Genomic DNA, 55,635 nt, shown 5'->3' with positions numbered 1-55,635 from the left:
TGTCGCGCTGCGCTTCCAGCGCGCGGATCAGCGCCTCGCCACCTTCGCCGCCGCCGACGATGGCCGTGCGCCGCTCCAGCCGCCCGGTGCGGGTCAGATGCCGCACGCCGAGCGTGACGATCAGGCGCTCGCCGAGCAGCGCGGCAGCGCCCGCGCTATAGAAGCCGAGCAGCCAGACGCGCGACACCTGATCGCCGATTTTCAGGAAGAAGAAGACTGCGAGTGCAATCAGGAAGAGCAGGCTCCAGCCGCTGAGGAGCCTGACCGCCATGGCGATGAAATTTCTGAGTGCGCCGACATGGTAGAGATGCAGCGCCTGGAAGGCGACGAGCGCTCCCACGGCCAAAGCCGGGATCGTGATCTGGTAGGGCAGGGTGCTGTCGACATTGCCGGCGGCGTAGAGCCAGTAGATCAGCCCGCCAGCGCCGACGACGGCCAGCACATCGAGGAGCCGTACGAGCCCCTCGATCATCACTGGCGAGAGCGTCGGCTTGACCGGGATCGCGGCGATCCGCTCCGCCAGCGGATGGAAGATCCGCGTGCCGCCGCTGGACGGACCGAACATCTCCGGCGTCGCCGAGGCGGCGGCATCCGCCTTGATCAGATCGCGGACATCGAAGGCACCCATGACGTCAAATCCCTGGTCGCTGCAACCGTGGTCGCTGTCGGCGCCGCCGGACCCGTTGCCTTCGCCGGCCCGCCGATCTTGCCGCTGACGTAACCGAAAATGCTCACGGAAGGCTTAATCGGACCGATCGCTGTTTCGGCAGGCGCTTCGGCTGTTCCGGCACATGCTGGCCGGGTGATTCCGTCGGGCCTTTGGGCTCCCAAAGAAAACTCGATTTTTCCTTGGCTGATCAATGTATTGATGCAGGTGTCGGGGTCTGGTTTTTATGACTGTTTTCGCTGTGGAGATTGTCCTGAAGTTGTTTCAGGTTGACGAGAAGCAATGTCCAGGCTATATGTTTCTGCGATGAGTGTCTGATAAGCACATTTTTGAGCGATCAAGTTTCTGGTCCTGGCGACCGAGAAATGATTGCCGTGCTGCTTTCGCGGTAGTTTCCGCCGAAGGCCTTTTTATCCGGACCTGATCTCAAAACTCCAACTCTTGCCTAGCTGCCTCCGCGTCACACCCGTGACGCCCAGCGCCGGCTTCGCCCGTGTGCAACATGTCTACCCATTGGTTCTTCCTGCTCGCGGCCATTGCCGTCGAGATCGTCGCGACGGCCGCGCTGAAGTCGTTCGTCTCGGCTCCCTGGCTGGTGGCTTTCCTGCCGCTCGCCCTGATCGGCCTGTCCTTCGCCCTGCTCAGCATCGCGCTGCGCGTCATCCCGCTGGCTGTCGCCTATGCGGTCTGGGAGGGGCTCGGCATCGTCGGCATCGCCGTCATCGGCCATCTGCTCTTCGGCGAGCATCTGACCGCCGGCCGCCTCGTGGCGCTGGCCGCGATCCTCGCCGGCATCCTGCTGCTCGAACGCGGTGTCGGCGACGCCCATGCCGACGAGCCCCGCAATGCCCGCATCGACGGGAGGCTGGTGTGACCATCGCGCTGATGCCTCAGGCGCTGGCCATCGCCTGGCTGGCGCTGGCGGTCGTGCTGGAAGTCGCGGGGTCCTGCCTGCTCAAGCTTTCCGACGGCCTGCGCCGCCGCCTGGTCGGCCTGCTTGGAATCCTCATGGTGATCGGCGCCTTCGCTGCGTTGGCGCAGGCGATCCGCGGCATGGATCTCTCGGTCGCCTATGCGGTCTGGGGCGGGGCGGGGCTCGTCGCAACCGCGATCGTCGGCGCACTCGCCTTCGGCCAGCGCATCAGGCCGACGGGCTGGGCCGGGATTGCCCTGGTGATCGCCGGCATTCTGGCGCTCAAGCAGCTTTGACCGGGCGCTCCGGCCAGGCCTGGCTGCGCTTGGCCTGCGCATCGCGATAGGCTGCAATCACGCCGTCGATCATCGAGTCGAGCCGGAAGTTCGCGCGCACATGCTGCGCGAGATCGGTCGCCCCGGCGGCTCGCTCCGCATCAGGCGTCGCCAGCGCCTTTGCGATCGCATCGGCAAGGATGACCGGATCGTTGGTCGGAATCAGCCGGTGCCTGTGGCGCGGGCCGTAGATCTCGTTGATGCCGCCGACATCGGTGGAGATCAGCGGCTGCGCCGCTGCCGCCGCCTCGAGAATGACATAAGGCAGCGATTCCGCCCGCGATGGCACGACCATCACATGGGCCCGCGAAAGCGCCTTGCGGATCGGCCCGGGTGGCTCGAACACGCATTGCCCGGCGATGCCGCGCGATACGGTGAGCGCGCGCAGCGCCGCTTCGTCCGGGCCTGAGCCGACGATCAGGATGCGCGGCGTCAGGCCGTCGCGGCTCTTGAGCAGGCCGAGGGCGTCGATCAGCGTGTCGATGCCCTTCGCCGAGCGCAGTTCGCCGAGATAGACGAGGTCGAAGGTTGCGCCCGCATGGTCGATCGGTTCGAACTCCGGGTCGGAGATGCCGTTCAGGACGATGCGATGATCGGTGCGTGGCATATGGCCGATATGGGCCTCGAAGCGTCCGGCGATAAAGCGGCTCTCGAACAGGAACATGTCGGTGGCGCGTTCGAGCAACCGCTCGACGGCCATGTAGACCTTATGCTCGGTTCCACCGGGCTTGTAGTTGAAGCTGCCGCCGTGAGGCGTGTAGGCGGTGACATAGCGGTGCCCGGGGCTGAACAGGGCCGGCAGCCGGCCATAAAGCCCGCCTTTGGAGCCATGGCAGTGGACGATGTCCGGGGCGAGCCGCGAGCGCACCGAGATCGCGCTCATCTGCGCCCTGGCGTCGGTGAGGCTGGGGTAACGCGACATCGGCACCCGCGTGATGCCGAGCGTCAGCTTGCCCTCGAGTTCGGCGAAGACGTCGTCGGCGCGCGTGCCGCCGGTCGTGGAATCGCAGAAGATGCCGACATCGTGCCCGCGCTCCGCCTGGCCGCGCGAAAGATCGAGCACATGCCGGAAGAGCCCGCCGAGCGGGGCTCGGAAGACATGCAGAATCCGCAGTGGCGGCAGCGAAGCATCCGTCATTCAGAAATCTCCGGTATGCAGAAATCCCTGGGACGCGCTCAGAACCAGCGTTCCTTGATGACGATCGTGTCGCCCGGCTGCACCGGGTAGGTGATCGGCACGCTGGCCGTGACGAGCTGGTCCTCGACCTGCCGCGTCACCTCGGCATAGGCGCGCTGGCCGCGCGGTGTGAAGCCGCCGGCGATCGCCACCGCCGTCTGCACCGTCATGCCGTGGACGTAAGGGAACTGGCCGGAATTGGTGACTTCGCCGAGCACGAAGAAGGGGCGGTAGGTATCGACCTCGACCGAGACCTTCGGCTCGCGCAGGAAGCCAGCCCGCAGCCGTCCCTCGATCGCCTTTTCGAGCTGCTGGGTCGTGCGTCCCTGCGCCTCGACCGCGTCGATCAGGGGCATGGAGATCTTGCCCGAGCCGTCGACGGCATAGATGTTCGAGAGATTGTCCTGGCCGAAGACGATGACGCGCAGGCGGTCGCCGCTGGCGAGGCGATAGGGCCCGCTCGGCTGTGCGAGCGTATAGTCGGAGGCCGCGTAGCGGGGCGCGCAGGCGCCTGCCGTCATGGCGACGGCCAAGGCGAGAGAGGCGAGACGTCGACTCATCACAAGCATACCCATGCGGAACCCGGGCGAAGCATGGGCGCAATATGGTTAACAAAGGCTTCAGGGTCGCCGGGGCGGCGGGACCGGGGTCCGTCCCTCTTAACCCCGCACTAACCTTACTGCGCTTTCATTGACGCAGCGTCCTGTCCAGGGCGCGAGAGTTTTGCGTGAATGGATGGGTCATGACCGCTCAAACCGAGAGCCTCGGCCGGGAAGAGTTGGCGCGCGACGGTGAAGGCCGCAGCGAGATGCTGGACCTCTCTGCGCTCTGGGCTGCGATCAAGAGGCGCCGGATGTGGATCATCGGTCCTACGGTCGCCGTCTTCGCGCTCTCCTCCGTCGCCGTGAACCTGGTTTCGCCGCGCTATACCGGCGAGGCCCGCATCCTGCTCGAGAATCGCGGCGGCTTCTTCACGTTGCCGGGGCAGTCCTCGCCCGACAGCGCCGGTCAGTTCGACGCCGAGGCGGTGCAGAGCCAGGTCCAGCTCATCATGTCGCGCGACCTCGCCCGCGAGGCGATCAAGCGCATCGGCCTCGTCGGTAATTCCGAGTTCGATTCGGGCGCCGGCGCGTTGAACGCGCTGCGCAAGGTCGGGGTTCTCGTCGGCCTCGGCGGCCATCCAGCCGACCGTTCGCCCGAGGACCGCGTGCTAGAGAAGTATTTCGACCGCCTCCTGGTCTATCCGGTCGGGCGCTCGCGCATCGTCGCGGTCGAATTCACCTCGCAGGATCCGGCGCTCGCCGCCAAGGGCGCCAACATCATCGCCGCGACCTATCTGGAGATGCAGGAGGCCGCCAAGCAGGATTCGGCCCGCAGTGCCTCCTCCTGGCTCTCGACCACGATCGAGCCTCTGCGCAAGCGCCTGGCCGAGGCCGAGGCCAAGGTCGAGGAATTCCGCTCGCGCAACGGCCTCTTCGTCGGCGCCAACAACACGACGATCAACGCCCAGCAGCTCGGCGACCTCTCGACGCAGCTGTCGGCGGCCCGCAGCCAGCAGGCCGAGGCGCAGGCCAAGGCCGGGCTGATCCGCGATGCGATCAAGCAGGGCCGCACCTTCGAGATCCCCGATGTCGCCAACAACGAGCTGGTGCGCAGGCTGATCGAGCAGCGCGTCAATCTGCGCGCCCAGATCGCGCTCGAATCGCGCAACCTCCTCTCCGAGCACCCACGCATCAAGGAATTGAATGCCCAGCTCGTCGATCTCGAGGGGCAGCTCCGCGCCGCCGCCGAACGCGCCGTTCGCACGCTGGAGAACGAGGCCAAGATCGCCGGCCAGCGCGTCGAGAGCTTCACCGCCGCGCTCGACGGACAGAAGAAGAGCGTCTCGACCGGCAATGACAGCGAGGTGCAGTTGCGGGCGCTCGAGCGAGAGGCCCGCACTCTGCGCGAGCAGCTCGAGCAATACATGCTGCGCTATCGCGAGGCCGTCGCCCGTGACACCCAGAATGCGACGCCGGCCGATGCGCGCGTGATCTCGCGTGCGATCGAGCCGACCGAGCCGTCCTTCCCGAAGAAGCTGCCGACGGTGCTGGTGGCGACGCTCGCGACCTTGCTGGCCTCGCTGGCCACGGTGGTATCGCGCGAACTGCTCAACGGCCGCCGCGACGCGCCGATCCCGCAGCCGCGCCGGGCGCCGGGCTGGGTCGGCGGCATGGCAACCGGCGCGCCTCGCGCCGAGGACAGCCCCGTCGATCCGCGCCGCGAGCGCGTCGCGGGCCTCCTGACCCATGGCGGCCGCCTAGGCCATATCACGCTCGATCTCGTCCATCCCGAGCAGACGTTGGCCGATCTCGCCGAGCGCATCGAGGAGCCGGCGCGTGGCATGGCGCCGATGGTGCTCGTGCTCGACGGAGCCGGTGAAGGCGCGACGACGCCACACGACCTGGCCGAACTGCTCTCGCAGCGCTGCCTCTGCATCATCGTCGATCTCACCGCCGACGAAGGCCGCAGCCAGCCCGGCTTCTCCGAGCTTCTGGCCGGCGAGGCGCTGTTCTCCGACATCATCACGCGCGAGCCGGGTTCGCGCCTGCACCGCATCGGCCCCGGCCGCGCCGGGCGCGCCGCGGTCCTGGCAGCCTCCGACCTTGTCGAGGTTGCGCTGGACGCGCTCTGCGAGACCTATGACTGGGTGCTCGTCGCCGCCGCTTCGAACGACGAAGGGGCCGTGCTGTCGCCGCTGGCGCGCCGGGCGCAGGGCGGCCTCGTCATGGCCGGGCAGCTGGGCAACGGCCACGCCGTTGAGGCGGCCTACCGCCTGGCCGATCTCTCAAAGGCGCCGGTGACGCTGATGCTGGACGCACCCGCTACGGCGCCGATGCACGGCCTGCGCGAGCGCGACGCCGCGTCAGTCTGACTTGGGCGGCCTAATCCTCGACAGCGCGGCTACGCCCGCGGTTCAGTATGCCCAATCCCCGATGCGCGATCTTCAGCGCGAGCGGCGAGGCCTTGATCCGCCGCTTGGCCTCGCGCTTGGCGCGGCTGAACCAGGCGAAGGCGTGCCCCTTGGCGGTGAGCGGCAGGAAGCTGTCGACGAGCTCGTCGCGCTGGTCGCAGATCGTCGTCTTGTAGCGGGCCTCGCCGACGCCGAGATCGAACATGGTCGTGCCCTCGCGGCATTTCAGCTTGATCAGGTCGACCAGCAGGATTTCACCCGGGCTTGTCCTGGCGACCTTGCTCTCCATGTCGAAGGAGGTCGCCATCCCCGAGAAGCGAGCGCCTTGGACGGCGCCGACATAGGTCGCGACGGATTGGCCGGCGACGTCGAGCGAATACAGTTCAAGCACCGGGGCCGATGCGCCGTCCGCCCGGGCACCTCGCTCCAGGAAAGCGCGAACCGCCGGCGCAGCGAAGGGATCAGGCACGCCCATCATCCTGAAGCGCGCGGCCTTCTGCCGGAGGAAGGCGTCGATCACCCTGTTGATCTCGGCGGGCTCGCGTGCCCGGACGACCTCGGAGGGGCCGAATTCCGCGAAGCGGTTGCGCTTGTTCTTCAGCTTCTTGTGGGCATGGCTGCTCATCGAGCGCCGCAGCGAGCCGTCGCCGTCACCCGGAACGAGCGCAAGCTTGTAGGCGCCGCTCGGGCTCGGACCAGCCGCCAGCGCCGCCAGCGGATTGGCGATGCCCTGCCACTGCGTCGGCTGGTTGACGAAGATGAAGGCGTCGAGCCCGCCAATCCGGCCGCCGATCTCATCCAGCATCAGCCGCATCGCGCTCGCGTCCAGCTGCGCGGCGAAATCGGGCGCGTAAAGGCCCATATGGTAATTGGCATGCTTGCCGCCGATGAATTCGGCGAAGCGGATGCCGTTGCGGCGGGTGATGACCAGCGGCAGGATCGCGAGAGGCTCGGCCGAGGCATCCCGCACGACGATATGGCGGAAGCTCATGCCTTCCGCAGCGCCGACTGTCTCGACGAAGGGGCGCACCCAGCCATAGGCCTGATAAGGGGTCACCAACGCACGGGTCTCGAGCAAGCGCCAGTCGGCCTCGAGCGAGGCGATATCGTCGGTTACCGTGATGATGTGCCAGGGCCGTGCGCCAGTGGCGTCACGGTTTTCCGTCACGAGCGGGGCCGAAGAGCGTTCGACAATTGCGGACATGGATGGGCCGGCCTGAGAAGCGGACGATGCCCTCTCCTTAACCCGCTATTGTGAACGGACTGGGCAAGATCGCGCTTCCTCGACGCCGGGATCGGCGAACAGCGTTAGCGAGCGGTTGCCGCGGATCGGACAGATGAACCTGCGCCATCAAGCCTTCTCCGCCGCCTTCGCGGCGATCACGGCGATCGGCGCCGACCGCTGGGGCAGGAGGCTGGCCCAGGGCACCGGCGTCATCCTGACCCTGCACCATGTCCGCCCGCAGCGAAGCGAAGGCTTCCGCCCCAATGGCATCCTCGAAATCACGCCCGAATTCCTCGACCGCGCGCTGACGCTGATCCGCGCCGAGGGCTACGATCTCGTCTCGCTCGACGAAGCGCTGCTGCGGCTCGCCGCCCCTCGCAAGAGCCGCTTCTTCGTCTCGCTCACCTTCGACGACGGCTATCGCGACAATGTCGAGCATGCCTGGCCGGTGCTGGCGAAGCATGGCGCGCCCTGGACGCTTTTCGTCACGACGGGCTTCGCCGACCGCACGGCAAGGCTCTGGTGGCTGGAGCTGGAGGAGGCGATCCGGGCGCTGCCGGAGCTTGACCTAGCGCTGCCCGACGGCCGCTTCATCGCCCGCAGCGGCAGCGACGCCGAGAAGCAGCGAGCGTTTGACAGGCTCTACTGGCGTCTTCGAAAACATTCGGAAGCGATTCTGCTGTCAGCGATTTCGGATCTCGCCGCTCGGGCGGGCATCGATCCCGCCGCGCTGGTCGAACGTGAATGCCTGCCCTGGGAGACGCTGCGGGCGCTCGCCGGCGCGCCCGGCGTGACCATCGGTGCTCACACGCTCAGCCATCCGATGCTGGCGAAGCATGATGAGGCTTTCGCGCGGGCCGAGATCAGCGAGGGCAAGGCACGGCTGGAAGCTGAACTTGGCATGCCCATCCGGCACTTCGCCTATCCGGTCGGCGATCCGACCTCGGCCGGGCCGCGCGACTTCGCGCTGGCACGGGAGGCAGGATATGCCAGCGCCGTGACGACGCGGCCGGGTCATCTCTTCCCCGAACACGCTGCGCATCTCCACGCACTGCCGCGCGTCTCGCTCAACGGCCTTCATCAGAGCCAGGCGGCTCTGCGCGCGTTGCTGTCGGGCTTGCCGTTCTGGCTCTGGAACCGCGGGCGGCGGGTCAATGTGGGGAGATGAGCGCGTCATGCTCGGGCTTGACCCGAGCATCTCCTGGCAGAGATTCTCGGGTCTACGCTGCGCTTCGCCCGAGAATGACGGAGCTCTTCAAGCCCCGTCCTTCCGCTCCATCCACCGGATCAGGGGCAGCAGCGGCAGGACCCAGGCGAGGCCCAGCGCAACATAGGCGATCGTCTGCACGAGCTTGGGCGCCTCGGTGATCCGACCCTGCGCGAGGGCCATCGCGACGAGCGCGTAGACGCAGACGAAGACCAGGATCGCGACGGTGCCGATCAGCTTGCGGTGGGTTTGCCTCATCACGCGATCTCCTGAGCGCCTGCCGGCCTGCGGCAATGCGGGCGTTGTCTAAAGCCCGGCGCGCGGACTATCTGTCACCTGCCAACGCGCTTGTGAAGCGCCCCCGACGCGACCGAAGGCCCCGCTTCCGTGACGATTGCCATCGAGAAACCCCCTTCGATCATCCTGCAGGGTGGGAGACATGCCGGCATCCGCCGCTGGCTCTGGATTGTCGCCGCGCTCGTCTTCGTGATGGTGATCGTCGGCGGCGCGACGCGGCTGACGGGCTCCGGCCTCTCCATCACCGAATGGAAGCCGATCACCGGCGCGCTGCCGCCGCTCTCGGCCGAAGCCTGGGCGAGCGAGTTCGCGAAATACCGCGAGAGCCCGCAATACAGGCTCCTCAATTCGGGCATGAGCCTCGGCGAGTTCCAGTTCATCTACTGGTGGGAATGGGGCCACCGCCAGCTCGGCCGCTTCATCGGGCTGGTCTATCTGCTCGGCTTTCTGGTGGTGGCCGCCCGCCGGCTGCTGCCCTGGCGGCCGACGCTGATCCTGTTCGGCATGGGCCTGCTGCTCGGCCTGCAGGGCACGATCGGCTGGACCATGGTGGCGTCCGGCCTGCAGCCCGGCATGGTCGCGGTCGCGCCGGTCAAGCTGACGCTGCATCTCACCTTCGCCGGCTTGTTCTTCGCCTCGGTCATCTCCTTCGCGACCTGGCTGACGCCGCCACGGCATCAGGAGAAGAGTGGCGGGCGCGGCGTCGCCATTGCGCTGCTCGCGCTGCTTTTCGTGCAGATCGCGCTCGGCGGCCTCGTCGCCGGTTCGAAGGCGGGACTGACCTACAACACCTGGCCGCTGATGGATGGCGCGCTGGTGCCGCCCGCCGCCAACCTCTTCGCGCAGAACCTGCCGCTCTGGGAGAACTTCGTCGACAACCCGGTGCTGGTGCAATTCAACCACCGCCTCGGCGCCTATCTGCTGCTGGCTCTGGCGCTCTGGCATGCGCTGGGGATGCGCCGCGCGAAGCCGGGTTCGGGCGCGGCGAAGCGTGCGACGGTGATCGCCGGCCTGACGCTGGCGCAAGGCGTGCTCGGCATCGTCACGCTGCTGCTGGCCGTGCCGCTCTGGGCCGGCCTCGCCCATCAGGCGCTCGCCTTCCTCGTGCTGGCGATGGGCGTGGTGCATGTCACGCGGACGCGCAGGGCCTGAAACGCGCGACCTTTCCCGTCATGCTCGGGCTTGTCCCGAGCATCCATGTCTTGAATACGACCTTCGACCAGCGAAGACGTGGATGGTCGCCACAAGGGCGACCAAGACGAACGACAGATCCGTTCAGCCCAGGGCCTGATCGAGATCGTCGATCAGGTCCTGCACGTCCTCCAGCCCGATCGACAGGCGGATGACCTGCGGACCGGCGCCCGACGCCGTCTTCTGCTCGTCGCTGAGCTGGCGATGGGTGGTCGAGGCAGGGTGGATCACCAGCGAGCGCGTGTCGCCGATATTGGCGAGATGCGAGAACAGCTTGAGGTCGGTGACGAGCTTGACGCCGGCGTCGTAGCCGCCCTTCAGCCCGAAGGTGAAGACCGCGCCGGAGCCCTTGGGCGAATAGCGCTTGGCGAGTTCGTGATACTTGTCGCCGATCAGGCCGGGATAGCTGACCCATTCGACCGCCGGGTGCTTCGACAGATGCGACGCGACCCAGAGCGCGCTGTCGCAATGGCGCTGCATGCGCAGCGGCAGCGTCTCGATTCCCGTCAGGATCATGAAGGCATTGAAGGGCGAGAGCGCCGGGCCCATGTCGCGCAGGCCGAGCACGCGGGTCGCGATGGCGAAGGCGAAATTGCCGAAGGTCTCGCCCAGCACCATGCCGTTATATTCCGGCCGCGGCTTGGACAGCATCGGATAGCGCTCGTCGCCGACCCAGTTGAACGAGCCGCCATCGACGATGATGCCGCCGATCGAATTGCCGTGCCCGCCGAGGAACTTGGTCAGCGAATGCACGACGATGTCGGCGCCATGCTCGAAGGGGCGGATCAGATAGGGCGTCGCCATCGTGTTGTCGACGATGAGCGGGATGTTGTGCTTTTTCGCGATCTTCGAGATGCCGGCGATGTCGACGATCACGCCGCCGGGATTGGCGATCGACTCGATGAAGATCGCCTTGGTCTTCGGCGTCACCGCGGCCGCGAAAGCCTCCAGATCGTCGGAATCGGCCCAGATCACGTTCCAGCCGAAGTTCTTGTAGGAGTGGTTGAACTGGTTGATCGAGCCGCCATAGAGCTTGCGCGCTGCGACGAACTCATCGCCCGGCTGCATCAGCGCGTGGAAGCAGAGGAACTCGGCCGCATGGCCCGAGGCCACGGCGAGCGCGGCCGTGCCGCCTTCCAACGCCGCGACGCGCTCTTCCAGCACCGCATTGGTCGGATTGCCGATGCGGGTGTAGATGTTGCCGAAGGCCTGCAGCCCGAACAGCGAGGCGGCATGGTCGACATCGTCGAAGACGAAGCTCGTGGTCTGGTAGATCGGGGTGGCGCGTGCGCCGGTCGCGGCATCGGGCGCTGCGCCCGCATGGATGGCGAGCGTATGGAAACCCGGTGCGCGGTCGGTCATGGCGTACTCCCTGCGATCTTCTGAATTCGAGACATTGCGTTCGTTTTAACGAACGCTCCGGAGGGCGTCAATTCAGGGGCGGGGTGCGAGGTCGGGTCCGATATGCTCCGGCCGAACGCCCATTCCAACGAGCCTTGCCGGAAGACGACGCAGCAGGGGGACCCAGTCGAACAATCGCACCAGAAGGGGCGGGCCGAGCGGTGCATCCTTGTCGGAGCGGGCCAGCAACGGCGAGATGATGCGGTTCTGCGCGATCACCTGAATACGCTGCGTCGCCTTGGTCGGGAACTCCCGGCGCTCCTGAACGGCCGCGAGATCGCTGTCGCGCAGACGCTTCTCGCGCAGGGGCGTGGCGAGCAGATTGGCCGACGCGACCGCATCCTGGATGGCGAGATTGACCCCGACTCCGCCGATCGGCGACATCGCGTGAGCGGCGTCGCCGATGCAGAGAAGTCCGGGCCGCCACCATTTTTCGAGCCGGTCGACGGCGACGGTCAGGAGCTTGATCTCGTCCCAGTCCCGGATCGCCTCCATGCGATCGGCCAGCCAGGGGGCCATCCTGACGATGCTTTCGCGAAAGGAGGGCAGCCCCGCCGCCTGCAGGGCTTCGAACCGGCCCTTCGGGATGACGAAGGCGCTCTGCCAGTAATCGCCTCGGTCGAGCGTCACCAAGAGCCGTCCGTTCGCGACCTGCCCGCCGGTCTGGCTGGGGTCGCCCGCCTCCTTCGGCAGCCTGAACCAGAGCACGTCCATCGGCGCGCCGATATCGATGCCTTTCAGGCCGGAAGCGGCGCGGATGTCGGAGCGGCGGCCATCGGCGGCGACGACGAGGTCGGCCCGGATCGAGAAGGGGCCTGCCTCGTCATGGCCGGTGAGGCCGGCGACCTTGCCGGCCTGTTCGATCAGTCCTTCGGCCTTGGTGCTCATCATCAGGGTGAAGCGCGGCTGCTCGCGCCCGCGATCGGCCAAGAAGTCGAGGAAATCCCATTGCGGCATCATCGCGACGAAGGGAGCGGCGACGGGCAGATGCGAGAAATCGGCGAACCGGATCGTCTCGTTCCCGAACCGCATGGCGATGTTCGACACGGCCGCGTGCGGCAGCTTCAGGAAGTCCTCGAGCAGCCCGAGCTCATGCATCACCTGCAGGGTCGAGGGGTGGATCGTGTCGCCGCGGAAGTCGCGCAGGAAGTCGGCATGCTTTTCCAGCACGATCACATCGACGCCGGCGCGCGCGAGCAGGAAGCCGAGCATCATGCCGGCGGGGCCGCCGCCGGCGATGCAGCAGGTGGTGGTGAGTTCGCGCATGGCCGCTACCCCCGCTTTGGTCTACCGCATCTCGCCGAACCTCCGCCGTCATCCCGGGCAAGCGTAGCGCAGACCCGGGAGCCATCGTAGGTCGCGACGGAGCCCTATGATGGATCCCGGATCGGCGCGGCTGCGCCGTTTGTCCGGGATGACACAGAGGTTCCGAGCAAGGCCACCAAACTCACGTCCCCGGCCGGTTGATCGAAAGCTTCTGGAAGCCCTTGCCGGCCAAGGCCGGCTTCTTCGACGACAAGATCCGCGAATTGATGCCCTGCCAGCCGATCTCGCCGGAGAGCCGTCCATATTCGATCTTCGGGCAGCGGTTCATGATGACGGTCACGCCCTTCGCCTCGGCCTTCGCCGCCGCCTCGTCATTGCGCACCGAGAGCTGCATCCAGATGACCCTGGGCAGTGGATCGAGCGCCAGCGCCTCGTCGGTGATCGGGCCTGCCGCCTCCGAATTGCGGAAGATCTCGACCATGTCGATCGTACCCGGGACGTCCCTGAGCGAGCCGTAGACCGTCTTGCCGAGCAGGGTCTGGCCGGCGAGGCCCGGATTGACCGGGATCACGTCGTAGTCGCGGTCGAGCAGGTACTTGGTCACGATCCAGCTCGGACGGGCCTCGCTGGCGGAGGCGCCGACGAGCGCGATGCGCTTCGTCTCGCGCAGGATGCGACGGATCAGCGCATCATCGTAAGAGTCGTGGCTCAACGCGATTCATCCAGGAAAATCATAATGATATCAAAGCACTCGTTCTGTGCGTGAAGCGACCCGATCATAGCATCGCCATGCTTTTGTGCTTGCCTGTCGCCACGGGGATGGGCCCCGGCGTGCCACCTGCTTAGAAAGGAGTGCCTGCCATGTGCGACTATAGCCTGCATCATGTGATGTCCACTCCCGCCAAGGTCGGCGACGAGCTGGTTTCGACCGGCTTTGCGCAGTCGAGCACCCGCGGCTTCTGCGCCGCCGGGCAGCCCGATGTTGCCGTCTGCGTCCTGCCGGGCACCGAACTGGCCTTCCACGCCGACATCGAATGCGACCGCGGCCTCGGCCTGCTGCCGAACCGCAGGATCGCGGCGAGGGTCGCGCGGTTCCGCCAGGTCGAACTCGACAAGCCCTGCGTTCATCACGATGCCCTCGAACTTCCGGATGGGAAGATCGTGATGGTGACGAGCCTGGTCGAGGGGCAGCGGGTCACGGTGCTGCAACTGCCTGCCGTTCCGCAGCCGGAAGGCGAGGCGAAGGCCCTGCCGCGTGAAGAGGCGAGGCTGGAGGAGGTTGCACCGGAGATCGTGAGGGTCTGACCGCGTTCGACTGACCCGCGCCGGCGCCCAAGCCGGCGCGGTGCCTTTGCAAGTCAGGGTTGCTCCCAAACGGGCGCGCGCTTTTCGACGAAGGCCCCGATGCCTTCCTCGGCATCGCGCGCCAGCATGTTCTCGACCATGACGGCGCTGGCGTGGTCATAGGCGGCGGCGAGGCCCATTTCGCGCTGCTCGTAGAAGGCGCGCTTGCCGACCCGGATCGTCGCCGGCGATTTCGAGGCGATCACGGCGGCGAGCCGCTGAGCCTCGGCGAGCGCATCGCCTGCCGGCACGACGCGATTGACCAGGCCCATTCGGGCCGCTTCCCCGGCCGGCACCATCTCGCCGAGCAGCAGCATCTCCATCGCATGCTTGGCGGAAAGATTGCGGGTCAGCGCCACCATCGGCGTCGAGCAGAACAGCCCGATATGGACGCCCGGCGTGCAGAAGCGGGCCGCTTCGCCCGCGACTGCGAGATCGCAGCTCGCGACGAGCTGGCAGCCGGCCGCGGTCGCCGTGCCCTCGACAGCGGCGATGACCGGCTGGGGCAGGGCGGTGATCTGCTGCATGACCGCCGAGCAGCGCCCGAGGATCTCCACGAAATAGGCGCGGCCTCGGTCCGGATCGGCGCGGTGCGCGCTCATCTCCTTGAGATCGTGGCCGGCGCAGAAGACCGGCCCTTCGGCCGCCAGCACGACCGCCTTGACGGTCCGGTCCACGGCGATGGCGGTGAAGGCCTCACTGAGCGCCGCCAGCATCGCCTCGCTCAGCGGATTGCGCGATTGCGGCCGGTCGAGCGTCAGCGTGGCGATGCCCGCTGCATCCTCGCGCCGCAGGGCGGGCGCGGCGTCAAGCCTGTGATGGACGTTCATGGCGGAGACCTTTGGCGTTTCCCTTGGAACTTCTCTTTGGCATTTTGACGTATTGTCGGGCGCGCTCCCGCATGCTGCAAGGGGCATCTCCTCAATCCAGCCTGCGCCGGATGCCTCCGACATGACCAGCCGCATGACCGCCTCGCAGCTCGAGGCCTATCTCGACGAGGTCTTTCCGCAGCTCCACATCGGCGGGCGCACCTATTTCGTCGAGGAGGTCGGGCCGATGAGCGCCCGCATGCGCTGCGACTATCACGAGAAGCATCTGCGCCCGGGCGGCACGATCTCCGGCCCGACCATGATGGCGCTCGCCGATCTCGCGCTTTACGCGGCGATCCTCGCCCAGATCGGCCCGGTCGCGCTGGCCGTGACCACGAGCCTGAACTTCAACTTCCTGCGCAAGCCCGGAAAGGCCGCGTTGATAGGCGAGGCGAAGCTGCTCAAGCTCGGCAAGCGGCTCGCGGTGGGCGAGGTCGCGCTCTACTCGCACGGGGAGAGCGAGATGGTCTGCCACGCGACGGGGACCTATTCCATCCCCGCCGAGCGCTAGCCGGAAGCGCCGCATGGCCGCCGACGTGACGCTGTTGCAATATGTGCTGGTCGGCGCGGCCTCGCTGCTCGCCTCGGTCGTCGGCGGCGTCGCCGGCTACGGCACGGGGCTCCTGCTGCCGCCGGTGCTGATCCCGCTCATCGGCGCGGAAGCGGTCGTGCCGGTGATCGGCCTGTCCGCGCTCGTCACCAACGGCAGCCGGCTCGTCGCCTTTCGCGAGCATCTCGACTGGCGCCGGGCCGGCATCGTCTCGCTCTTCGCATTGCCGTTCTCGGCGCTGGGCGCCTATTGCTACACCCTGCTGTCGGGGCCGGGCGCCATGCTGCTGATCGGCACGGTCCTGATCGTGCTGGTGCCGGCTCGGCGGCTGCTGGCGCGCCGGCACGGCCATCTCAGGGACCGGGGACTTGCGCTCGCCAGCGGTGGCTACGGCCTGCTCGTCGGCGGCACCTCCGGCTCGGGCGTCTTCCTGATCTCGATGCTGCTAGCGGCCGGGCTTTCCGGCATGGCGGTGATCGCGACCGATGCGGCGATCTCGCTGCCGGTCGGCATCGTCAAGTCGGCGGTATTCCTCTGGCAGGGCGCGCTGCCCCTGCCAGCCTGGATCATGGCCGGCGTGATCGGCCTCGCGGCTGTTCCCGGTGCCTTCATCGCCCGGCTGCTGACCGGCGGCCTGTCGCTCGCCGCCCATGCCTGGGTTCTCGACGGCGTCGTCGTCCTCGGCGGCGCTCTGATCGTCGTCCAGGCCCTGCGCAGCCTGGCCTGACGCCGGTCATTTCGACGGGATCGGCTCCAGCCCGGTCTTCTTGATTACTGGCGCGGCCTCGGGCGCCCCCAGGCAGGCGATCAGTTTCTTTGCGGCCTCTGGCTCCTTCGTGCCGGCGGCGAGCCCGGCCGAGAACACCGTGACGCGCTGCACCTCCTCGGGCAGGGTGCCGACGAAATCCAGGCCCTCGATCGTGACCAGCTCGCTGACCTGCTGGAAGCCGAGCTCGGCCTCGCCGCGCGCCACCACCGTGCCGACGCGCTCGCTGAAGATCTTCTTCGCCTTGGCCATCACGGCGCCGCTCGGGTCGAGCTTGGGAAACAGCTCCTCGGAGAGATAGGTCCCGCTGGCGCTGGCGGAGTAGGCGATCGACTTCGCCGCCATCAGCGTCTTCTTGAGCGCCTCGACCGTCGAGATGTCGGGCTTCGGCGTGCCAGCCTTGACCGACAGGCCGATGGCCGAGCGCACGAGGTCGACACGGCTGCCCGGCACGCCCTTGCCCTCGGCCACCAGCTTGTCGAAGGCCTCGGCGGCGAGGATGACGATGTCGGCCGGCTCGCCGCGGGCGAGGCGGTTGGGAATCGCGTCGGGGGCGGCGCCCATCGAGGCGCCATAGGCGCTGACGACCTTCTGGCCGATCTTGATCTCGCAGCCGGCGACGAGCTCCTTGTAGGCTGCGGTGAAGCCGCCCGAACTCATGACATGGACGTCGGCGCGCACCGGCAAACTGGCCAACAGCATGGCCGCGAGCACGGGCAAGGCGAGGTGGTAGCGTTTCTGGTTCATGGCGTGTCCTCCTGCCGCATGCTGCCGAGGCCGGGACTGGCGTGCAAGTTCATTATGCGGTATCGGGATACCTCTTTTGCCATCAGCCTCAAATAATTGCGTTTTTCGCTACAGGCGCGCAGGAACGATGCTTGACAGGGGTGGGCTTGCCGCCTATCCACCGCTCCACATCGCCGCCGGCCTCCGGCGGCTTGTCGTTTTTCTCAAGCCACCGAAGGGGTGCCGCGATGAAGACCATCTCGCTCAAGCCCGCCGATGTCGAAAAGAAATGGGTTGTGATCGACGCCTCCGGGCTCGTCGTCGGCCGTCTCGCCTCCGTGGTGGCGATGCGTCTGCGCGGCAAGCACAAGGCGGCCTACACCCCCCATGTCGACTGCGGCGACAACATCATCGTCATCAATGCCGACAAGGTCGTGCTGACCGGCCGCAAGCGCGACCAGAAGGTCTACTATCATCACACCGGCTATGCCGGCGGCATCAAGGAGCGTTCGGCCAAGTTCATTCTCGAGGGTCGCTTCCCTGAGCGCATCGTCGAGAAGGCCGTCGAGCGCATGCTGCCCCGCGGCCCGCTGTTCCGCCAGATCCTCGGCAACCTGCGCGTCTACAAGGGCGCCGAGCACCCCCACGCAGCCCAGTCGCCGGAGGCGCTCGACGTCGCCGCGCTCAACAGCAAGAATGCGAGGGTCTGATCATGGCTGAAGTTCTCCAGTCTCTCGCCGATCTCGGCGGGGTCAAGACCGCGCAGGCTGAGGCCGCTCCGGTCCACGTCAAGAAGGTCGATGCCCAGGGCCGCGCCTATGCCACCGGCAAGCGCAAGAACGCCATCGCCCGCGTCTGGATCAAGCCCGGCACCGGCAAGATCACGGTCAACACTCGTGACCAGGAGGTCTATTTCGCGCGCCCCGTGCTGCGCATGGTCCTCCAGCAGCCGCTGATCCTGGTCGATCGCCTGACCCAGTACGACGTCGTCGTCTCGGTCAAGGGCGGTGGCCTCTCCGGCCAGGCCGGCGCGGTGCGCCACGGCATCTCCAAGGCGCTGACCTTCTATGAGCCGGAGCTGCGCAGCCCGCTCAAGAAGGAAGGCTTCCTGACCCGCGACTCGCGCGTCGTCGAGCGCAAGAAGTTCGGCAAGGCCAAGGCCCGCCGCAGCTTCCAGTTCTCGAAGCGCTGATCGTTTTCCGACGATCCGGTATCTGGAAAGGGCGGCTCGCAAGAGCCGCCCTTTTCGTATGGGATGGCTTCAATCAGAATCGAGAGGAAGCCAGCCCATGTCCCGACCCGTTCTCCTCGTCACCGGCGGCAGCCGGGGCATCGGCGCCGCTATCTGCGTCATGGCGGCTGAGCGCGGCTACGACGTCGCCGTCAACTACCAGTCCAATGCCGAGGCGGCGGAAAAGGTCGTCGAAGCCTGCAAGGCCGCCGGCGCGAAGGCTTTGGCGCTCAAGGGCGACATGGCCGATGATGCCGACATCGCCCGCGTCTTCGCCGAAGCGCAGGCTGCGCTCGGCCCCCTGACCCATGTCGTCAACAATGCCGGTATCACCGGCCCGGCGAGCAAGCTGGCCGATGCCGATCCGCAGACCATCCGCACCTGCATCGACGTCAACGTCACCGGCGCGATCCTGGTCGCGCGCGAGGCCGCCCGCGCCCTGCTCGCCAATGGCGCGGCGAAGGGCAGGGCGATCGTCAACATCTCCTCGATCGCTGCCGGCCTCGGCTCGCCCGACGAGTTCGTCTGGTATGCCGCCTCGAAGGGCGCGATCGATTCCCTGACGCTCGGCATGGCGAAGGAACTGGCTCCGGCAGGGATCAGGGTCAATGCCGTCGCGCCCGGCATGACCGAGACCGACATCCACGCCCTATCCTCGGGCGAGCCTGGCCGCGTCGCCCGCATCGCGCCGTCGATCCCGCTCCGGCGCGCGGCCCAGGCCGACGAGATCGCCGAGATGGTACTCTTCGCCCTGTCGGACGCGGCGTCCTATGTCGTCGGCTCGATCCTGCGGGTCGGAGGGGGGCGGTAACGGCCGTCATTGCGAGCGTAGCGAAGCAATGCAGAACCGCTCGCTCGACGTCTCCCTGGATTGCTTCGCTGCGCTCGCAATGACGCGCGGGGTTTTCTCAGAGGGGCAGCTGCGATACGGCTCGACTTCATGCGCGTCCTCCTGATCCTGATCGCCTTCGGCATGATCGCTGTGCCGGCCCTGATGGCGCTGGCGCGGCAGGACCTGCCGCGCGGCCACCGCATCTTCAACGCGCTGGTGATCTTCCTGGCGCCGGCCTTCGCGCTCGGGCTGATCCATGGCGTGCCGGAACTCGACGGCCGCGCACTTCAGCATCCGGTCGCCTGGACGACGCTGCGGCTGGTGCTCTCGGCCCTCGCCCTGATCCTGCCCTGGTGCCTCTATGTCTGGCTCGCCAATTCCCGCCGCTGACATGCCGGATGACTGACGTGACCGAGCCCGCCGACACGCCGCCGATCGACCATGCCTTCACTGGCGACAGACGCGGGCCGGCGCTCGACCCGACCTATGCCGGCGCGCTCTCCTTCATGCGCCGCCGCTACTCCAAGGACGTCTCAGGCTGCGATCTGGTGATCTGGGGCGTGCCCTTCGATCTTGCCGTCTCCAACCGCCCGGGCACGCGCTTCGGGCCGCAGGCGCTGCGCCGGGCCAGCGCGATCTTTGACGGCGATGCGCAGTACCCCTCCCGCATCGACCCGTTCGAGCATCTCACCGCTGTCGACTACGGCGATTGTCTACTGCCGCGCGGCGATCTGCAGGGCTGCGCCCGCGCGATCGAGCACGAGGCTGCCGGCATCATCGCCGCTGGCGCGCATCTCGTGACGCTCGGCGGCGACCACTTCGTCACGCTCCCGCTGCTGCGCGCCCATGTGGCCCGCCACGGCAAGCTCGCGCTCGTCCAGTTCGACGCGCATCAGGACACCTGGGATGACGGCGTCGGTGCGATCAGCCACGGTTCCTTCGTGCTGGAGGCGGTGCGCGAGGGGCTGATCGATGTCGAGCGCTCGATCCAGATCGGCCTGCGCACGGTCGCTCCGCGCGATTGCGGCATCGAAGTGCTCGACGCCTACGCCGCCCATGAACTCGGGATCGCCGGAACGATCGTGCGGATCAGGCAGCGCGTCGGGGAGGGGCCGGCCTATCTGACTTTCGACATCGACGCGATCGACCCGGCCTTCGCGCCGGGCACGGGCACGCCGGTCGCCGGCGGCTTCACCTCGGACGAGGCGCTGCGCCTGGTCTGGGGCATCCGCGATCTCGACTTCCGCGGCATGGACGTGGTCGAGGTCTCGCCACCCTATGACCATGCGGACGCGACGGCCATCGCCGGCTCGGCATTGGTGCAGCACTATATCCAGGCGCTGGCGCTGAAGCTGCGCGGTTGAATCCGAGTGTGAGCAGGCGGAATCGGTTTGGCAGGGATCGGTCGCAAGCGATTCATGGGATTGGGTTATGTGCGTCATGCTCGGGCTTGTCCCGAGCATCTCATGCCGGAAAAGCTCCAGCCGCATCTCGTTCCTGAGATTCTCGGGTCTGCACTTCGCTTCGCCCGAGAATGACGCGGCCGATTGACAGCGCGCCCTCCCTCCCTCATATCGACCTCATGACCACGAACCTGTCCCGACGTCGCCCTGTCACGGCCGCCCCTGCGCGACCGCGATGACGCTCGGCTTGCAGTCCGAACGCCCGCGACCGCGCCCCGAGCGCGGTTTTTTTATGCCTGAAGCCAACCAACTATCTTGCAGGCCGACAGGTCGCTTTCTCACCCATCGGGGGTCCAGATGAGCCAGAATTTGAAATCGATCTTCATCGACGGCGAGGCCGGCACCACGGGCCTCGGCATTCGCGACCGGCTGGCGGCGGTGCCCGAGGTCGTCGTCAGGAGCATCGACCCCGACAAGCGCAAGGATCCTGCCGCCCGCAAGGACATGATGGCTGCGGTCGATCTCGTCGTGCTCTGCCTGCCCGACGATGCGGCCAAGGAATCCGTCGCGCTCGCCGACGAACTCGGCGGCGATGCGCCCAAGATCGTCGATGCTGCGACCGCCCACCGTGTCGCGCCGGGCTGGGTCTATGGCTTCGCCGAGCTTGAGCACGGCCATGCCGCCAAGATCGCCAATGCCAACCGGGTCTCCAACCCCGGCTGCTATCCGACCGGCGCGATCGCGCTGCTGCGGCCGCTGGTCGATGCCGGTCTGCTGGCGCAGGACCATCCCGTCACCATCAATGCGGTCTCCGGCTATTCCGGCGGCGGCAAGAGCATGATCGAGGCTTATGAGGCGGGCACGGCGCCGGCCTTCGAGCTCTACGGGCTCGGCCTGAAGCACAAGCATCTGCCCGAGCTGCAGGAATATGCGCGGCTGACGCGGCGGCCGATCTTCGTGCCGTCGGTCGGCAATTTCCGGCAGGGCATGCTGGTCTCGGTGCCTGTTCATCTCGACCTGCTGCCCGGCAAGCCGAAGGCGGCCGATCTGGAAGACGCCCTCGCCGAGCACTATGCCGGCTCGACCTATGTCAGCGTCGTGCCGGCGGCCCAGGCCGGCGGCAAGCTCGAGCCGGAAGCGCTGAACGACACGAACAAGCTGGAACTGCGCGTATTCGGCGACGACGGTCTCAAGCAGGCCGTGCTCGTGGCCAAGCTCGACAATCTCGGCAAGGGCGCCTCTGGCGCCGCCGTCCAGAACATCCGGCTGATGCTGGGCCTGCCGGAGAAGTGAGGCGCGCATCCTTCTCCCCCGGGGAGAAGGATGCGCGGCGAAGCCGCGACGGATGAGGGCAGAGCCTCTCCGGAAGCAAGAAAGGGCCGCTTGCGCGACCCTTCCCTCATCCGTCTGCTGCGCAGACACCTTCTCCCCCGAGGGGAGAAGGAAAACCTCAGCCCTGATAGGTCTTGAAGTTCTGCTGTTGCTCGCCGAGGCCCTCGATGCCGAGCTTCACGACCTCACCGCCCTTCAGGAAGCGCGGCGGCTTGAAGCCGAGGCCGACGCCGGGAGGCGTGCCGGTGGTGATGACGTCGCCCGGATCCAGCCGCATGAACTGGCTGATGTAGTGGACGAGATAGGCGGCGCCGAAGATCATCGTCTTGGTCGAGCCGTTCTGGACGCGCTCGCCATCGACTTCGAGCCACATGCCGAGGTTCTGGACGTCCTTGACCTCGTCCGTCGTCACCAGCCAGGGACCGAGCGGGCCGAAGGTCGGGCAGCCCTTGCCCTTGGCCCACTGGCCGCCGCGTTCGGTCTGGAACTCACGCTCCGAAACGTCGTTGCAGATGCAGAAGCCGGCGATCGCCGCCATGGCCTTGTCCTCGGGGATGTAGGAGCCGCCATCGCCGATGACGATCGCGAGCTCGACTTCCCAGTCCGTCTTCTTCGAACCCTTGGGAATGATGACGTCGTCATTCGGGCCGACGATGCAGTTCGGCGCCTTGTTGAAGAGGATCGGCTCCTTGGGGATCTCGGCCCCGGTCTCGGCGGCGTGATCGGCGAAGTTCAGGCCGACCGCGATGAAGTTGTGGACATCGCCGACACAGGCGCCGATGCGCGGCGAGCCGGAGACGGCCGGGAGTGATTCGGGGTCGATTGCCTTGATTTTCGCCAGCGAGGCCGAGGTCAGCGCCTTGCCAGCGAGATCCGGGATCGTGCCGGAGAGGTCTCGCACGACACCCTTCGCATCGAGAAGGGCAGGCTTTTCCTGGCCCGGAACACCGTAACGTAGTAGTTTCACGTGGTTTCCCCCGTTTCAAACGATCTAATTGGGCCGTGATCCTGACCGGATGGCGCAGCCAAAGACAAGCCCGTTCGCGCACATGGCGCGACTGCCCGCGGCAGCCGGCCCGATTGTTGCGTGAATGCAACGCCGTTTGCGAAAGCGGCGTGCTTGTTGATTGAGCGTTAATGGCGCGTTGCGAGCCAAATCGGCCAAAAGCCGAGATAGTTCTTATATAAACGATATGTTTCGAGGGGGCTTCGAGCCGGCAACGCAAAAAATCGACGATTTCGGCCGGTTTTGCCACTTTCCCGGCGCAACAAGGCGACGGCAGGGCAGAATCACGGCATTGAGGGCGGGATTGCGGCGGCAAACGCCTCGGGTCATGCTCGTCCTCGAGCGGGGCAGCCTAGCCCCGGAGAAACAATGGATAGGGTGGATTTGATGAAGGGCATCGTTCGGACGGCCGCCGTGGCCACGGTCTCAGTTGCGGCGCTTCTCGCCGCCGGCGCGGCCCAGGCGAGTTCCTTCGCCATCCGCAGCGGCCAGAGTGCCGAGGGCCTCGGCATGGCCTATGCGGGAGCGGCGTCCGGCGGTATCGGCATGGGGTCGATGGCCTGGAACCCGGCGACGATCACGATGTTCCCGGGCCGAAACAGCAACTGGAACTTCACCTATCTCAACGCCAACGGATCGTATGATCCGACCTCGGTGACGCGTTTGGGCGCCCCCAATGGGCCGGCCAGCCCGGTTCAGAACGGCGGCGGCAATATCGGCGGCGATGGCGCCTTCATCCCGGCATCTTATTCCGCCTGGCAGGTCAACGACCGGTTCTGGGTCGGTCTAACCACCGGCGCGCCCTTCGGCCTGCGCTCGAAGCCCGAAAACCAGGTCTATGCCGGCCAGGTCTACGGTCGCTCGGCCAGGCTCGGCACGTACAACGTCTCGCCGACGGTCGGCTTCAAGATCAATGACTGGCTCTCCATCGGTGCGGCCTTCCAGATTCAGTATCTGAAGACCAATCTGAAGAATGCGACCGGCGCGACGATCGGCCAGGCCGTCGGCGCGGCGGCTCCGAACCAGATCCTCGAAGGCGATTCGGTCGACTACGGATACCGCGTCGGTGCGACGCTGACGCCGTGGCAGGGCACGACGATCGGTCTCGCCTATCGCTCCTCGATCCGGCAGACGCTCGAAGGCACGATCTCCACGCCCGCCGGCATTTCCCCGATCAGTGCCAATCTGAACCTGCCCGATTCGGCCGTCTTCGGCGTTTCGCAAGTCATCAACGACCAGTGGCAGGCGCATCTCGGCGTCGAATGGACCAATTGGAGCCGCTTCCGCCGCATCCCGATCGTGAGCCAGATCAGCGGCCGGGCGATCAGCAGCCTCAACTTCGAATATGACGATAGCTGGTTCTTCAGCGCCGGCCTCGAATACAAGTACAACCGGGACCTGACGCTGCGCGCCGGCGTCGCCTACGAACTCTCGGCCGTGAACGACACCAACCGCACGGTGTTCATCTCCGACAACGACCGGCTCTGGCTCTCGGCGGGCGCCAGCTACCAGGTCACGGACAGGCTCAAGCTCGATCTCGGCTACACCTACATCCATGTTAACAAGGCCACCGTGAACTATACCGGCAGCCACCCGCAGCAGGGCCCGGTCTTCTTCACCGCCGAAGCCAAGCCCTATATCCACATCGTCTCGGCCGGCCTGACCTACCGCTGGGACGATCCGGCGCAGACGATCCCGGTCCAGCCGGTGGTCCGGAAGTTCTGAGGGCGCGAGCCTGATCGACTGAAAAGCCGGCCTTTGGGCCGGCTTTTGCATTTACAATTATATGCGCTACGAATTTTACTCGGTTACATATTTGGTCACGGTATATTATTGCGAAAAAGTACATTGAAGTAAGGCGTTGTCTTTTCCTTGGCAATTTCGAAGCGCTTTAGCAAGTACCAATCAAGGCCCATCATTTTTGTCAGATTTTGGGATCTTGTAGCGATCATTTCTGCTGCCTGCACTGCTCGTAGCAAATTTGCTGGATCGAGTATGTGAATAAATCCGCCAGTGTCATTCATAAATCTTATAATGAAGTCTGGACCAAATTCTGTCGCGGCCTGTAGTAAACTCAGATCTGGCACCAAAATAATTGTATGAGGAGGCTTTTCGCGTTCAACCGTTATGGGTGTGCCAAAGGAATCTGTGATCGGAAGACCACTTCTTAGGTTGCGTATGCCGCCAACGAGCTGCCTTGTTGCTTTTGTGATGTGCTTTATCAGGTCGCTTGTGAGCTTCTGCCGATCGGGAACACTCTCCCGCGTTAAAATGCTCAGCGATTTCGATTCGATCAAAAATGCTCCAAATTCATAGCTAAGGAGGATATCGGAGAGTTCTCGAGGCCTTTTTTCCTGAACTTGCGGACTCTTTACGCACCCTTTTGGGTGAAGGCCATCAGTCAGCCATACTGCTATCTCTTCTTGCTGGCCGCCTTCATCCCTACTAAAGAGCGATAAGCTGCTGCTGCCGAGATTGTTTGTGATGTAGACTGCATGAAGATCGTTCCAGGCTATGTTCTGGAAATGGAATAAATCAGTATCAGGATCGATTTGTTTTCGGATATTGTCGATCTTATGCGCGACCAAATCCTCACTTGTCCGATCTGAGTTGTTATGGAATTGAATATCTTTCAAAGCTTTTCTTAAGGAAGGAGCGATTTGAATATTTAATTCAGCCCATGCGATGCTCACGGCGAGCTCGTTGAAGAGAAAAGCCACGCATCTTGGGTTGGTAATCAAAGTATCTAGCGCAGAGGCCTCGGCAGGTAGTTCGATCAGAGACCAAGCCCACGCTGGAAAATTGGGATCGTCAGGGATTTCTACAGCATAGGCAATTTTACTCTCAAGTTGTGCGACCATTATTCGAAGTGATTTGTGGCGCAAAATGTACTTAAGCGATAACGAATTTGCTTTGATAAGGAGGGTGGGCTCGGGTCCATTTTGACCCAGGCTCATGTCGAAACGAACGAGCTCAGGTACTGCCAGAAATTCAGACCGCAAATGTTTGGCCAGTATATGGACCATGCGTCAGATCGCCCGCTCAAACCTAATATTTTTCCGATGCGCTAGATTGATTGTCTCAAGCACGGCGGGGTATCCGTCACTGCTGGTAAACCGCGTTTCCCTCAAGCCTTCTTCAGCACATAGGTCCCCGGCGCATCCTCGAGTGCCGGCAGCTTGCCGTCGCCGGGCACGCGCGCCGTCACGCGCTCGGGGGCCTGCTTTTCCAGCCATGCGAACCAATGCGGCCACCAGGAGCCGGGATGTTCGCTGGCACCGGTGATCCAGTCCTCGTAGCTGCCTGTGGGAGCTCCGCCCGTCCAGTACTGATACTTGACCTTGGCCGGAGGATTCACCACCCCGGCGATATGGCCGGAGCCGGCCACGACATAGTCGACCGGACCGCCGAAGCGCTGCGAACCGATGAAGACCGACTGCGCCGGAGCGATATGGTCCTCCCGCGTGGCGAGATTGTAGACGGGTATCTTGACCTTCCCCAGGTCCAGCAGCTTGCCCCCGATCCGCATCTCGCCCTTGGAGAGCTTGTTCTCAAGATAGCAGTTGCGCAGGTAGAAGGAGTGGTTCGCCGCCGGCATGCGTGTCGAATCGGAGTTCCAGTAAAGCAGGTCGAACGGCGTCGGCGCCTTGCCCTTGAGGTAATTGTTGATCGCGTAGGACCAGATCAGGTCGTTGGGGCGCAGCATGTTGAAGGCGCCGGCCATGCGCGAGCCGTCGAGATAGCCGCTCTTGGTCATCTGTTCCTCGACGGCGCGGATCTGGTCCTCGTCGACGAAGACGGAGAGCTCGCCCGCCTTGGAGAAATCGACCTGGGTCGTGAAGAAGGTCGCGCTGTCGATGCGCTTGTCGTTGGTCGCAGCCATATAGGCCAGCGTCACGCCGAGGAGCGTGCCGCCGACGCAATAGCCGATCGCGCTGACCGATGTCTCGCCCGTCGCCTGCTCGATCGCCTCCAGCGCGGCGAAGATGCCCTCGCGCATGTAGCTCTCGAAATCCTTGTCCGCGTGGCGCTCGTCCGGGTTGACCCAGGAGATGCAGAACACGGTCAGTCCCTGGGCCACGCACCAGCGGATGAAGCTCTTCTCGGCATTGAGGTCGAGAATGTAGAACTTGTTGATCCAGGGCGGCACGATCAGGAGAGGGCGCTTCAGCACCGTCTCCGTCGCAGGCGCGTACTGGATCAGTTCCATGATCTCGTCGCGGAAGATCACCTTGCCGGGCGTCGAGGCGATGTTGACGCCGATCTGGAAGGCGCCGGGGTCGGACTGGCGGATCTTGAGCTCGCCGCCACCGGCCTCGATGTCCTCGGCCAGCATCTTCATGCCTCGGACGAGATTCTCGCCGTTCTGCCGCAGCGTCTCGCGCAGCAATTCCGGATTGGTCGCGACGAAGTTCGTGGGCGAGAGCGCGCTCGCGATCTGCTTGACGTAGAAGCGAGCCTTCTCGCGGGTGTGCGGATCGAGATCCTCGGCCTTGTCGACCATCGATTCGGCCCAGCGCGAGCCGATCAGATAGGCCTGCTTGATGAAGTCGAACATTGGATGGCCCGACCAGTCCGGATCGGTGAAGCGGGCATCGCGCTTGTCCGGCTCGGCGACCGGCTTGGCTTCCTCGCCACCGGCGCGCTTGAGCATGTTGCTCCAGAGGTGCAGGAAGTCGCCGGTGATCGAGGCTTGCGCCTCGATGATCTTGCGCGGGTCGGACACCCATTTCTCGGCAACGCGGCCGAGCGTCTTGACCATCTCGCTGGCTTCGTCGGCCTGGCCGCCCTTGGCCTCGCCACGCTCGATCGGCTTAAGATAGGCGGCGGTGACCTTGCCGTATTCCTCGACCAGGCGGCCCATGTTCTGCGCGAACTGGTCGAAATCCGGCACCGGCGCGTCGTTTGAGGCGCTCGTATCCGCGGGCTTCTCGTCCGCTCGCCGGTTCATTTCGTTCTCCCCATCGCAGTCTTCTGTGAGGATGCTGCTTGCTCCCCATTTTGGTCCTATTAAGGACGTAGCCGATATGGATTACAAAAAGAATTACGCAACCCCGCCGGATCACGCCATGCCGTTCTGTCTGCCGACTAAAACGCCGCTCCTGCCGGTGCTGCTCCTGGCCGCTGTCGGCATGGCTGCGGCAGGCTGCGCCGGTGAGGGCACCAAGGCGATCGCGGAGGCGGCCGGCATGGCGACGACCGCGGGCGAGGCCAAGCCGTTTGTGCGGGAAACGCGGCCGGCCGACCCGGCCTATATGCCGATCGGCAGGGCATTTCCCGTCGATCCGCTCTGTCAGGGTGATGCCCCGGCCCCTGCGCCCTTCGTGCCCGCCGGGCAGGCTGCGCATTTCACCTTCCAGCCCGACTCCCGCAAGCCCAACGAGGGTTGCAAGCCAAGGGCGGAGTTCAAGAAGATCGAGGCTGAACTCGAGGCCAAGCGCGCGGCCAACGAGGCGGCGGGCACGCAGGCCAAGGCGCTTGGCGCTACGCCGGCGCCCAAGCCGGCGGTCCTGCCGACCAACTGACGATAGCCCGACGGCTGTGAAGCTGTCGCATTGCGACATTTGGCGCTGATTGAATCTTGCGTTTTCTGGCCTCTCGTGACCAAAGATGCGGCGCGAGGCGTCTGCCGCGCAACGATCTGAATCAAGCGCTGCGGGAAAGGCGCCCAGGCAGGGCGTCGATAGTCCCCCTCGCCCTCTGAGATATTTGCCGGGTCCGGCGAAGGAACTGTTCGAAATGGCCGATTTTCATCGCATCAAGCGCCTGCCGCCTTACGTTTTCGAACAGGTCAACAAGATCAAGGCCGCCGAACGCGCCAAGGGCGTCGACATCGTCGATCTCGGCATGGGCAACCCGGACCTGCCGGCGCCGAAGCACGTCATCGAGAAGCTGGTCGAGACCGCCGGCAAGCCGCGCACTGACCGCTACTCGGCCTCCAAGGGCATCGGCGGGCTGCGCCGCGCCCAGGCCAGCTATTACGAGCGCCGCTTCGGCGTGAAGCTCAACCCCGAGACGCAGGTCGTGGCGACGCTGGGCTCGAAGGAAGGCTTCGCCAATATGGCGCAGGCCATCACTGGACCGGGCGACGTCGTTCTGGTGCCGAATCCGAGCTATCCGATCCACGCCTTCGGCTTCCTGATGGCGGGCGGTGTCATCCGCTCGGTTCCGGCCGAGCCGACCCCGGCGATGTTCCCGGCGCTGGAGCGGGCCGTGATGCATTCGGTGCCCAAGCCGATCGCGCTCGTCACCTGCTACCCGGCGAACCCGACCGCCTATACCGCCTCGCTCGACTTCTACCGCGACCTGGTCGCCTTCGCGAAGAAGCACGATCTGATCCTGCTCTCCGACCTCGCCTATGCCGAGGTCTATTTCGACGAGAGCGACCCGCCGCCCTCGATGCTGCAGGTGCCGGGCGCGATCGACGTCGCCGTCGAATTCACCTCGATGTCGAAGACCTTCTCCATGGCCGGCTGGCGCATGGGCTTCGCCGTCGGCAATGAGCGCCTGCTGGCGGCGCTGGCGCGCGTGAAATCCTATCTCGACTACGGCGCCTATACGCCGATCCAGGTTGCGGCGGCCGCCGCCCTCAACGGCCCCGACGACTGCATCCGCGAGATGCGCGAAACCTATCGCAAGCGCCGCGACGCGCTGGTCGAGAGCTTCGGCAAGGCCGGCTGGGAGTTTCCCGCGCCCAACGCATCGATGTTCGCCTGGGTGCCGATCCCCGAGAAGTTCCGCCATCTCGGCTCGCTGGAGTTCTCGAAGCTCCTGATCGAGAAGGCCGAGGTCGCGGTCGCGCCGGGCATCGGCTTCGGCGAGCATGGCGACGACTACGTCCGCATCGCCATCGTCGAGAACGAGCAGCGCATCCGCCAGGCCGCCCGCAATGTCGGCCGCTTCCTCAAGACGGCGGACGACCGACTGCACAACATCATCCAGATGCCGAAGGCGGGGTAGGGCGCGTCTCGGCCGCGCCGGACTGGACCGCGCCATCAAAACATGGGAACCCCTCGGCACGGACAGGCTCGTCCGGTGACTGGGGGTCCGGCGCGCGATGTTCAGCAGAGGCCATCTGGTCGGGGTCGGTGTCGGCCTGTTCGCGCTCATCTGCCTCGTTACGACCTATGATTATTCGCGCGGTCGCGTGCCCCAGACGGATTCGGCCCTGGTAGCCGATGTGCTGGCGGCGACGACTGCTCGCGAGTGTGGCCGCGACGCGACCGAGATCGTGGCGCGTTACTTGCCAGCCGGCATCGAGCAGGCGCAGGCGGAAAAGATCCTCGCGGCGGTCGGCATCGTCCCCCCGCGGCCCTGGTTCTGGACGCCGGCGATCGAGAACGCGACGACCTGGACCGGCGACACGCTGGAGGCCCTGCACACCGTCAAGGCCACCGCCTTCGGCACCAATCTGCTGCGCATCCACCTGACCTTCGCCGACGGCAAGCTGCGGCGGCTGGCAGCCGAGGTCGTCTGCCGCTTCGGGTGAGACATGTCGGGCCGCTGCCCGTGGGTCAGAACAATGCGGTTTCGATGGATAGGTCGCTGGGCTATCCTGCGCGAGGGGCGCTGCGACAGGTGCTGCCATGGAAGCGATGGACAAGGTTTTCGCCGGTCCCGTTCCGCAGGTCTACGACCGGCTGCTCGTACCGCTGATCTTTCAGCCCTATGCTGAGGACATGGCCGCACGCGTCATGGCCCTGCGCCCCGCTCGGATTCTCGAACTCGCGGCAGGCACGGGCGCGCTGACACGCGCGATGGCGGAGCGTCTCGACGGGGGGAGCATCGTCGCGACCGACCTCAACCAGCCGATGCTCGACCTCGCCGCGGCCCGGCTGTCGGGCGATGGCAGGATCGCCTGGCGTCAGGCCGACGCACTCGGGTTGCCCTTCGCGGATGAGAGCTTCGATACCGCCGTCTGCCAGTTCGGGGTGATGTTCTTCCCCGACAAGCCGAAGAGCCATCGCGAGGTCCGGCGCGTCCTGCGGCCGGGTGGGCGCTATCTGTTCAGCTCCTGGGACGCTGTCGCCCGCAACGACTTCACTGCGGTGCTATTGGACGCGCTGGCCGAGACATTTCCAGCCGATCCTCCGCGCTTCATCGAGCGCACGCCGCACGGCTATCATGATGTCGGGACGATCGAGCTCGACGTGATGGCCGGCGGCTTCGCCAGGCCGATCGTCGAGCATGTCGAGAAGCGCGCCCGCGCCGCTTCCGCGATCGATGTCGCGACGGGCTTCTGCCAGGGCACGCCGATGCGCGGCGAGATCGAGGCGCGCGGCGCGCCGGGGCTCATGGCCGCGACCGAGGCGGTCGCGAAGGCGCTGGAGCGCCAGTTCGGCTCGGGGCCGATCGAGGGAGCCATCGCGGCCTTCGTCGTTTCCGCCGAGCGCGACTAATTTCGGCGACATTTCGCAGGCTCCGGCGCGCCGCTCTCCGTTGACTCGGGTCGCGCCTCATGCGACCCCGCGCCCATGAGCATCGCGACCTCTTCCGTCCCTTCAAAACCCTTGCGTATCGGCCTTGCCGGCCTCGGGACCGTAGGCGCCTCCGTGCTGCGCATCCTGCGCCGGCAGGAGAATGCGCTGAGCGAGCGCTGCGGCCGCGCCATCCGCGTCACCGCCGTCTCGGCCCGTGACCGCACGCGTGATCGCGGCGTCGATCTCGGCGGGCTGGCCTGGTTCGACGATCCGGTCGCGCTGGCGAGGTCCGGAGAGATCGACTGCCTGGTCGAGCTCGTCGGCGGTTCGGACGGCCCGGCCAAGGCCGCCGTCGAAGCCGCGCTCGCGGCCGGCAAATCGGTCGTCACCGCCAACAAGGCGTTGCTCGCCCATCACGGCGTGGCGCTCGCGGCGCTGGCCGAGGAGAACGGCGTCGCGCTCGCCTTCGAAGCCTCGTCCGCCGGCGGCATCCCGGTCGTGAAGACGCTGCGCGAGGCGCTGGCCGGCAACAGCGTCACGCGGCTCTACGGCATCCTGAACGGCACCTGCAACTACATCCTCTCGCGGATGGAACTGGAGGGTCTGACCTTCGAGGCCTGCCTCAAGGACGCGCAGCGCCTGGGTTATGCCGAGGCCGACCCGACCTTCGACGTCGAGGGCTATGACACCGCCCACAAGCTCGCCATCCTGACCAGCCTCGCCTTCGGCACGAAGATCGACGCCGAAGCGATTCATGTCGAAGGCATTTCCTCGATCACCCCGCTCGACCTGAAGATGGCCGACGAACTCGGCTACCGGATCAAGCTGCTCGGCGTCGCCGAGCGCACCAAGACCGGCATCGAGCAGCGCGTCCACCCGACCATGGTGCCGAAATCCTCGGCCATCGCCCAGGTCATGGGCGTGCTCAATGCCGTCACCGTCGATGCCGATGCCGTTCGGGAACTCACGCTGGTGGGTCCGGGCGCCGGCGGCGATCCGACCGCCTCTGCCGTCGTCGCCGACATCGCCGACATCGCGCGTGGTACCGCGGGCATGCCCTTCGGTCTGCCGGTGGCGCGGCTCGAGACCGCGGCCCGCGCGCCGATGCAGCGCCATGAGGGCGGCTATTACGTTCGCCTCGCCGTCGTCGACCGGCCGGGTGCGGCGGCGGGCATCGCGACCCGCATGGCCGAGGCCGACATTTCGCTTGAGAGCATCGTGCAGCACCGCTCGGCCGCGGCCGCCGCGCGCGACCCCGCCGGACGCTCCGGCGCGCCGGTGCCAGTCGTGCTCGTGACCTATGCCACCACCGAGGCGGCGATCCGCGCAGCGCTGGAAAAAGTCTCCGCCGACGGCCACGTCGCCGAACCGCCGCAAGTCATCCGTATCGAACGGGAGTAGGCTGTCGGCTGCCGCACCGCGACGACTGCCTGCTGTCGATTGCTGAAACAAAGGGAACCGCTCATGTCCGAAGACCTTCGCATCTCTCCGTCCCAGATCATCGAGCGCTATCTCTCGATGGAACTGGTGCGCGTCACCGAACGCGCAGCGGTCTCGGCGGCGCGCCTGCGCGGCCACGGCAACGAGAAGGCGGCGGACCAGGCGGCGGTCGATGCGATGCGGCGTGAACTCAACCGCCTGCCGATCGACGGCGAGATCGTCATCGGCGAGGGCGAGCGCGACGAGGCGCCGATGCTCTTCATCGGCGAAAAGGTCGGCACCCGGCAGGGCCCGAAGGTCCATATCGCCGTCGATCCGCTCGAGGGCACGACGCTCTGCGCCAAGGACATGCCCGATTCCATCGCCGTGATGGCGATGGCTGAGGCCGGCAAGCTGCTGAACGCGCCCGACGTCTACATGGACAAGATCGCGATCGGCCCGGGCTACGCCCGCGGCGTGGTCGATCTCGACGCTTCGGCGACCGACAACATCCATGCTCTGGCCAAGGCCAAGGGCGTTAAGCCGAGCGAGATCTCGACGCTGATCATGGATCGCCCGCGCCATGCCAAGCTGATCGAAGAGGTCCGCAAGACCGGCTGCTCGATCCGCCTGATCACCGACGGCGACGTCGCTGGCGTGATCTACTGCACCGAGCCGCACAAGACCGGCATCGACCTCTATCTCGGCATCGGCGGCGCGCCCGAGGGCGTGCTGGCGGCAGCCGCCCTGCGCTGCGTCGGCGGCCAGATGCAGGGCCGCCTGATCCTCGACACCGAGGAGAAGCGCGCGCGCGCCCTTACCATGGGCATCTCCGACCCGAACCGGAAGTACAGCATGGAGGAGATGGCCTCGGGCGACACCATCGTCTGCGCGACCGGTGTCACCAATGGCGGCATGCTCAAGGGCGTCAAGTTCGGCAAGGACGTCATCGAGACCGAGACGATCGTCTATCGCTCGATCACCGGCACGGTGCGCCGCATCTATGGCGAGCATCGCCAGTTCGACAAGTTCAAGCTCGATTGAGGCTGGCGGCTGAGGCCGTCAGATATGGCAATTGAAATGCGCTGGCCGGGCTTGTCCCGGCTATCGTCGTTTTGCGGCCTCGCGCGCCGCTGATCGACAGCCCAAACCGATCAAAAGACATTACCGTAACGTCAATTTGCGCTATTCTGCGATGGTCTCGTCGTAGGAGTGTGCCATGCGTCACGTCCTTCTGCTTGCCGCCGCCGTCTTTCCCCTCGTCATCGCCACAGCTGAAGAAGCGTCCGCCCAGCGACATTTCGGCGGGGGAGGCGGCTGGGGCGCCCGAGGCGGCTGGCATGGCGGCGGCGCTTGGCGCGGCGGAGGATGGCATGGTGGAGGATGGCATGGCGGCGGCCTAGCCTGGCGTGGAGCCGGCTGGCGCGGCGCGGGCTGGCATGGTGCAGGTTGGCGAGGAGCGGGCTGGCGAGGAGCGGGCTGGCGTGGCGCGGGTTGGTATGGCGGCGGCTGGAACCGGCCCTATGTCCGCGCCGGCTGGGGCTGGCGCCGCGGCTGGGGCTATCCCGGCTATTATCGCGGCTGGGACTCCGGCTGGGGCTGGGGTGTCGCCGGCCTTGCGGCGGGCACGGCCATCGGCGCCGCGATCGCCTCGCCATATTACTACGACCCTTACGTCTACAGCTACCCCGCCTACACGACGCGGGTCGTCGTGGCGCCTGGCGGCTATTGCGCGACGCCGGTGCGGACCTGCGCGCTGATCAATGTCGGCGTGATCGGGACCGGCTGTTCCTGCGCCGTCCCAGGCGGTCGCGCGCGGGGGACAGTGATCGGTCCGTGATTGACCGTCTCGCGTGGCGCGCCCGGCTGCCGCAACACCATGGTTGACGAACGGGTGCGCCTGCGCGACGCCGTCGAGTCATGAGTCTCGAAACCCCGCGCGCCTTTCTCGGCGTCACCCATTCCGTGCTGGGCCGGCCCTGGCGTGACCGGCTCGATGCAGCTGGCCTTGGCCGCGCCGAGGCCCTGACCCAGCTCGAGGGCATGCCCGACATCCTCGCCCGCCTACTCGCGGGGCGCGGCGTCGAGCCCAATCAAGCCGCGCTCTATCTCGAGCCGAAGCTGCGCGACCTCCTGCCCGATCCCGGCACGCTGGTCGACATGCGACCAGCGGCCGCTCGGCTTGCACGAGCCGTCGCGACGCGCGAGCAGGTCGCCATTTTCGGCGATTACGATGTCGATGGCGCCTGCTCCTCGGCACTGCTGGCAAGCTTCCTGAGCGAAGCCGGAGCGCGTCCGCGCATCCATATCCCGGACCGCTTGATCGAGGGCTATGGGCCCAACGGCGAGGCGATCCGCCAGCTCGCCGCCGAGGGCGCGACGCTGCTCGTCACCGTCGATTGCGGCACGACCAGCCACGAGCCGCTGGCCGAGGCGAAACGGCTCGGGCTCGATGTCGTCGTTCTCGACCACCACCAGGCGCCCGAGCGGCTGCCGGGGGTCGAGGCGCTGGTCAATCCAAACCGCCAGGACGATCTGTCTGGGCTAGGCCATCTCTGCGCTGCCGGCGTCGTCTTCCTGGCGTTGGTCGCGACGCGTGCCGAATTGCGCCGTCAGGGTGTCTGGGCCGCGCGCGGGGCCGAGCCCGATCTGCTGGCGGCGCTCGATCTCGTGGCGCTGGCGACGGTCGCTGACGTCGTACCGCTGCGCGGCCTCAACCGCGCCTTCGTGCGCCAAGGGCTCGCCATGCTGCGCGGCCGCACCCGGCCGGGATTGGCGGCGCTGATGGATGTCGCCGGCCTCGACGGCCCGGTCCAGCCTTGGCATCTCGGCTTCCTGCTCGGCCCGCGCATCAATGCCGGCGGGCGCATTGGCGATGCGGCGCTGGGCGCGAGGCTCCTGCTCACCGCCGACGAGATCGAGGCGCGGGGCATTGCCGCCGAGCTCAACCGGCTGAACCAGGAGCGGCAGGAGATCGAGCGCCAGGCCGTGATCGAGGCGACGTCCCAGGCCGAGCATGCGCTGATGCGCGATGCCGATATGGCCGTGCTGTTCGCCGGTTCGGCGGACTGGCATCCCGGCATCGTCGGTCTGGTCGCGGCAAGGCTGAAGGAGCGCTTCCGCCGGCCTGCCTTCGCGCTGGCGCTCAACGGTGACGGCGGTGGCACCGGCTCCGGCCGCTCGATCGCCGGCGTCGACCTCGGTCGTGCCGTGCGCGCCGCCGTCGAGGCCGGGCTCGCGGTCAAGGGCGGCGGCCATGCGATGGCGGCCGGTGTCACGCTGGCGGCGGGGCATGGCGAAGCCTTCCATGCCTTCCTGATCGAGCGTCTCGCCGCCGAAATGGGCGCGGCGAGCGAAACGGAGGCGCTGCGGATCGATGCCGCGCTCAGCGCGGGAGGCGCCAATCCGCGCCTGCTGGCGGAGATCGAGCGTGCCGGTCCCTTCGGCGCCGGCAGCCCCGAGCCGGTCTTCGTCTTTCCGGCGCACCGCCTGACCGATGTGGTCGAGATCGGCAGCGGCGGGCATGTCCGGGTCAAGCTCAGGAGCGGCGACGGCGCGACGATTGGCGGCATCGCCTTCCGCGTCGCGCAGGAGCCGCTCGGCCGCGCCCTGCTGGCGGCGCGCGGCGAAACCGTCCATCTCGCCGCGACGCTGACCCTCAACCGCTGGGGCGGCAATGAAAGCGCCGAATTGCGCGTCCTCGATCTGGCACGGCCGGTATGATTGGGCTGGGCCGGCAAGGCTCGACAATGATTCCGGTTTGCGCCGCGCTTTGACCACAGGAACCCGAAACTCACGGCTTGCGAAGCCGGGAAGCTGCCACTATACCTCGCCCCGCTTCGACACGAACCGCCCGCGGTTTGGAAGCCCGCGACCTTCGTCTATCGGTTAGGACACCAGCCTTTCACGCTGGGGAGACGGGTTCGACTCCCGTAGGTCGCGCCATCCATTTGAGGGTGCCGCTAAGCGATTGAAACTAAACGATAATCTGAGGTAGGAAATCGAGGGTGTCCCCCACGATGTCCCCCAATTTGTGTGCCCGCAAGCCGCCTGTCGGGAAGTGACTCGCTGGAGCCGGCACAGCCCTTCAAATGATCCGGCAGGTTGTCGCGCAGAGCAGTCGAAAAGCGATGTGACGCTGGCGGAGCGAGGCTGAGGTCTCCGCAATGGGATGAACTCCCGCCCAGGCCGCCCCAGGAGCAACTAGCCGACCTCCGGCTCACCCAGCGACAGCATGAGCCGGTTCGCCCAGTTGAAGAACGAGGCGGAATGGATGAGGTCGGCTATCGCAAGATCGTCCAGGCCGAGGCCGCGCAGCTTGGCGACATGCTGGGGACCGAAGGCGATGGGCGTCGCCGTCAGTGCAACGGATGCCTCGACGATGGCGTTCCAGAGCGGGTCGAGATCTGCGCCGACGCCCTCGTCGAGCAGGCGTTGGACATCGTCGTGACGCTTGGAAAAAGTCGTCGCGAAGCGGGCATGGACCGAGGCGCAATAGATGCAGCCATTGCTGCGCGACACCGCTGCCGCGGCTAGCTCGCGTTCGGCCCGCGGCAGGCCCTCCTTGGTGTTGTAGAAGATGTCCTTGTCGGCGAGCGTCCGTGCCTTCAGGATGTCAGGATCATGCGCCAACAGCCTGAAATAAGGGCTCTTGGTGCGCGCGATGTCGATGAGCGCGTCCTTCTGGTGGTCGCTCAGGGCCTCCTCGGCCACCGGGTCGATCCAGGCGTTCCAGTTGAGCTGGGCCTGGGTGAAGATCGTGGGTGCGCCGGCTAAGGAGCGCTCTGTCTCGATTGTGGTCATCGTGAAGGTCTCCGAGGCGAGCCGTTCAGGCGTTCAGCAGGCGCAGGCCATGCGCGGCGCGGATCTGGAAGGCGAGGAAGGCCACGATCTGCGAAACCGTCACGATTTCGGGTACGCTCCAGCCCGCCTTTTGCAGCGCCTCCAGCGCGGCCGATGTCGCGTCGCGGGGGTGGAAGACGAGCAGATGGGCATGCGCGAGCAGTGCCGACAGCCGCCGGCCTAGAACCTCCCGATCGGCGCCCTCGACGCTGAAAACCGGCCCGGCCACATCTTCCGCCGAGAGCGGGCCTGTCGGATAGGCGCCGTAAGGCCCTGTCGTGCGCGCCGCCTGCGCCTGGCGCGCGACGCCCTCCGCGAGCGAAGCGCCGCCGGCATGCGCCGTCAGCAGGGAACGGTAATGCCCGGCTGCGAGACTGTCGTCATGCAGCAATGTCACGAAGAGAGCCAGCGCCAGCCGCTCGCCCTGGCTCACGCCGCCTTGATCGCCGACCGCAAACAGCGCCTCGTAGCTCGCCTGGATGTTGAGGCGGGTGACGGGGCGTTCCCGACGCAGCCGGTCCAGGCTGGTGTCTGGGCCGACGCTGGTCAGTGCGTCGAGCACGTCGGCGGTGGTTTGACGCGTCATGCGTTGCCTCATGGTTTCGAGCAATGGGGTCGGCCATTCGTCAGCGCGCCGCCGCGATCCTGATGCCGGGGCCGGACTGTCCGCCAACCCAACCGAGCGCCGGCGCGACATGCTGCGCGGTGAGTTCGAGCGAGCGCAGGATCAGCTTGTGCGGCGGATCGACGGAATGGACTTGGAAGACGAGGTCGGTGACGCGCGGCAACACGCTATCCGCCGAGAGAGAGGCAACGACATCGTCGGGCGTGCCGACATGGACGTCGAAGGACCTGATTAGGGCCTGGAGGCTTCGGTCGGGAACATGGTGGCCGTTGGCGATGAAGCGATCGAGCACCCGGTTCAGGCCGATCTCGGCATACTTTAGCGCTTCCTCGCGCGTATCGGCGACGAACAGGGTGCGCGACCCAAGGATGCGGGGTTCGATGCCGTCAGGCAGATTGCGGAGGTAGGCATCGACGATGGGGTGCTGGATTTCCGGCAATGTCTGGAACGGCCGGTCGGGGCTGCGCGGCTGGGTCCGCGACAGCATCAGCCCTGATCCCGCCTGTCCGATGCGCTCCGCCCCGGCCGCCGAGAAGGTCGCCTGCCAGATGCGCCGTTCGAGCGAGCCCGCTTCCGGATAGAGCCGGTTGTTGTCGTGGCCGAGCGGCGCTCCCCGCCAGGTCTCATGCACCTGGGCATAGTTGCGGTTGAAGGCCTGGTTGCGCTGCTCCTTGTCGATGCCGAAGGCCAGGAAGGTCTCCGGTGTCGCGCCGGTGCCGAAGCCGAGTTCGAGCCGGCCCTCGGAAAGAAGATCGAGCACAGCCGTATCCTCGGCCAGCCGGATCGGGTTTTCCATCGGCAGGATGATGATGCCGGTGCCGAGCCGGATGCGCGTGGTGCGCGCCGCGACGAAGGACAGGAATGGCAGCGGGGAGGGCAGCCCGCCCTCGTCGCGATGAAAATGGTGCTGGGCCACCCAGGCCGAGTCGAAGCCATGCCGCTCGGCATGAACGATCTGCTCGGTGGCGAGCCGGTATCGCTCGCCGGCTGGCGCATCGTCGAGAAGGCGCGTGAAGAACCCCAGTCGTTTCGTGCTCATGCTGCTTCCGCTCCGCCGAGATAGGCGTCCCTGATCCGGGCATCGACAAGCAAGTCGGCTGCCGCGGCCTCGATCACCACGCTCCCGGTCTGCAGGACATAGCCGCGGTCTGCGATCTGCAAGGCCAGATTGGCGTTCTGCTCGACCATGAAGATGCTGACGCCCTCGCCATTGATGTCGCGGATCAGCGCGAGCACACGCTCCACCCAGAGCGGCGACAGGCCCATGGTAGGCTCGTCCATGATGATGATGCGCGGCTTCGCCATCAGGGCGCGCGCCATCGCCACCATCTGCTGCTCGCCGCCCGAGAGCGTACCGGCCTGCTGGCTGAGGCGCTGCGCCACGCGCGGGAACAGCGTCAGCACCCGCTCCAGGTCGGCTGCGACCGCCGCCTTGTCGTCGCGCGTAAACGCGCCCATCAACAGGTTCTCGCGCACGCTCATGGCGCCGAAGAGCCGCCTCGCCTCGGGCACGGTGCCGACGCCCAGCCGCACGATGCGCGGCGTAGACAGCCCCAGCACCGAGACGCCGTCGATCAGCACGTCGCCGGCGCTCGGCTTCACCAGCCCGAGGATGATCTTCATCGTCGTCGATTTGCCGCTGGCATTGCCGCCGAGCAGGCAGACGATCTCGCTGCGCTCGACCTTGAGCGACAGCCCGAAATGCGCCTGCACGGGTCCGTAGAAGGTGTCGACGTCGCGCAATTCCAGGATGGGTGGCGTTGGTGACATGGCGCGCCTTCAGGCCACGGAGAGCGTCGGAGTGGCGGTCGCGGCGTGGCCGCCAGGGGCTTGCGCGCCGATGGTGTCGTGGCCGAGATAGGCCTCGATCACGGCGGGATCGTTGCGCACGGCCTGCGGCTTGCCCTCGGCGATCTTGCGCCCGTCATCGAGCACGACCACCCGGTCCGACAGCCGCATCACCATGTCGAGCTTGTGCTCGATCAAGAGGATGGTCTGGCCGCGCGCCTTGAGGCTGGCGATGATATCGAGCATCTCCGCCGTCTCGGTCGGGTTCATGCCGGCGGTCGGTTCGTCGAGCAGCAGGAGACGCGGCCGGGCCGCCAACGCCCGGGCGATCTCGACGCGCCGGCGATTGGCATAGGACAGGCTATGCGCCGGCTGGTCGATGCGCGGCAGCAGCCGGTCGCCGAAAAGCGTCAGGATCTCGCGAACCTCGTCGCGCAGCGCGGCTTCTTCCGCCCGCACGCTGGCCGGCCGCAGCAGGGCGAGCGCCAGCTCGGCCAGCGGCCCGATGACCGGCCAATCCGGCCGCACGGCGCGCAGCCTGCCATGCGCCCCGACAAGCACATTGTCGGCGATGCTGAGATTGGCGAAGACGCGGCCATGCTGGAAGGTCCGGGCGATCCCGGCCGCCGCGATGCCTTCCGGCGAGCGCCCGGTGATGTCGGCGCCGGCAAACCGGATCGCGCCGGCGTCGGGTTTGTCGAGCCCGCTGATCAGGTTGAAGGCCGTCGTCTTGCCGGCGCCGTTGGGGCCAATGACGCTGACCAGTTCGCCCTCGAAAACCGAGAGGTCGACGCCGCCCACGGCCGTGACGCCGCCGAAGCGTCGCACCAGCCCGATGGCTTCGAGCAGGGGAACGGCGGTGATCGATGAAGCGTTGACGGGTGCGTTCATGTCAGACGGTGCCGAGCAGGCCCTGCGGCCGGAAACGGACGAGCAGCAGCAGGGCGATGCCGTAGAGCAGGATGCGGTATTCGGCGGCGATGCGGAACATTTCGGGCAGGCCGATCAGTGCGACGGCGCCCAGGATGGCGCCACCGACATTCCCCATGCCGCCGAGGATCGCGATCGTCAGCGCCAGCACCGAGATCTGCGTGTTGAAGGTCTCGTGGTTGATGAAGGAGTACATATGCGCGGTGAAGGCGCCGCTGATGCCGGCGACGAAGCCGCCGAAGGCGAAGGCCAGCCCCTTGTAGCGGTTCAGGCTGATGCCGAAGGAGCGCGCCGCAATATCGTCGTCGCGGACCGCACGCATGGTGCGCCCGAGATGGGAGCCCAGCAGCCTGACCTGCAGCAGCGCCAGCGCCAGCATGATTGCGAGGGCGACCCAGTAGATCGCGTTGGTGTTGTAGAGCGGGCGGCCGAAGAGTTCGAGCGGCGGAATGCCGGCGACCCCGATCGGGCCGTGCGTCACGCTCTCCCAGTTCAGGATCACCAGCGCCACGATCTCGCCGATGCCGAGCGTGGCGATCGAGACATAATGCCCGCGCAGCCGGAAGGCCGGCGACACCAGAAGCGTGCCGAGCCCGGCCGCCATCAGCCCGCCCGCGATGATGGTGAGCCAGACCGGCAATCCGTAATCGGCCGCCAGCAGCGCCGAGGTGTAGCCGCCGATGGCGAGCAGCGCCGCATGGCCGAGCGAGACTTGGCCGCTGGTGCCGGCGACCAGCGTCAGGCTCAAGCCGAGCAGCGCATAGAGCCAGGCATTGGTCAGCGTCTGGATCAGATAGCCATTGTCGACCAGCACGGGTAGCGCGATGGCGAGCGCGGCCGCCGCTGCCAGCAGCGGCACGGGCAAGCTGACCGGCTTGCTCGGCGCCACGAAAGTGCCCGTCATCGGCTCGGGCGGAAGTTGCCGGCGGCTGGCGAACAGACCGTTGGGCCGCAGCACCAGGATCGCGATCAGCAGCAGGAAGGCGAAGAGGTTGCGGTAGCTCGTGCCGAGCAGGGCCACGCCATAGCTCTCGATGATGCCGAGCAGGAGCGAGCCGACGATGGCACCCGGCACATTGCCGACGCCGCCGACGACCTCGGCGACGATCCCTTTCAACGTTGCCTCGAAGCCCATCGTCGGGGTGATGACGTTGTAGTACATCCCCACCAGCACGCCGCCGACGCCCCCAAGCGCGGCTGCGATGGCGAAGACGATGCGGTTGACCTGATCGACGTCGACGCCAACGACGCGGGCTGCGTCGCGGTCAATTGCGGTGGCCCGCACAGCCCAGCCCCATTTCGTCAGCTTGAGGAAGGCGAAGAGCGCGCTCGCCGCCGTGATGCCGATGCCGCCGATGAGCAGGTCGAGCACGCCGATCGAGCCGCCGCCGATCTCGAAGCGCCAGTTCGGCAGTTGCATAGGCACCGAACGGGGATCGGGGCTGAACAGGATCTGCACGGTCTGGTCGATGACGAAGCTCAGGCCGATGGTGGCGAGCAGCGGCGCGATGCGCGGCGCGCCGGCCAGCGGCCTGATGCCGAAGCGCTCGATCGCGATGCCCAGCAGAGCGGTGAGGACCACAACCAGCAGAAGCGTCACGGGGAAGGGCGTGTGCAGGACCGAGACCGCGACCCAGCCGACATAGGCTCCCACGACATAGACCGAGCCATGCGCGAAGTTGATCAGCCGGCTGACGCCGAAGATCAGCGCCAGCCCCACCGCCAGCAGGCCGTAGATGTTGCCGATGATCAGGCCGTTGATGGTGTGGTCGAACCAGGAGGTCATCGGACGGCCTGCTGCGTCAGTTGGTCTTCACGCCATCCCACAGCGTGAAGCGCCCGTTGCGGACGACGAGCTGGGCGCTGGTGGCGCCGAGCACCCGCCGCGTTTCGGGGTCGAACGTCGCCTTGCCATAGACCACGCTCGGCACGTCCTTCACCTTGGCGAGCGTATCGCGGATGGTGGTGCGGTCCAGATTCGGCGCCTCGCGCAAGACCTGGCCGAAGAGGACGACCGTGTCATAGGCATAGGCGTTGAAGGCGTCGGGTTCCCGGCCGTATTTGGCCTGGAATGACTTGACGAAGGTCTGCACTTCCGGACGCGGATCCTCGGGGAAGAAGCGGGCATTGGTGAAGACGCCCTCCGACGCCTCTGCGCCCAGTTCGATGAATTTCGGCGAATAGATCGAGCTCGACGCCGCGATCGGCACGGTGACGCCGGTCTGCCGCGCCTGCCGGACGATCAGGGCGCCGTCGGCATAGTAGGAGACGAGGAAGAGGCCGTCGGGCTTGGCATCGCGGACCCGCACCAGTGTCGAGCGGAAATCCTTCTCGTCGGGCTGGTAGCCTTCGGCCGCGACCACTTCGGCGCCCAGTTCCCTTGCTTTGGCGGCGAAGTGATCCTTGCTGGTGCGGCCCCAATCGGTGTTGAGGTACAGGACCGCGATGCGCTTCAGGCCGACCTTTTCGACGACATAGGTTGCGTTCAAGGGCTGCTCGTCGGCCTGGCTGACCGAATTGCTCCAGATGAAATCGCCCGTCTTGGTGAAGTTGGGATGCGAGTTCGTGAAGCCGAACTGGACGAGCCCGGCGCGCTGATAGATCGGCGAAGCGGCCATCGAGGCGGGGCTGGCGAAATCGCCGAGTTCGGCGACGATACGCTTGTCCGCAACGAATTTCTGCGCGACCGCGACGGTCTGCTTCGGGTCGCTCTGCGTGTCCTCGAAGATGTAGCGCAGCGGCCGGCCCTTGATGCCGCCCGAACCGTTGATCTGGTCGAGCGCGAGGTCGAAGCCCTGCTTCCATTGCGCGCCATATTGGGCATTGGGCCCCGTAAGCGGGCCGCTGACGCCGAGATAGATCGGCTCGCCGGTCGGCTCCGAGGCCAGGCCGGCGCCGATCGTTCCGCCGAGGGCAATTGCGGAGGCGGCTGATTTGAGCAGGGTGCGGCGGCTGATCATGAGAGGGCCTTGCAAAATTCGGGCCTTGCAGGGCCCACCATCGATGAAGCTGGGCTTAGGGTGCTCCTCCACTGCGCCTGAGGTCAATGAAACGTTCTTTCAAAAGAACGGCACAAACAGCAAATTCAACCATCTGTTCCGACGCGTCTAGAACGGAATTCTCAATCTTTTTGTCTTCCTCGCAAATCGCGGGAGGTTGTTCTCTCGACACTTGATGGACTATCCGCGCGCAGAGAGTTCGTTCTGCAAAACAAACAGAATCGCCGCTTCGTGGACCCGCCTTCAACCGCAACACCACGCCCGAAATCCCCGGCAAGGTCGTCCACGTCTCGCCGGCCACCAGCAAGAACCCCGCCACCGGCGCGAGCTTCTACACCAGCGAAGTCCAGATCGAGGACGATCTCTCGATTCTCGGGGACCGCAAGCTCCTGTCGGGAATGCCCGTCGAGGTCATGATTGCGACGGACGAGCGCACGGCGCTCTCATTCCTCGCCAAGCCCTTGACGGATCACGCGAACCGCGTGTTCAGCGAACGGTGAAGTAGGGACGCCAGGGAACGAGAAGGCGCCCGAGGAGCGCCGGCGAGCGATCTGGAGCAAGTCATCTTGAGCCATCGCTCGCCGCGGGAACGCTAGCCGGGCGTGCCGGCACACCGGTCGATTGACGAAACCTGTCTGATATTTCGAGCAGTTGCTTCGCGAGTGGACTGGTCTTGCGCCAGACCATGCCGATGGTCCGGGACGGTTGAGGCGATTTGAGCTTTGCCACAGAGACGCCTGCAGAACGCGTTTCGACTGCCAGGGCCATTTCCGGCAGCAGCGTCACTCCCAGGCCGGCATCGACCATCTGAACCAGCGTCGTCAAAGAGCTGGCATCGAGCATGCCACGCGGCCTGCTGGAGCCCTGCTTCATATGGCAAAAGGAGAGGGCCTGCTCGCGGAAGCAATGTCCCTCTTCCAGCAGGAGAAGCCGCATTTCACGCAGTGCATCGCCATCGGGCACGGGCTTTCCTTCGTCTTCCTTCGGGCGCACCAGGACGAAGCTTTCCGTGAAGAGCGCCACCTCCGTCAGGGATGGTTCTGAAACCGGCAGGGCGACGATCGCCATGTCGAGGCGCCCGCCGTTCAGTTCCTCGACCAAGCGCGGCGTCAGCGTCTCGCGAATCTGCAGATCGACACCCCCGTGCAGATGGGTCAGCTCGCCGATGAGGCTCGGCAAGAGATAGGGGGCGACCGTCGGAATCACGCCGATCCGCAGCCGGGTGACCAGCCCGCCCTGCGAGGCGTGAGCATAGCGCTCCAGCTCGTCGAGCGAGCGCAGGATGTCCCTGGCACGCAGCGCGATCTCCTCGCCAAAGGCCGTCAGGCGGACCTGGCGCGTTCCCCTTTCCAGGAGCTCGGTGCCCAGTTCCTCTTCCAAGGCCTTGATCTGCATGGAAAGAGCCGGTTGCGAGATCGAGCACGCCTCGGCGGCGCGGCCGAAATGGCGGTGCCGCGCCAGGCCCTCGAAGTAGCGAAGCTGTTTCAAAGTCAGGTTTATCATCAGCTGAACTTATCGTGAGGATCAGAAAATCCGAATTAATATAATGAAACGCCTTTGGTAAGACGCTGGCGGCGAAGGGGGATCGCAGATGCCGACGGCGTATTGAACCGCGAAGGGCGATGACGTTTGGCTGCCGTCGGCCCGGCTATCCGCCGACCGCTGGCCGTTCGTTCGCCTTACTGACCACGGCAGGTCCCACGACGCCAATCCGATATGGGTTCGCCCGCCGACGAGATCACATTTTCCGCCAAGTCCAGCCCTGGAGAGACACATGAACGCGAAGACCGAGGAGAGCACCGGCAAGTGCCCCGTTGCCCACGGTGGCGCGCCCCGGCAGAACCGTGACTGGTGGCCGAGCCAGCTTCCGGTCGATCTACTGAACCAGCATTCGTCGAAGTCCGATCCGCTGGGCCAGGCCTTCAACTATCGCGCGGAGTTCGGGAAGCTCGACTATCAGGCGCTCAAGAACGACCTGCGCAAGCTGATGACCGACTCGCAGGATTGGTGGCCGGCCGACTTCGGCAATTACGGTCCGCAGATGATCCGCATGGCCTGGCACTCGGCCGGCACCTATCGCCTTGCCGACGGGCGCGGCGGCGGCGGCCGCGGCCAGCAGCGCTTCGCCCCGCTCAACAGCTGGCCGGACAACGTCAACATCGACAAGTCGCGTCGCCTGCTCTGGCCGATCAAGCAGAAGTACGGCCAGCAGATTTCCTGGGCCGACCTCTTCATCCTCACCGGCAACGTCGCGCTGGAGACCATGGGCTTCCGGACCTTCGGCTTTGCCGCGGGTCGCGAGGACAGCTGGGAGCCGGATCATGACGTGAACTGGGGGGCGGAGACCGGCTGGCTCACGCACCGCCCGCTCGACAAGTTCGACGCGCCGCTCAGCGCCACTGAGATGGGCCTGATCTACGTCAACCCGGAAGGTCCGGGCGCCAATGGCGACCCGATCTCCGCGGCTCATTTCATCCGCGAAACCTTCGCCCGTATGGCGATGGATGACGAGGAAACCGTCGCGCTGATCGCCGGCGGCCACACCTTCGGCAAGACCCATGGCGCGGCGCCCGAATCTCACAAGGGCGCCGACCCCGAAGCCGCCGAGCTCGAGGCACAGGGCCTCGGCTGGGCCTCGAATTTCGGCACCGGCCATGGCGCGGACGCCGTCGGCAGCGGCCTCGAGGTGACCTGGACGCAGACGCCGGCGCAGTGGAGCAACTTCTTCTTCGAGAACCTGTTCAAATATGAATGGGTCCAGACCCGCAGCCCCGGCGGCGCCATCCAGTGGGAGGCGAAGGACGCCGAGGCCGTCATTCCGGACGCGCATGATCCGTCGAAGAAGCACAAGCCGACGATGCTGACGACCGATCTCTCGCTGCGCCTCGACCCGGCCTATGAGAAGATCTCGCGCCGCTTCCTGGAAAATCCGCAGGCCTTCGCCGAGGCCTTCGCCCGCGCCTGGTTCAAGCTGACGCATCGCGATCTGGGCCCGCGCTCGCGCTATCTCGGTCCGGAAGTGCCGAAGGAGGAGCTGATCTGGCAGGACGTCGTGCCAGCGGTGGACCATGACCTGATCGACGCGGCGGACGCCGCCGCGCTCAAGGCGAAGATCCTGGCCTCGGGCCTCTCCGTTTCCGAACTCGTCGGCACGGCCTGGGCTTCGGCCTCGACCTTCCGCGGCGGCGATAAGCGCGGCGGCGCCAATGGCGCGCGCATCCGCCTCGCGCCCCAGAAGGACTGGCAGGCCAACCAGCCGGCGCAACTCGCGAAGGTGCTGGACGTGCTGGACGGCATCCGGCGCCAGTTCAACAAGGAGGCGGACGGCGACAAGAAGGTCTCGCTGGCCGACCTGATCGTGCTCGCCGGCAATGCTGGCGTCGAGCAGGCCGCGAAGGCGGCAGGCCATGACATCGCGGTGCCGTTCTCGGCCGGCCGCACCGACGCCAGGCAGGAGCAGACGGACGTCGCCTCCTTCAAGTGGCTGGAGCCCGTCGTCGACGGCTTCCGCAACTACCAGCAGGCGGGTTCGAAGGTGCAGGCAGAGGTGGCGCTGATCGACAAGGCGCAGTTGCTGACCCTGACGGCGCCGGAGCTGACGGTGCTGATCGGCGGCCTGCGCGCCATCGACATCAATGTCGATGGCTCGAAGCACGGCATCCTCACCGACCGGCCGGGTGTGCTAACGAACGACTTCTTCGTCAACCTGCTCGACATGGGCACGCAGTGGAAGGCGATCTCCGAGGCCAAGGACGTCTATGAGGGCACAGATCGCAAGACCGGCTCGGCCAAGTGGACCGGCACCCGCGCCGACCTCGTCTTCGGTTCGAACTCGATCCTGCGCGCGCTCGCGGAGGTCTATGCCAGCGCCGATGCCAAGGAGAAGTTCGTCAAGGATTTCGTCGCGGCCTGGACCAAGGTCATGAACCTCGACCGCTTCGATATCGCCTGATCGCGATCTAAAAGCGTGCTCGGCCGTCCGCTCACGGGCGCGCCGAGCACGAGCTTGGTTTTGAAGGCCCGACCATCGACGATCGGAGACCTTGCAAATGGTGTTTTGGACGATCGGGCCGCGACGAGCGTCGGCAACGTTGTCTTAGTCGCTTCCCGCCGCACGAGCCTTTGCGGGGCCTGCCGGTATGCAGGCATCGACCTGGGAGCGCAGCACCGTCACCACCTCCCGGCAATCCGGCCGCCCGAACGCGCGCAGCTGATAGGTGACGCCGCCATCGCGCAGGCGCTGCAGCGTTCCGCCCCAGATCGTGTCGGCGATGTACACGGGCCCGGTGCGAGCCAGGCTGGCGACCTGAGCGCGAGCCTTGCGCGTGCTGTACATCGCGTAGCCCGATGCAATGACTGCCATGAACGCGGCATTGGCGACGAGCACGACCAGCAGCGCGACGCGAACCAGTCGACCGACCGAGCCGAGTTCCGCCTTGTGCAGGAAGATGGCGACGGTCAATGGAACGAGCCACAGATGCGGCGCGTATCGCGCCCACCACCCGGCAGGATTGACGATCACCAGTCCGATCAGCACGGCCAGTGAGATGCCGAGCGTTGCCGAGAAGGCCCCGGCTCTGATCGATATGACCAGCAGGATGGCCGACAGGAGCAAGGCGGCCGAGAAGAGCGGGCCAAATCCGCCCGTCCGTGCGTCCGGGATCGTCGCCCCCCTGATCTCCGACATTCGGACGACGAACGGCAGTTTGGGGCGCGCCGGATCGCATTTGGGACAGGCGTTGGCGGTTTCGGACGTCAGCGAAAGGGCGAGCTTGGCCAGCGCCGAGCGTCCGTCCATGTCGACTGGAATGACCGCGCGGAGGACGTCGATCTTTTGTGCCCCCATGACCGGATGAAAGATGTGATGGCCGCTCAGCAGGTTGGTCACATAGGGGGAGTAGCCGGGGCCCAGTGTGCCGAGCAGACAGGCGAGGAGCGGAAGCGCGCCGGCGATGCGTCCGCGACGGCGCAGAAGGCATAGCGCGAGGACCGCCCATGCGAGCAGCGCGGCATAGACGAGGCCGGTGAACTTCACGTTGGGAAGGCAGAACGCCGCCGAGCAGGTCATCAGCAGCGCGAGCGGCGATTGTCGCCTGATCCAGATCAGCGCGCCGGCCGCCATGATCGTCAGCAACGCCCCGAGTTGTCCATCGACATAGTATTCTCCCATCTGGACGAATGCGACCGGGTTGGCGGCGGCCAGAGCGCCAAACAGAAAACACGCCCAGATCGGTGCGCGAGCGACGGCCGAAGCCGCGCTGAAGACCGCGGCTCCCGCCGCGACGGCGAGGACGAGGTTCGTGGCCTTGCCGGCCTGATAGTTCCCGAACATCGCCTCGATGCCGGCGGCCCAGATCCAGGGCGCTTTCGGGTAGTGGTTCAGCCAGGTCAGCGGCGGAACGTTCGGTGTCAGCAGGCTGTGAAACGGGTTCCAGCCTTCGCGCATCTGAAGAATGGCGAGGGCCTGGTACGTCTGGCCATCATAGCCGAGAGAATCCAGCGCAGCCGCGTAGACGAGCGCGATGGTCCAGAGCAGGAGCAGCAGGGCGATCCCGATGACAGTGCTCGACCGAATGGCGGGCCGGGCGCGATCGGTCCAGGAGCAGGCGGCGATGGCGATCGGGAGAGCCAGGGCCGCGTCAATCGCGCGCAGGCGCCCGCCCACCGCGAACTGCACCGATGCGAGCGCGATCCAGATCGCCAGATGCGTCGTCGCCAGTGCAGCCGTGTAGGCCAGCACGTCGTCGAGGCGCCATGGTGAACTGAGTGACCGCATGGCCGAATTGGCGCGTATCGGAAACACGCCGCGATCGTCCAGCTTTGCTCGCTCCAGACTCATCGGGCCTCTCCCTCCCTCTTGCGTGGCGAGCCCGATCAGGTCCGTGCTACCAGCATGATGCCCACCAAGATCACGACGACCCCGGCGATCCGCTCGATTGTCAGGTTATCGCTGAAGAACCACCATCCCAGGAGCGTTGTGATCGCGAAGCCGAGGCCGACGAACGGGTAGGCCTGAGACAGTTCGAGCCGGCTCAGGGCGCTCAGCCAAAGCAGGGTGCTGAGTCCGTAAAGCCCCAACCCAACCATCACGCCCGGCGTCAGCAGCGCCAGAAGGATCTTGTGCATGGTTCCGGCCGATGCGCCGGAACGGGCCAAGGAATTCAGGCCGAGCTTGAAGCAGATTTGACCGACGGCCGACAGCGCCACGCTCGAGACGATGGTTCCCAGCGAAATCAGGGTCATGCGCGCGCCTCTCACAGGAAGGGTATCTCCGCCTGGGCCGCGAGCATCACGCCGAGGATCGTCGCGGCCATGGGCCAGGAGACCCAATCGGACACGGCGTAGACGATCGGGTCGTCATGCATGTTGCCGCGCACCGTCGCGAGCCACAGCCGGCACTGCCAGAACAGGATGACCGGCACGAGCAGCATCAGAGCTTCGGGAGTTCGATACTGCTGAAGCGCCGCGGCGCTGCTCACGAACAGCGCCAGCACGATGCTGGATGAAAACGCCGCAGCGCAGCCGAACATCTGCAGGATGACGGTGTCGCCCGGCCGGTAGCCGCGCCTGGCGTTGCCGCGCTTGTCGGCGGCCTGCTCGATCGCCAGCAGTTCCCCGACCCGCTTGACCAAGGCAAGGCTGAGAAACGTGAACCCCGAAAAGGCCAGGAGCCAGACGCTCGCGCGGTGCCCCGTCACGACACCGCCGCCGAGGACCCGCACCGTATAGAGCGCGGCCAGCATGAAGACGTCCATGAGAGGGTACCGCTTCAGCCAGAGCGAATAGCCGAGCGACAAGGCCGCATAGGCGAGCACGACGGCAACTCCGCCCGCCGCCCAGGCGAGGCCCGTGCCGATGGCGAGCAGCACGGCTGCCGCAGTCAGCGCCGAGGTGATCGGCAGGGCGCCGCTGGCGATCGGGCGCAGCCGCTTGCGTGGATGCTGGCGGTCCGAGAAGAGGTCGAGGGTGTCGTTGACGATGTAGAGGGCAGAGGCCGTCGCGGAGAGACTGAGAAACAGGCCGATGGCGGCGAGCCAGGCCGAGCCCTCGCCCAGGGCATGGGCCGTGACCATCGGCACGAAGACGAGGATGTTCTTCGACCACTGATGCGGCCGCATGGCGCGCAGCAATGTGGGGAGCAGCGGGGCAACCGTCTTGAACGTCGTCGTCGGCGAACCGAGTTCGCGCGCTTCGAGGCTGACATCGCGCGGTGCATTGACCGTGACGATTTCCGCGGCAGCCCGCCAGACGGGCAGGTCGCTGCGATCGTTGCCGATGTAGTCGAACCCTTTGTAGCCGAAGCGCTCGACGAGCGCGGCCGCCTTTGCTGACCCCTTGAGATTGTGCGCGCCGTCCGAGCAGATCACCTCATCGAACAGTTTCAGGTGCTCGGCCACCGCCTTGGCGATGCGCGCATCTGCGGCCGTGGCGAGCACGAGGGGATATCCCTCCCGGCGCTTCTCCTGCAGGTAGGAAAGGACCACGGGATTGTACGGCAGCAATTCGGCGGCGCATCCGGCGAGCTCGGCGACGCGTTGCTTCAGCAAGGCTCGGTTCGGGGTCAGCAGGCCTTTCAGTTCGGATAGTTCGTGGCGGCTCGACAGCGCTGCGACGAGACCCTCGACCAATGTGTCCGTATTGACCAGCGTGCCGTCCAGATCGACGCAGATGGGGCGCTTTTGAGCTCGCTGGGGCAGGGCGGCGATCCGGCCGCCGCGCCGTTTCGGGCGCTCCACCTTGACCGCCACGGCGGACGCATCCAGCGGCTTGCCAGGACGTACAGGGAGCGATTGCGCCATCCGTATCGTTCCTTCCCGCCCAGCGTGGCTGGGCATGTGGCATTGCCTTTCGTCCGGCATGCGGTATCGTCTTTTCCTGCCGAATTATGACGCTAGGGAACGGTGGAGCCGTCAAGCTGCCCCCTTGGGTGATCGACCGGGCTCTTTCGAGGTAGTCCGAACGTCGCAGTGCGTCGTGAATGCCCCCACTCGACGCCGTGCCTGAGGCGCCCTTGAGCGGGTTCCGGCCGGCGGCTGTTCCGGGGGGAGGCGACCTGATAGCTTCGCGCGGATGAGATTCCCCGGCAGGGCGAGGCGATGACGACCAAGGCCCAGGGCGGTTCCGTGGCTGCGCTCGGCGCAATCGTCACCGGGGCGCTCATGCTGCAGGTGGCCGGCACGATCGTGAACACGGTGGTGCCGCTGCGCATGGCGATCGCCAGTCAGCCGCCGCTCCTGATCGGTCTCGTCGCCTCAGCCTACTCGCTCGGCTTCCTGCTGGGCTGCTTCGCCATGCCCTCGCTCGTGCGGCGGGTCGGCCATATTCGTGGCTTCGCCGTTTTCGCGGCGCTCCAGGCGGTCTCGACGCTCAGCCTGCCGCTGCTGCCCGAGGCGTGGTGGGGAGCCTCGCGGCTGGTCATGGGCCTGGCGGCGGCGGGCCACGGCATCTGCATCGAAAGCTGGATCAGCGGCCAGGCCAGTGGCGCCAGGCGCGGCCGTGTTTTCGGTGTCTACCAGATCCTCAACCGCGTCGCGATGATCGGCTCGCAGATCGGGGTCGGCTATCTCGCGCTGCAGTCGCATGACGTCTTCCTCTTCGCCAGCATGGCCTTCTCCATCGCCCTGATCCCTGTCGCATTGACGCGGGCGAGGGGGCCTGAATCGAACGAGGTCGTCTCGGTCGGCCTGCGCACGCTCTGGCGCCACGCTCCCGCCGCCGTCGTCGGCTGCCTCTATGTCGGGCTGGTCAGCGGCCCGCTGACGAGCGTTGTTCCTGCCTATGGCATCCTGTCGGGGCTGGATCAGCGGACGACCATCCTCCTCACGGCGGTGATCCAGATGGGCGCCTTGCTGATGCAATGGCCGATGAGCCTGCTCGCGGATCGCGTCGCCAGCCGCCTGATCATGCTCATCGCGGTCAGCATCGTCGCCGTGGCGGCAGCCCTGCTGGCGACGCTTCTGAACCTGGACGTGGCGCAGGGCCGGATCTGGCTCTTCGGCCTGTTCGCACTGATCGGCGGCTGCAGCGTACCGCTCTACACGGTCGCCGTGACGCATGCCTATTTCCGCATCGGGCGCGATCAGGCGGTCGGCCTCTCCGCCCAGCTCCTTTTTCTCTGGGGCGCCGGTTCGGCCCTGGGGCCGGTCGCCGCGACCGCGCTGATGCAGATCATGGGACCTCAGGGCATGCTCGCCTACATCATGGTGCTGTCGGCTGCCGTCGCGATCTACATCGCCCTCCGGATCTCCCGAAAGCCTTCGCCGGCCTTCGTCGATGGCGAGCGTGGGGCGACCGGACCGACCATCCCCGATATCGAGATGACGAAGCGGTGATGTGGAGGCGATCTATGTCTCCTGATCGTAGCCGAGATAGGCGCCGAGCTTCATCATCGCCTTGTAGAGCTGGCGGCCGGTGGCGTCGTCGAGGATGAGGGGGCGGCCGTCGACGACGAGATAGATCAGGTTCTCGTCCTGCCAATCGGATGAGCGGCCGAGTTCCAGCTCCATCGGCTCCGTCCGGTCGGTCACGTCGATCAGGACCGCATCGAGATATGGCGTCGTCGTCACGATGATCGGCCCTCGCTTCGGCACGCGAGCATCCCGCGCGCCATGGCGGCGACTATGACGCCGGGCCGGCGGCGATCCAAGTGCTATGACGGACAGTCTCTCACCGCATGTCACAGCGCCAATCCGAGACGCCGGCCGATCCTGGTCATGGCCGTGACGCCGACCAGCAGGCTCGGGGCGAAGACCCAACCGGACACAGCGCCGGCGGATATGCCGGAGAGCAGCGTGCCGACGGTGCATCCGAGGCCGATCACCGTACTCCAGCCGAGCAGGAGGCCGCCGACGAGGCCGCGCAGCACCTGCCCGATGGTCGGCAGCCGCGGCTTGAACTCTCCCGCGAGCAGCGCGGCGACGAAGGCCGCGGCGACGAGCCCTCCGATGAACAGCCCGTTCGGCGTCAGCAGCGCGTCCCGGATAACGGTGGCGCAGCCGCGCCCGCGCGCCGACGATCACGCTGCGCCAACGCGATTTCGTCGAGGCGAGCCGCTCCTATGGCTGTGGGCCGCTGCGCATCATTTTCCGGCATATCCTGCCCAACATGGTCTCGGACGTGGTGGTGATGAGTTCGCTCTGGCTGGCCTCGGCGATCCGAACCGAAGCCTCGCTGAGCTTCATCGGCCTCGGCGTACCGCCGCCGGCCGCAACCTGGGGCGGCATGATCCGCGAAGGCTTCGAGAACATCCTCGACGCCTGGTGGCTCGCCGTCTTCCCGAGCCTCGCGATCCTGCTGACGGTGCTGGCGCTCAACCTGCTCGGCGATGCGCTCCGCGATGCCTCCGATCCCCGCAGCCGAGCGAGGTGACGTTGCGTTGCGATCCGTGATTTCCGTTGAGCTTTCAGGGTGGTGTTCATGGCCTCTTAACCCTGCCCGGATAGGCCTTGGAGCTGGTTAGGCCTCTGAGTTCCACGGTATCACATGCGTAAGTCCGATCTGTATAACTTGGCGCAAGGAATTGATATCGAAGGGTTTTCGTCTCCAGGAATGGTGCGGCCGGCCGACCAGCAGGTCATCGTCCGGTCCAAGCGCTCCGAGCCCGCCGCCTCGCCGCTGCCGGTCGCTGCTGCGCTGACACGCTTCCGGCGAGCCAATCCAGTTGTCGGTCAGGGCCAGGACCGGCACGCTGCAGCAGATGCAACTGTCGCCAGCGCGTCGGTTTCCGCAGAGCATGCATTTGCGATGGCGCAGCCGGAATCATCCCAGGTTCGCTACTGGCGCACGCCGAACCGCCTTGTGAAGCAGGTCTGGGCCAGGCGGTCGGATGCGTCCGAGGTATCAGCGGTGCCGTTGGAAATGGCGGCCGACCTCGATATGGCTCCCGAAGACGAGCTTCCCCTTCATCCGGAGGAGGTGGAATGCGTAGCGTGGCAGCCTGAGGACGAAGCTGAAACCGTTGCGGACCATTCGGTTACGGCCTCGGAACCCTTCGCCAACATCTCGGACTATGCCTTCTGGGAGGGGCTGTCCGGCCCCGTGTCCGAAGAGGCCGGTGGAACGTCCGATGGTGACGCGCTCGGCGAGGTGATGCCGGCGGCGCCGCTGCCGGTTGCCGTCAGGGCGCCTGCGATCGACACTGGCGGCCCGATGGTCGGCCATCTGCCTGTGGCTGCTTCCTGGTCGAGCGCGTTGGCGAGCCCGACTTACAGCGTCAGCATCAGGCTCTCGCCTCAGCTCTGGGACGATGCCGGGCAGGGCTTCGCGCCAGTGAACGCTGCGCCCACCCGTGCGAGCAGTCCGGTCGCCGCAAGCGGTGTCGTCGTCACGCGCAAGGTCCGGGAGGCTGCGCCGCAGCCTGCAAGGCGCCGCGCTCCTCGATCGAACGACACCGCTCCGGAAGCGGCGCCCGTTCTCGCCCAATCCTTCGCGTTCGAACTGCCGCCGGTCGAGTTCCTGGCCGAGCCGCCGGACCAGATGGCGGCTGTTCCGGTCGAAGTGCTGCAGCAGAATGCCGGCCTCCTCGAAGGTGTGCTGGAGGACTTCAACGTCCGCGGCGAGATCGTGCAGGCCTGCCCCGGCCCTGTGGTCACACTCTATGAGCTGGAGCCTGCTCCGGGCACGAAGTCGTCGCGGGTGATCTCTCTGGCCGATGACATCGCACGCTCGATGAGCGCGATCTCGGCGCGCGTGGCGGTGGTGCAGGGCAAGAACGCGATCGGCATCGAGCTGCCCAACGCCAAGCGTGAGACCGTCTTCCTGCGCGAGCTGTTGGCCAGCCCGGATTTCGACGCGACGCGTCACAAACTGGCGCTCTGCCTCGGCAAGACGATCGGCGGCGAGCCTGTGATCGTCGATCTCGCGCGGATGCCGCATTTGCTGGTGGCCGGCACGACCGGCTCGGGCAAGTCGGTGGCGATCAA

At 66.3% G+C, this 55,635-nt stretch carries 53 protein-coding genes, 1 tRNA gene and 1 pseudogene (1 of these 55 only partly in view); 29 read left to right on the top strand and 26 right to left on the bottom strand.

All coding sequences use genetic code 11. The features are described 5' to 3' along the window. Positions 1-628, bottom strand: the beginning of a protein-coding gene (locus AC1RMY_RS17745; RefSeq protein ID WP_492866721.1) for an undecaprenyl-phosphate glucose phosphotransferase. It extends 923 nt beyond the left edge of the window; 628 of the gene's 1,551 nt are visible here — the first part of the coding sequence; it begins with the start codon at positions 626-628; its stop codon lies off the left edge, out of view. Positions 629-1,169: 541 nt separating this feature from the next. Here AC1RMY_RS17745 and AC1RMY_RS17740 point away from each other — a divergent pair. Both AC1RMY_RS17740 and mdtI read left to right on the top strand, forming a co-directional pair. After that, positions 1,170-1,541 carry a DMT family transporter gene (locus tag AC1RMY_RS17740; protein WP_492866719.1) on the top strand — a complete coding sequence of 124 codons (372 nt, stop codon included), beginning with the start codon at positions 1,170-1,172 and terminating at the stop codon, positions 1,539-1,541. Further along, positions 1,538-1,876, top strand: coding sequence for a multidrug/spermidine efflux SMR transporter subunit MdtI (gene mdtI, locus AC1RMY_RS17735; RefSeq protein ID WP_492866717.1), 339 nt, complete (start codon positions 1,538-1,540; stop codon positions 1,874-1,876). The genes AC1RMY_RS17740 and mdtI overlap by 4 nt, the downstream gene beginning before the upstream one ends. On the opposite strand, the gene AC1RMY_RS17730 is transcribed toward mdtI, so the two are convergent. Further along, the gene (locus AC1RMY_RS17730) at positions 1,863-3,053 is read right to left on the bottom strand and encodes a glycosyltransferase (RefSeq protein WP_492866715.1); all 1,191 of its coding nucleotides are present in this window, start codon (positions 3,051-3,053) and stop codon (positions 1,863-1,865) included. The two genes, mdtI and AC1RMY_RS17730, sit on opposite strands and share 14 nt — an antisense overlap. 38 nt (positions 3,054-3,091) lie before the next feature. Further along, complete coding sequence (locus tag AC1RMY_RS17725; RefSeq protein WP_492866713.1) at positions 3,092-3,652, bottom strand: polysaccharide biosynthesis/export family protein; 561 nt, start codon at positions 3,650-3,652, stop codon at positions 3,092-3,094. A 182-nt stretch (positions 3,653-3,834) separates the two neighbouring features. Between AC1RMY_RS17725 and AC1RMY_RS17720 the strand changes: the two genes are divergently transcribed. Then, entirely contained in the window at positions 3,835-6,006 is a 2,172-nt protein-coding gene (locus AC1RMY_RS17720; protein ID WP_492866711.1) for a GumC family protein, read from the top strand. 10 nt (positions 6,007-6,016) lie between these two features. Here the strand turns inward: AC1RMY_RS17720 and AC1RMY_RS17715 are convergent, their stop codons facing one another. After that, positions 6,017-7,249 carry a GNAT family N-acetyltransferase gene (locus AC1RMY_RS17715; RefSeq protein WP_492866709.1) on the bottom strand — a complete coding sequence of 411 codons (1,233 nt, stop codon included), beginning with the start codon at positions 7,247-7,249 and terminating at the stop codon, positions 6,017-6,019. Between the two features lie 133 nt (positions 7,250-7,382). On the opposite strand from AC1RMY_RS17715, the gene AC1RMY_RS17710 reads away from it, so the two are divergent. Next, a complete protein-coding gene (locus AC1RMY_RS17710) occupies positions 7,383-8,438 on the top strand; it encodes a polysaccharide deacetylase family protein (RefSeq protein WP_492866707.1) in 1,056 nt (351 codons plus the stop codon). Positions 8,439-8,525: 87 nt separating this feature from the next. On the opposite strand, the gene AC1RMY_RS17705 is transcribed toward AC1RMY_RS17710, so the two are convergent. Next, the gene (locus tag AC1RMY_RS17705) at positions 8,526-8,735 is read right to left on the bottom strand and encodes a DUF2842 domain-containing protein (protein WP_492866706.1); all 210 of its coding nucleotides are present in this window, start codon (positions 8,733-8,735) and stop codon (positions 8,526-8,528) included. Between the two features lie 129 nt (positions 8,736-8,864). On the opposite strand from AC1RMY_RS17705, the gene AC1RMY_RS17700 reads away from it, so the two are divergent. Further along, positions 8,865-9,926, top strand: a complete 1,062-nt coding sequence (locus AC1RMY_RS17700; protein WP_492866705.1) for a COX15/CtaA family protein — start codon at positions 8,865-8,867, stop codon at positions 9,924-9,926. A 123-nt stretch (positions 9,927-10,049) separates the two neighbouring features. On the opposite strand, the gene AC1RMY_RS17695 is transcribed toward AC1RMY_RS17700, so the two are convergent. The 3 genes from AC1RMY_RS17695 to AC1RMY_RS17685 all read right to left on the bottom strand — a co-directional run bounded on the left by AC1RMY_RS17695 (position 10,050) and on the right by AC1RMY_RS17685 (position 13,344). Then, entirely contained in the window at positions 10,050-11,327 is a 1,278-nt protein-coding gene (locus tag AC1RMY_RS17695; protein ID WP_492866703.1) for an O-acetylhomoserine aminocarboxypropyltransferase, read from the bottom strand. Between the two features lie 72 nt (positions 11,328-11,399). Beyond that, positions 11,400-12,632: an FAD-dependent oxidoreductase gene (locus AC1RMY_RS17690; protein ID WP_492866702.1), complete on the bottom strand. Its 1,233-nt coding sequence runs from the start codon at positions 12,630-12,632 to the stop codon at positions 11,400-11,402. Positions 12,633-12,813: 181 nt separating this feature from the next. Beyond that, positions 12,814-13,344 (bottom strand): CoA-binding protein, encoded by a 531-nt coding sequence (locus tag AC1RMY_RS17685; RefSeq protein ID WP_492866700.1) that lies wholly within the window; start codon positions 13,342-13,344, stop codon positions 12,814-12,816. 149 nt (positions 13,345-13,493) lie between these two features. Here AC1RMY_RS17685 and AC1RMY_RS17680 point away from each other — a divergent pair, with 149 nt between their 5' ends. Further along, entirely contained in the window at positions 13,494-13,937 is a 444-nt protein-coding gene (locus AC1RMY_RS17680; protein WP_492866699.1) for a hypothetical protein, read from the top strand. Between the two features lie 53 nt (positions 13,938-13,990). Here AC1RMY_RS17680 and AC1RMY_RS17675 read toward each other — a convergent pair whose 3' ends face one another. Then, a complete protein-coding gene (locus tag AC1RMY_RS17675) occupies positions 13,991-14,806 on the bottom strand; it encodes an enoyl-CoA hydratase (protein WP_492866697.1) in 816 nt (271 codons plus the stop codon). A gap of 121 nt (positions 14,807-14,927) precedes the next feature. On the opposite strand from AC1RMY_RS17675, the gene AC1RMY_RS17670 reads away from it, so the two are divergent. Together AC1RMY_RS17670 and AC1RMY_RS17665 are read left to right on the top strand one after the other, a co-directional pair. Further along, a complete protein-coding gene (locus AC1RMY_RS17670) occupies positions 14,928-15,356 on the top strand; it encodes a PaaI family thioesterase (protein ID WP_492866695.1) in 429 nt (142 codons plus the stop codon). A gap of 13 nt (positions 15,357-15,369) precedes the next feature. Then, on the top strand, positions 15,370-16,122 hold the full coding sequence (locus AC1RMY_RS17665) for a sulfite exporter TauE/SafE family protein (RefSeq protein WP_492866694.1): 753 nt from the start codon (positions 15,370-15,372) through the stop codon (positions 16,120-16,122). A 6-nt stretch (positions 16,123-16,128) separates the two neighbouring features. On the opposite strand, the gene AC1RMY_RS17660 is transcribed toward AC1RMY_RS17665, so the two are convergent. After that, positions 16,129-16,908, bottom strand: coding sequence for a substrate-binding domain-containing protein (locus AC1RMY_RS17660; RefSeq protein WP_492866692.1), 780 nt, complete (start codon positions 16,906-16,908; stop codon positions 16,129-16,131). Between the two features lie 227 nt (positions 16,909-17,135). On the opposite strand from AC1RMY_RS17660, the gene rplM reads away from it, so the two are divergent. From rplM to argC, 6 genes are all read left to right on the top strand, one after another. Further along, the gene (gene rplM, locus AC1RMY_RS17655; RefSeq protein WP_056802598.1) at positions 17,136-17,597 is read left to right on the top strand and encodes a 50S ribosomal protein L13; all 462 of its coding nucleotides are present in this window, start codon (positions 17,136-17,138) and stop codon (positions 17,595-17,597) included. 2 nt (positions 17,598-17,599) lie between these two features. After that, complete coding sequence (gene rpsI, locus AC1RMY_RS17650; protein WP_327528067.1) at positions 17,600-18,079, top strand: 30S ribosomal protein S9; 480 nt, start codon at positions 17,600-17,602, stop codon at positions 18,077-18,079. 97 nt (positions 18,080-18,176) lie between these two features. After that, the gene (locus AC1RMY_RS17645) at positions 18,177-18,929 is read left to right on the top strand and encodes an SDR family oxidoreductase (RefSeq protein ID WP_492866690.1); all 753 of its coding nucleotides are present in this window, start codon (positions 18,177-18,179) and stop codon (positions 18,927-18,929) included. 129 nt (positions 18,930-19,058) lie between these two features. Further along, positions 19,059-19,340, top strand: coding sequence for a hypothetical protein (locus AC1RMY_RS17640; protein ID WP_492866688.1), 282 nt, complete (start codon positions 19,059-19,061; stop codon positions 19,338-19,340). Between the two features lie 17 nt (positions 19,341-19,357). Next, a complete protein-coding gene (gene speB, locus AC1RMY_RS17635; RefSeq protein ID WP_492866686.1) occupies positions 19,358-20,314 on the top strand; it encodes an agmatinase in 957 nt (318 codons plus the stop codon). Positions 20,315-20,710: 396 nt separating this feature from the next. Beyond that, the gene (gene argC / locus AC1RMY_RS17630; protein WP_492866684.1) at positions 20,711-21,646 is read left to right on the top strand and encodes an N-acetyl-gamma-glutamyl-phosphate reductase; all 936 of its coding nucleotides are present in this window, start codon (positions 20,711-20,713) and stop codon (positions 21,644-21,646) included. A 157-nt stretch (positions 21,647-21,803) separates the two neighbouring features. Here the strand turns inward: argC and AC1RMY_RS17625 are convergent, their stop codons facing one another. Then, on the bottom strand, positions 21,804-22,652 hold the full coding sequence (locus tag AC1RMY_RS17625) for a fumarylacetoacetate hydrolase family protein (protein WP_492866683.1): 849 nt from the start codon (positions 22,650-22,652) through the stop codon (positions 21,804-21,806). A 426-nt stretch (positions 22,653-23,078) separates the two neighbouring features. Here AC1RMY_RS17625 and AC1RMY_RS17620 point away from each other — a divergent pair, with 426 nt between their 5' ends. Beyond that, positions 23,079-24,416 (top strand): OmpP1/FadL family transporter, encoded by a 1,338-nt coding sequence (locus AC1RMY_RS17620; protein ID WP_492866681.1) that lies wholly within the window; start codon positions 23,079-23,081, stop codon positions 24,414-24,416. A gap of 95 nt (positions 24,417-24,511) precedes the next feature. On the opposite strand, the gene AC1RMY_RS17615 is transcribed toward AC1RMY_RS17620, so the two are convergent. Continuing rightward, the gene (locus tag AC1RMY_RS17615) at positions 24,512-25,717 is read right to left on the bottom strand and encodes a hypothetical protein (RefSeq protein ID WP_492866680.1); all 1,206 of its coding nucleotides are present in this window, start codon (positions 25,715-25,717) and stop codon (positions 24,512-24,514) included. A gap of 101 nt (positions 25,718-25,818) precedes the next feature. Next, entirely contained in the window at positions 25,819-27,642 is a 1,824-nt protein-coding gene (gene phaC, locus AC1RMY_RS17610) for a class I poly(R)-hydroxyalkanoic acid synthase (protein ID WP_492866679.1), read from the bottom strand. Positions 27,643-27,760: 118 nt separating this feature from the next. On the opposite strand from phaC, the gene AC1RMY_RS17605 reads away from it, so the two are divergent. The 9 genes from AC1RMY_RS17605 (at position 27,761) to AC1RMY_RS17565 (ending at position 36,475) form a co-directional block, all read left to right on the top strand. Next, the gene (locus AC1RMY_RS17605) at positions 27,761-28,216 is read left to right on the top strand and encodes a hypothetical protein (RefSeq protein ID WP_492866677.1); all 456 of its coding nucleotides are present in this window, start codon (positions 27,761-27,763) and stop codon (positions 28,214-28,216) included. A gap of 214 nt (positions 28,217-28,430) precedes the next feature. After that, entirely contained in the window at positions 28,431-29,651 is a 1,221-nt protein-coding gene (locus AC1RMY_RS17600) for an LL-diaminopimelate aminotransferase (protein WP_492866675.1), read from the top strand. A 97-nt stretch (positions 29,652-29,748) separates the two neighbouring features. Continuing rightward, complete coding sequence (locus AC1RMY_RS17595) at positions 29,749-30,180, top strand: hypothetical protein (protein ID WP_492866674.1); 432 nt, start codon at positions 29,749-29,751, stop codon at positions 30,178-30,180. Positions 30,181-30,277: 97 nt separating this feature from the next. Beyond that, positions 30,278-31,090, top strand: a complete 813-nt coding sequence (locus tag AC1RMY_RS17590; protein ID WP_492866672.1) for a class I SAM-dependent methyltransferase — start codon at positions 30,278-30,280, stop codon at positions 31,088-31,090. 75 nt (positions 31,091-31,165) lie between these two features. Continuing rightward, the gene (locus AC1RMY_RS17585; protein WP_492866670.1) at positions 31,166-32,512 is read left to right on the top strand and encodes a homoserine dehydrogenase; all 1,347 of its coding nucleotides are present in this window, start codon (positions 31,166-31,168) and stop codon (positions 32,510-32,512) included. Between the two features lie 63 nt (positions 32,513-32,575). After that, positions 32,576-33,574, top strand: coding sequence for a class II fructose-bisphosphatase (gene glpX, locus AC1RMY_RS17580; protein WP_492866668.1), 999 nt, complete (start codon positions 32,576-32,578; stop codon positions 33,572-33,574). A gap of 175 nt (positions 33,575-33,749) precedes the next feature. Next, a complete protein-coding gene (locus AC1RMY_RS17575; protein ID WP_492866667.1) occupies positions 33,750-34,370 on the top strand; it encodes a hypothetical protein in 621 nt (206 codons plus the stop codon). Between the two features lie 80 nt (positions 34,371-34,450). After that, positions 34,451-36,253, top strand: a complete 1,803-nt coding sequence (gene recJ, locus AC1RMY_RS17570; protein ID WP_492866665.1) for a single-stranded-DNA-specific exonuclease RecJ — start codon at positions 34,451-34,453, stop codon at positions 36,251-36,253. Positions 36,254-36,400: 147 nt separating this feature from the next. Then, a tRNA-Glu gene (locus tag AC1RMY_RS17565) sits at positions 36,401-36,475 on the top strand. A gap of 258 nt (positions 36,476-36,733) precedes the next feature. On the opposite strand, the gene AC1RMY_RS17560 is transcribed toward AC1RMY_RS17565, so the two are convergent. The 7 genes from AC1RMY_RS17560 to AC1RMY_RS17530 are packed head-to-tail and all read right to left on the bottom strand — an operon-like array spanning position 36,734 to position 43,675. After that, on the bottom strand, positions 36,734-37,333 hold the full coding sequence (locus tag AC1RMY_RS17560; RefSeq protein ID WP_492866663.1) for an alkylhydroperoxidase domain protein: 600 nt from the start codon (positions 37,331-37,333) through the stop codon (positions 36,734-36,736). A gap of 25 nt (positions 37,334-37,358) precedes the next feature. Beyond that, positions 37,359-37,958 carry a CMD domain protein gene (locus AC1RMY_RS17555; RefSeq protein WP_492866662.1) on the bottom strand — a complete coding sequence of 200 codons (600 nt, stop codon included), beginning with the start codon at positions 37,956-37,958 and terminating at the stop codon, positions 37,359-37,361. A gap of 40 nt (positions 37,959-37,998) precedes the next feature. Beyond that, positions 37,999-39,036, bottom strand: coding sequence for a putative FMN-dependent luciferase-like monooxygenase (locus tag AC1RMY_RS17550; RefSeq protein WP_492866660.1), 1,038 nt, complete (start codon positions 39,034-39,036; stop codon positions 37,999-38,001). After that, positions 39,033-39,767, bottom strand: coding sequence for an ABC transporter ATP-binding protein (locus AC1RMY_RS17545; RefSeq protein ID WP_492866659.1), 735 nt, complete (start codon positions 39,765-39,767; stop codon positions 39,033-39,035). The genes AC1RMY_RS17550 and AC1RMY_RS17545 overlap by 4 nt, the downstream gene beginning before the upstream one ends. A 9-nt stretch (positions 39,768-39,776) precedes the next feature. Next, on the bottom strand, positions 39,777-40,676 hold the full coding sequence (locus AC1RMY_RS17540; RefSeq protein ID WP_492866658.1) for an ABC transporter ATP-binding protein: 900 nt from the start codon (positions 40,674-40,676) through the stop codon (positions 39,777-39,779). A 1-nt stretch (position 40,677) separates the two neighbouring features. Next, the gene (locus tag AC1RMY_RS17535) at positions 40,678-42,501 is read right to left on the bottom strand and encodes an ABC transporter permease (RefSeq protein ID WP_492866657.1); all 1,824 of its coding nucleotides are present in this window, start codon (positions 42,499-42,501) and stop codon (positions 40,678-40,680) included. 16 nt (positions 42,502-42,517) lie between these two features. Further along, positions 42,518-43,675: an ABC transporter substrate-binding protein gene (locus AC1RMY_RS17530; protein ID WP_492866656.1), complete on the bottom strand. Its 1,158-nt coding sequence runs from the start codon at positions 43,673-43,675 to the stop codon at positions 42,518-42,520. A 221-nt stretch (positions 43,676-43,896) separates the two neighbouring features. Here AC1RMY_RS17530 and AC1RMY_RS17525 point away from each other — a divergent pair, with 221 nt between their 5' ends. Further along, complete coding sequence (locus AC1RMY_RS17525; RefSeq protein WP_492867184.1) at positions 43,897-44,214, top strand: beta-barrel domain-containing protein; 318 nt, start codon at positions 43,897-43,899, stop codon at positions 44,212-44,214. Between the two features lie 61 nt (positions 44,215-44,275). Here AC1RMY_RS17525 and AC1RMY_RS17520 read toward each other — a convergent pair whose 3' ends face one another. Continuing rightward, a complete protein-coding gene (locus AC1RMY_RS17520; protein WP_492866654.1) occupies positions 44,276-45,217 on the bottom strand; it encodes a hydrogen peroxide-inducible genes activator in 942 nt (313 codons plus the stop codon). Positions 45,218-45,488: 271 nt separating this feature from the next. On the opposite strand from AC1RMY_RS17520, the gene katG reads away from it, so the two are divergent. Then, positions 45,489-47,666 carry a catalase/peroxidase HPI gene (gene katG, locus AC1RMY_RS17515; protein ID WP_492866652.1) on the top strand — a complete coding sequence of 726 codons (2,178 nt, stop codon included), beginning with the start codon at positions 45,489-45,491 and terminating at the stop codon, positions 47,664-47,666. A gap of 144 nt (positions 47,667-47,810) precedes the next feature. Here katG and AC1RMY_RS17510 read toward each other — a convergent pair whose 3' ends face one another. The 3 genes from AC1RMY_RS17510 to AC1RMY_RS17500 are packed head-to-tail and all read right to left on the bottom strand — an operon-like array spanning position 47,811 to position 51,462. After that, the gene (locus AC1RMY_RS17510; RefSeq protein ID WP_492866650.1) at positions 47,811-49,553 is read right to left on the bottom strand and encodes a hypothetical protein; all 1,743 of its coding nucleotides are present in this window, start codon (positions 49,551-49,553) and stop codon (positions 47,811-47,813) included. Positions 49,554-49,588: 35 nt separating this feature from the next. Beyond that, positions 49,589-49,957, bottom strand: a complete 369-nt coding sequence (locus AC1RMY_RS17505) for an SMR family transporter (RefSeq protein WP_492866648.1) — start codon at positions 49,955-49,957, stop codon at positions 49,589-49,591. Positions 49,958-49,968: 11 nt separating this feature from the next. Continuing rightward, a complete protein-coding gene (locus AC1RMY_RS17500) occupies positions 49,969-51,462 on the bottom strand; it encodes a UbiA family prenyltransferase (RefSeq protein WP_492866646.1) in 1,494 nt (497 codons plus the stop codon). Between the two features lie 348 nt (positions 51,463-51,810). Between AC1RMY_RS17500 and AC1RMY_RS17495 the strand changes: the two genes are divergently transcribed. Beyond that, complete coding sequence (locus tag AC1RMY_RS17495) at positions 51,811-53,046, top strand: MFS transporter (protein WP_492866644.1); 1,236 nt, start codon at positions 51,811-51,813, stop codon at positions 53,044-53,046. Positions 53,047-53,058: 12 nt separating this feature from the next. On the opposite strand, the gene AC1RMY_RS17490 is transcribed toward AC1RMY_RS17495, so the two are convergent. Next, complete coding sequence (locus tag AC1RMY_RS17490; protein ID WP_492866642.1) at positions 53,059-53,304, bottom strand: hypothetical protein; 246 nt, start codon at positions 53,302-53,304, stop codon at positions 53,059-53,061. A gap of 86 nt (positions 53,305-53,390) precedes the next feature. Then, entirely contained in the window at positions 53,391-53,681 is a 291-nt protein-coding gene (locus AC1RMY_RS17485) for a YeeE/YedE thiosulfate transporter family protein (RefSeq protein ID WP_492867183.1), read from the bottom strand. A gap of 32 nt (positions 53,682-53,713) precedes the next feature. Between AC1RMY_RS17485 and AC1RMY_RS17480 the strand changes: the two are divergent. Both AC1RMY_RS17480 and AC1RMY_RS17475 read left to right on the top strand, forming a co-directional pair. After that, positions 53,714-54,082 (top strand): annotated as a pseudogene (locus tag AC1RMY_RS17480) (ABC transporter permease); the annotation flags it as partial. A gap of 375 nt (positions 54,083-54,457) precedes the next feature. Continuing rightward, positions 54,458-55,635, top strand: a 1,178-nt coding sequence (locus AC1RMY_RS17475; RefSeq protein ID WP_492866641.1) for a DNA translocase FtsK, incomplete at its 3' end; no start/stop codon positions are given.

It is taken from the genome of Allobosea sp. GW822-FHT03F07, from assembly GCF_058801345.1.
This window is presented reverse-complemented; position numbering and strand designations above follow the sequence as displayed.

Excerpts from the sequence above, each read along its gene's own strand:
- AC1RMY_RS17740 (WP_492866719.1), top strand. The coding sequence starts at position 1,170 with ATGTCTACCCATTGGTTCTTCCTGCTCGCGGCCATTGCCGTCGAGATC.
- AC1RMY_RS17730 (WP_492866715.1), bottom strand. The coding sequence starts at position 3,053 with ATGACGGATGCTTCGCTGCCGCCACTGCGGATTCTGCATGTCTTCCGA.
- AC1RMY_RS17725 (WP_492866713.1), bottom strand. The coding sequence starts at position 3,652 with ATGAGTCGACGTCTCGCCTCTCTCGCCTTGGCCGTCGCCATGACGGCA.
- AC1RMY_RS17720 (WP_492866711.1), top strand. The coding sequence starts at position 3,835 with ATGACCGCTCAAACCGAGAGCCTCGGCCGGGAAGAGTTGGCGCGCGAC.
- AC1RMY_RS17715 (WP_492866709.1), bottom strand. The coding sequence starts at position 7,249 with ATGTCCGCAATTGTCGAACGCTCTTCGGCCCCGCTCGTGACGGAAAAC.
- AC1RMY_RS17710 (WP_492866707.1), top strand. The coding sequence starts at position 7,383 with ATGAACCTGCGCCATCAAGCCTTCTCCGCCGCCTTCGCGGCGATCACG.
- AC1RMY_RS17705 (WP_492866706.1), bottom strand. The coding sequence starts at position 8,735 with ATGAGGCAAACCCACCGCAAGCTGATCGGCACCGTCGCGATCCTGGTC.
- AC1RMY_RS17695 (WP_492866703.1), bottom strand. The coding sequence starts at position 11,327 with ATGACCGACCGCGCACCGGGTTTCCATACGCTCGCCATCCATGCGGGC.
- AC1RMY_RS17690 (WP_492866702.1), bottom strand. The coding sequence starts at position 12,632 with ATGCGCGAACTCACCACCACCTGCTGCATCGCCGGCGGCGGCCCCGCC.
- AC1RMY_RS17680 (WP_492866699.1), top strand. The coding sequence starts at position 13,494 with ATGTGCGACTATAGCCTGCATCATGTGATGTCCACTCCCGCCAAGGTC.
- AC1RMY_RS17675 (WP_492866697.1), bottom strand. The coding sequence starts at position 14,806 with ATGAACGTCCATCACAGGCTTGACGCCGCGCCCGCCCTGCGGCGCGAG.
- AC1RMY_RS17670 (WP_492866695.1), top strand. The coding sequence starts at position 14,928 with ATGACCAGCCGCATGACCGCCTCGCAGCTCGAGGCCTATCTCGACGAG.
- AC1RMY_RS17665 (WP_492866694.1), top strand. The coding sequence starts at position 15,370 with ATGGCCGCCGACGTGACGCTGTTGCAATATGTGCTGGTCGGCGCGGCC.
- AC1RMY_RS17660 (WP_492866692.1), bottom strand. The coding sequence starts at position 16,908 with ATGAACCAGAAACGCTACCACCTCGCCTTGCCCGTGCTCGCGGCCATG.
- rplM (WP_056802598.1), top strand. The coding sequence starts at position 17,136 with ATGAAGACCATCTCGCTCAAGCCCGCCGATGTCGAAAAGAAATGGGTT.
- rpsI (WP_327528067.1), top strand. The coding sequence starts at position 17,600 with ATGGCTGAAGTTCTCCAGTCTCTCGCCGATCTCGGCGGGGTCAAGACC.
- AC1RMY_RS17645 (WP_492866690.1), top strand. The coding sequence starts at position 18,177 with ATGTCCCGACCCGTTCTCCTCGTCACCGGCGGCAGCCGGGGCATCGGC.
- AC1RMY_RS17640 (WP_492866688.1), top strand. The coding sequence starts at position 19,059 with ATGCGCGTCCTCCTGATCCTGATCGCCTTCGGCATGATCGCTGTGCCG.
- argC (WP_492866684.1), top strand. The coding sequence starts at position 20,711 with ATGAGCCAGAATTTGAAATCGATCTTCATCGACGGCGAGGCCGGCACC.
- AC1RMY_RS17620 (WP_492866681.1), top strand. The coding sequence starts at position 23,079 with ATGAAGGGCATCGTTCGGACGGCCGCCGTGGCCACGGTCTCAGTTGCG.
- AC1RMY_RS17615 (WP_492866680.1), bottom strand. The coding sequence starts at position 25,717 with ATGGTCCATATACTGGCCAAACATTTGCGGTCTGAATTTCTGGCAGTA.
- phaC (WP_492866679.1), bottom strand. The coding sequence starts at position 27,642 with ATGAACCGGCGAGCGGACGAGAAGCCCGCGGATACGAGCGCCTCAAAC.
- AC1RMY_RS17605 (WP_492866677.1), top strand. The coding sequence starts at position 27,761 with ATGCCGTTCTGTCTGCCGACTAAAACGCCGCTCCTGCCGGTGCTGCTC.
- AC1RMY_RS17600 (WP_492866675.1), top strand. The coding sequence starts at position 28,431 with ATGGCCGATTTTCATCGCATCAAGCGCCTGCCGCCTTACGTTTTCGAA.
- AC1RMY_RS17595 (WP_492866674.1), top strand. The coding sequence starts at position 29,749 with ATGTTCAGCAGAGGCCATCTGGTCGGGGTCGGTGTCGGCCTGTTCGCG.
- AC1RMY_RS17590 (WP_492866672.1), top strand. The coding sequence starts at position 30,278 with ATGGAAGCGATGGACAAGGTTTTCGCCGGTCCCGTTCCGCAGGTCTAC.
- AC1RMY_RS17585 (WP_492866670.1), top strand. The coding sequence starts at position 31,166 with ATGAGCATCGCGACCTCTTCCGTCCCTTCAAAACCCTTGCGTATCGGC.
- glpX (WP_492866668.1), top strand. The coding sequence starts at position 32,576 with ATGTCCGAAGACCTTCGCATCTCTCCGTCCCAGATCATCGAGCGCTAT.
- AC1RMY_RS17575 (WP_492866667.1), top strand. The coding sequence starts at position 33,750 with ATGCGTCACGTCCTTCTGCTTGCCGCCGCCGTCTTTCCCCTCGTCATC.
- recJ (WP_492866665.1), top strand. The coding sequence starts at position 34,451 with ATGAGTCTCGAAACCCCGCGCGCCTTTCTCGGCGTCACCCATTCCGTG.
- AC1RMY_RS17560 (WP_492866663.1), bottom strand. The coding sequence starts at position 37,333 with ATGACCACAATCGAGACAGAGCGCTCCTTAGCCGGCGCACCCACGATC.
- AC1RMY_RS17555 (WP_492866662.1), bottom strand. The coding sequence starts at position 37,958 with ATGACGCGTCAAACCACCGCCGACGTGCTCGACGCACTGACCAGCGTC.
- AC1RMY_RS17550 (WP_492866660.1), bottom strand. The coding sequence starts at position 39,036 with ATGAGCACGAAACGACTGGGGTTCTTCACGCGCCTTCTCGACGATGCG.
- AC1RMY_RS17545 (WP_492866659.1), bottom strand. The coding sequence starts at position 39,767 with ATGTCACCAACGCCACCCATCCTGGAATTGCGCGACGTCGACACCTTC.
- AC1RMY_RS17540 (WP_492866658.1), bottom strand. The coding sequence starts at position 40,676 with ATGAACGCACCCGTCAACGCTTCATCGATCACCGCCGTTCCCCTGCTC.
- AC1RMY_RS17535 (WP_492866657.1), bottom strand. The coding sequence starts at position 42,501 with ATGACCTCCTGGTTCGACCACACCATCAACGGCCTGATCATCGGCAAC.
- AC1RMY_RS17530 (WP_492866656.1), bottom strand. The coding sequence starts at position 43,675 with ATGATCAGCCGCCGCACCCTGCTCAAATCAGCCGCCTCCGCAATTGCC.
- AC1RMY_RS17520 (WP_492866654.1), bottom strand. The coding sequence starts at position 45,217 with ATGATAAACCTGACTTTGAAACAGCTTCGCTACTTCGAGGGCCTGGCG.
- katG (WP_492866652.1), top strand. The coding sequence starts at position 45,489 with ATGAACGCGAAGACCGAGGAGAGCACCGGCAAGTGCCCCGTTGCCCAC.
- AC1RMY_RS17510 (WP_492866650.1), bottom strand. The coding sequence starts at position 49,553 with ATGAGTCTGGAGCGAGCAAAGCTGGACGATCGCGGCGTGTTTCCGATA.
- AC1RMY_RS17505 (WP_492866648.1), bottom strand. The coding sequence starts at position 49,957 with ATGACCCTGATTTCGCTGGGAACCATCGTCTCGAGCGTGGCGCTGTCG.
- AC1RMY_RS17495 (WP_492866644.1), top strand. The coding sequence starts at position 51,811 with ATGACGACCAAGGCCCAGGGCGGTTCCGTGGCTGCGCTCGGCGCAATC.